This window comes from Corynebacterium sp. HMSC068H04 (assembly GCF_001811255.1).
GTDB classification, from domain to species: Bacteria; Actinomycetota; Actinomycetes; order Mycobacteriales; family Mycobacteriaceae; genus Corynebacterium; species Corynebacterium hesseae.
In genome coordinates this window covers 1-52,720 of sequence record NZ_KV803978.1, presented here as the reverse complement: position 1 = coordinate 52,720, position 52,720 = coordinate 1, and the positions used below count along the sequence as shown (strand labels likewise).

General features: G+C 60.4%; 51 protein-coding genes. 30 read left to right on the top strand and 21 right to left on the bottom strand.

Features of this window, described 5'->3' with window-relative positions:
• Nucleotides 1-113 precede the first annotated feature (113 nt).
• From HMPREF2792_RS03615 to HMPREF2792_RS03590, 6 genes are all read right to left on the bottom strand, one after another.
• On the bottom strand, nt 114-1,619 hold the full coding sequence (locus HMPREF2792_RS03615; RefSeq protein ID WP_070530906.1) for an APC family permease: 1,506 nt from the start codon (nt 1,617-1,619) through the stop codon (nt 114-116).
• Complete coding sequence (locus HMPREF2792_RS03610) at nt 1,616-2,800, bottom strand: class II histone deacetylase (RefSeq protein ID WP_070530903.1); 1,185 nt, start codon at nt 2,798-2,800, stop codon at nt 1,616-1,618. Before HMPREF2792_RS03610 ends, HMPREF2792_RS03615 begins: the two co-directional genes overlap by 4 nt.
• A gap of 549 nt (nt 2,801-3,349) precedes the next feature.
• On the bottom strand, nt 3,350-4,726 hold the full coding sequence (locus HMPREF2792_RS03605) for an NAD-dependent succinate-semialdehyde dehydrogenase (protein ID WP_070530901.1): 1,377 nt from the start codon (nt 4,724-4,726) through the stop codon (nt 3,350-3,352).
• A gap of 25 nt (nt 4,727-4,751) precedes the next feature.
• Complete coding sequence (locus tag HMPREF2792_RS03600) at nt 4,752-6,305, bottom strand: APC family permease (protein ID WP_070523326.1); 1,554 nt, start codon at nt 6,303-6,305, stop codon at nt 4,752-4,754.
• Entirely contained in the window at nt 6,302-7,246 is a 945-nt protein-coding gene (locus HMPREF2792_RS03595; protein WP_070530899.1) for a universal stress protein, read from the bottom strand. Before HMPREF2792_RS03595 ends, HMPREF2792_RS03600 begins: the two co-directional genes overlap by 4 nt.
• A gap of 2 nt (nt 7,247-7,248) precedes the next feature.
• Complete coding sequence (locus HMPREF2792_RS03590; protein ID WP_070530897.1) at nt 7,249-8,760, bottom strand: flavin monoamine oxidase family protein; 1,512 nt, start codon at nt 8,758-8,760, stop codon at nt 7,249-7,251.
• 48 nt (nt 8,761-8,808) lie between these two features.
• Between HMPREF2792_RS03590 and HMPREF2792_RS03585 the strand changes: the two genes are divergently transcribed.
• Nucleotides 8,809-9,576, top strand: a complete 768-nt coding sequence (locus HMPREF2792_RS03585) for a TetR/AcrR family transcriptional regulator (protein WP_083306378.1) — start codon at nt 8,809-8,811, stop codon at nt 9,574-9,576.
• Here HMPREF2792_RS03585 and HMPREF2792_RS03580 read toward each other — a convergent pair.
• Genes HMPREF2792_RS03580 through HMPREF2792_RS03570 form a run of 3 tightly spaced genes read right to left on the bottom strand, consistent with a single transcriptional unit; the run spans nt 9,573 to nt 13,629 of the window.
• Nucleotides 9,573-10,613 carry a histidinol-phosphate transaminase gene (locus HMPREF2792_RS03580; protein WP_070530894.1) on the bottom strand — a complete coding sequence of 347 codons (1,041 nt, stop codon included), beginning with the start codon at nt 10,611-10,613 and terminating at the stop codon, nt 9,573-9,575. The genes HMPREF2792_RS03585 and HMPREF2792_RS03580 overlap by 4 nt on opposite strands.
• A 13-nt stretch (nt 10,614-10,626) precedes the next feature.
• A complete protein-coding gene (locus tag HMPREF2792_RS03575) occupies nt 10,627-11,961 on the bottom strand; it encodes an aromatic amino acid transport family protein (protein ID WP_070530892.1) in 1,335 nt (444 codons plus the stop codon).
• A gap of 12 nt (nt 11,962-11,973) precedes the next feature.
• A complete protein-coding gene (locus HMPREF2792_RS03570) occupies nt 11,974-13,629 on the bottom strand; it encodes a thiamine pyrophosphate-dependent enzyme (protein ID WP_070530890.1) in 1,656 nt (551 codons plus the stop codon).
• Between the two features lie 130 nt (nt 13,630-13,759).
• Between HMPREF2792_RS03570 and HMPREF2792_RS03565 the strand changes: the two genes are divergently transcribed.
• Both HMPREF2792_RS03565 and HMPREF2792_RS03560 read left to right on the top strand, forming a co-directional pair.
• Nucleotides 13,760-14,641 (top strand): LysR family transcriptional regulator, encoded by an 882-nt coding sequence (locus HMPREF2792_RS03565; protein WP_232748450.1) that lies wholly within the window; start codon nt 13,760-13,762, stop codon nt 14,639-14,641.
• A 156-nt stretch (nt 14,642-14,797) separates the two neighbouring features.
• Complete coding sequence (locus HMPREF2792_RS03560; RefSeq protein ID WP_070531092.1) at nt 14,798-15,748, top strand: type IV toxin-antitoxin system AbiEi family antitoxin domain-containing protein; 951 nt, start codon at nt 14,798-14,800, stop codon at nt 15,746-15,748.
• 88 nt (nt 15,749-15,836) lie between these two features.
• Here the strand turns inward: HMPREF2792_RS03560 and HMPREF2792_RS03555 are convergent, their stop codons facing one another.
• The 3 genes from HMPREF2792_RS03555 to HMPREF2792_RS03545 are packed head-to-tail and all read right to left on the bottom strand — an operon-like array spanning nt 15,837 to nt 18,980.
• Entirely contained in the window at nt 15,837-16,559 is a 723-nt protein-coding gene (locus HMPREF2792_RS03555; RefSeq protein WP_070530884.1) for a sulfite exporter TauE/SafE family protein, read from the bottom strand.
• Nucleotides 16,560-16,583: 24 nt separating this feature from the next.
• On the bottom strand, nt 16,584-17,282 hold the full coding sequence (locus HMPREF2792_RS03550; RefSeq protein ID WP_070530882.1) for a TIGR03089 family protein: 699 nt from the start codon (nt 17,280-17,282) through the stop codon (nt 16,584-16,586).
• Nucleotides 17,283-17,327: 45 nt separating this feature from the next.
• Nucleotides 17,328-18,980 (bottom strand): LCP family protein, encoded by a 1,653-nt coding sequence (locus HMPREF2792_RS03545; protein ID WP_198530290.1) that lies wholly within the window; start codon nt 18,978-18,980, stop codon nt 17,328-17,330.
• An 89-nt stretch (nt 18,981-19,069) separates the two neighbouring features.
• Between HMPREF2792_RS03545 and HMPREF2792_RS03540 the strand changes: the two genes are divergently transcribed.
• From HMPREF2792_RS03540 to HMPREF2792_RS03530, 3 genes are all read left to right on the top strand, one after another.
• Nucleotides 19,070-19,945 (top strand): glycosyltransferase family 2 protein, encoded by an 876-nt coding sequence (locus tag HMPREF2792_RS03540; RefSeq protein WP_070531091.1) that lies wholly within the window; start codon nt 19,070-19,072, stop codon nt 19,943-19,945.
• Between the two features lie 56 nt (nt 19,946-20,001).
• Complete coding sequence (locus HMPREF2792_RS03535) at nt 20,002-21,096, top strand: mannose-1-phosphate guanylyltransferase (protein WP_070530877.1); 1,095 nt, start codon at nt 20,002-20,004, stop codon at nt 21,094-21,096.
• 489 nt (nt 21,097-21,585) lie between these two features.
• The gene (locus HMPREF2792_RS03530; protein WP_005528147.1) at nt 21,586-21,834 is read left to right on the top strand and encodes a WhiB family transcriptional regulator; all 249 of its coding nucleotides are present in this window, start codon (nt 21,586-21,588) and stop codon (nt 21,832-21,834) included.
• A 128-nt stretch (nt 21,835-21,962) separates the two neighbouring features.
• On the opposite strand, the gene HMPREF2792_RS03525 is transcribed toward HMPREF2792_RS03530, so the two are convergent.
• A complete protein-coding gene (locus HMPREF2792_RS03525; protein ID WP_070530875.1) occupies nt 21,963-22,433 on the bottom strand; it encodes a metallopeptidase family protein in 471 nt (156 codons plus the stop codon).
• Nucleotides 22,434-22,526: 93 nt separating this feature from the next.
• On the opposite strand from HMPREF2792_RS03525, the gene HMPREF2792_RS03520 reads away from it, so the two are divergent.
• Genes HMPREF2792_RS03520 through HMPREF2792_RS03510 form a run of 3 tightly spaced genes read left to right on the top strand, consistent with a single transcriptional unit; the run spans nt 22,527 to nt 25,073 of the window.
• Entirely contained in the window at nt 22,527-22,970 is a 444-nt protein-coding gene (locus HMPREF2792_RS03520; protein WP_083299235.1) for a DUF3499 domain-containing protein, read from the top strand.
• 48 nt (nt 22,971-23,018) lie between these two features.
• Nucleotides 23,019-24,386, top strand: a complete 1,368-nt coding sequence (locus HMPREF2792_RS03515) for a phosphomannomutase/phosphoglucomutase (RefSeq protein WP_070530873.1) — start codon at nt 23,019-23,021, stop codon at nt 24,384-24,386.
• A 36-nt stretch (nt 24,387-24,422) separates the two neighbouring features.
• Nucleotides 24,423-25,073: a DUF2625 family protein gene (locus HMPREF2792_RS03510; protein WP_158011577.1), complete on the top strand. Its 651-nt coding sequence runs from the start codon at nt 24,423-24,425 to the stop codon at nt 25,071-25,073.
• A gap of 93 nt (nt 25,074-25,166) precedes the next feature.
• On the opposite strand, the gene HMPREF2792_RS03505 is transcribed toward HMPREF2792_RS03510, so the two are convergent.
• From HMPREF2792_RS03505 to HMPREF2792_RS03495, 3 genes are all read right to left on the bottom strand, one after another.
• The gene (locus HMPREF2792_RS03505) at nt 25,167-25,829 is read right to left on the bottom strand and encodes a hypothetical protein (protein ID WP_070530868.1); all 663 of its coding nucleotides are present in this window, start codon (nt 25,827-25,829) and stop codon (nt 25,167-25,169) included.
• 41 nt (nt 25,830-25,870) lie between these two features.
• Nucleotides 25,871-26,455, bottom strand: coding sequence for a hypothetical protein (locus HMPREF2792_RS03500; RefSeq protein WP_070530865.1), 585 nt, complete (start codon nt 26,453-26,455; stop codon nt 25,871-25,873).
• Nucleotides 26,456-26,637: 182 nt separating this feature from the next.
• Nucleotides 26,638-27,990, bottom strand: a complete 1,353-nt coding sequence (locus tag HMPREF2792_RS03495; protein WP_070530863.1) for an FAD-dependent oxidoreductase — start codon at nt 27,988-27,990, stop codon at nt 26,638-26,640.
• Between the two features lie 229 nt (nt 27,991-28,219).
• On the opposite strand from HMPREF2792_RS03495, the gene HMPREF2792_RS03490 reads away from it, so the two are divergent.
• Genes HMPREF2792_RS03490 through HMPREF2792_RS03475 form a run of 4 tightly spaced genes read left to right on the top strand, consistent with a single transcriptional unit; the run spans nt 28,220 to nt 31,857 of the window.
• Complete coding sequence (locus tag HMPREF2792_RS03490; RefSeq protein ID WP_070530861.1) at nt 28,220-29,890, top strand: nitrite/sulfite reductase; 1,671 nt, start codon at nt 28,220-28,222, stop codon at nt 29,888-29,890.
• Nucleotides 29,887-30,135 carry a hypothetical protein gene (locus tag HMPREF2792_RS03485; RefSeq protein ID WP_070530860.1) on the top strand — a complete coding sequence of 83 codons (249 nt, stop codon included), beginning with the start codon at nt 29,887-29,889 and terminating at the stop codon, nt 30,133-30,135. The genes HMPREF2792_RS03490 and HMPREF2792_RS03485 overlap by 4 nt, the downstream gene beginning before the upstream one ends.
• Before the next feature lie 20 nt (nt 30,136-30,155).
• On the top strand, nt 30,156-30,848 hold the full coding sequence (locus HMPREF2792_RS03480) for a sirohydrochlorin chelatase (RefSeq protein ID WP_070530858.1): 693 nt from the start codon (nt 30,156-30,158) through the stop codon (nt 30,846-30,848).
• Nucleotides 30,841-31,857: a sulfite exporter TauE/SafE family protein gene (locus tag HMPREF2792_RS03475; protein WP_070522543.1), complete on the top strand. Its 1,017-nt coding sequence runs from the start codon at nt 30,841-30,843 to the stop codon at nt 31,855-31,857. Before HMPREF2792_RS03480 ends, HMPREF2792_RS03475 begins: the two co-directional genes overlap by 8 nt.
• 22 nt (nt 31,858-31,879) lie before the next feature.
• Here HMPREF2792_RS03475 and cobA read toward each other — a convergent pair whose 3' ends face one another.
• Nucleotides 31,880-32,608: a uroporphyrinogen-III C-methyltransferase gene (cobA, locus tag HMPREF2792_RS03470; RefSeq protein WP_070530857.1), complete on the bottom strand. Its 729-nt coding sequence runs from the start codon at nt 32,606-32,608 to the stop codon at nt 31,880-31,882.
• 29 nt (nt 32,609-32,637) lie between these two features.
• Between cobA and HMPREF2792_RS03465 the strand changes: the two genes are divergently transcribed.
• Both HMPREF2792_RS03465 and manA read left to right on the top strand, forming a co-directional pair.
• Nucleotides 32,638-33,591 (top strand): exopolyphosphatase, encoded by a 954-nt coding sequence (locus tag HMPREF2792_RS03465; RefSeq protein WP_232748449.1) that lies wholly within the window; start codon nt 32,638-32,640, stop codon nt 33,589-33,591.
• Between the two features lie 9 nt (nt 33,592-33,600).
• Nucleotides 33,601-34,830, top strand: coding sequence for a mannose-6-phosphate isomerase, class I (gene manA / locus HMPREF2792_RS03460; RefSeq protein ID WP_070530853.1), 1,230 nt, complete (start codon nt 33,601-33,603; stop codon nt 34,828-34,830).
• Nucleotides 34,831-34,881: 51 nt separating this feature from the next.
• Here the strand turns inward: manA and HMPREF2792_RS03455 are convergent, their stop codons facing one another.
• Nucleotides 34,882-35,820, bottom strand: a complete 939-nt coding sequence (locus HMPREF2792_RS03455) for a DNA-directed RNA polymerase II (protein ID WP_070530851.1) — start codon at nt 35,818-35,820, stop codon at nt 34,882-34,884.
• A gap of 378 nt (nt 35,821-36,198) precedes the next feature.
• Between HMPREF2792_RS03455 and HMPREF2792_RS03450 the strand changes: the two genes are divergently transcribed.
• The 9 genes from HMPREF2792_RS03450 to HMPREF2792_RS03410 all read left to right on the top strand — a co-directional run bounded on the left by HMPREF2792_RS03450 (nt 36,199) and on the right by HMPREF2792_RS03410 (nt 46,196).
• Nucleotides 36,199-36,552 carry a DUF4259 domain-containing protein gene (locus tag HMPREF2792_RS03450; RefSeq protein ID WP_070522555.1) on the top strand — a complete coding sequence of 118 codons (354 nt, stop codon included), beginning with the start codon at nt 36,199-36,201 and terminating at the stop codon, nt 36,550-36,552.
• A gap of 33 nt (nt 36,553-36,585) precedes the next feature.
• Nucleotides 36,586-37,206 (top strand): dTMP kinase, encoded by a 621-nt coding sequence (locus HMPREF2792_RS03445; protein ID WP_070530849.1) that lies wholly within the window; start codon nt 36,586-36,588, stop codon nt 37,204-37,206.
• 1 nt (nt 37,207) lies between these two features.
• Nucleotides 37,208-37,894 (top strand): MtrAB system response regulator MtrA, encoded by a 687-nt coding sequence (gene mtrA, locus HMPREF2792_RS03440; protein ID WP_070522560.1) that lies wholly within the window; start codon nt 37,208-37,210, stop codon nt 37,892-37,894.
• Nucleotides 37,895-37,984: 90 nt separating this feature from the next.
• A complete protein-coding gene (gene mtrB, locus HMPREF2792_RS03435; protein WP_070530846.1) occupies nt 37,985-39,637 on the top strand; it encodes an MtrAB system histidine kinase MtrB in 1,653 nt (550 codons plus the stop codon).
• Nucleotides 39,634-41,343 carry an MtrAB system accessory lipoprotein LpqB gene (gene lpqB / locus HMPREF2792_RS03430; RefSeq protein WP_070530844.1) on the top strand — a complete coding sequence of 570 codons (1,710 nt, stop codon included), beginning with the start codon at nt 39,634-39,636 and terminating at the stop codon, nt 41,341-41,343. The genes mtrB and lpqB overlap by 4 nt, the downstream gene beginning before the upstream one ends.
• Nucleotides 41,344-41,364: 21 nt before the next feature.
• Nucleotides 41,365-42,045: a ComF family protein gene (locus HMPREF2792_RS03425; protein ID WP_070522568.1), complete on the top strand. Its 681-nt coding sequence runs from the start codon at nt 41,365-41,367 to the stop codon at nt 42,043-42,045.
• A gap of 171 nt (nt 42,046-42,216) precedes the next feature.
• The gene (gene hpf / locus HMPREF2792_RS03420) at nt 42,217-42,861 is read left to right on the top strand and encodes a ribosome hibernation-promoting factor, HPF/YfiA family (protein ID WP_070522571.1); all 645 of its coding nucleotides are present in this window, start codon (nt 42,217-42,219) and stop codon (nt 42,859-42,861) included.
• A 276-nt stretch (nt 42,862-43,137) separates the two neighbouring features.
• Nucleotides 43,138-45,690, top strand: a complete 2,553-nt coding sequence (gene secA / locus HMPREF2792_RS03415; RefSeq protein ID WP_070530842.1) for a preprotein translocase subunit SecA — start codon at nt 43,138-43,140, stop codon at nt 45,688-45,690.
• Nucleotides 45,691-45,869: 179 nt separating this feature from the next.
• Nucleotides 45,870-46,196: a hypothetical protein gene (locus HMPREF2792_RS03410; protein WP_232748448.1), complete on the top strand. Its 327-nt coding sequence runs from the start codon at nt 45,870-45,872 to the stop codon at nt 46,194-46,196.
• Here HMPREF2792_RS03410 and HMPREF2792_RS03405 read toward each other — a convergent pair.
• A complete protein-coding gene (locus HMPREF2792_RS03405) occupies nt 46,193-46,714 on the bottom strand; it encodes a hypothetical protein (protein WP_232748447.1) in 522 nt (173 codons plus the stop codon). The genes HMPREF2792_RS03410 and HMPREF2792_RS03405 overlap by 4 nt on opposite strands.
• 123 nt (nt 46,715-46,837) lie before the next feature.
• Here HMPREF2792_RS03405 and HMPREF2792_RS03400 point away from each other — a divergent pair, with 123 nt between their 5' ends.
• The 4 genes from HMPREF2792_RS03400 to HMPREF2792_RS03385 all read left to right on the top strand — a co-directional run bounded on the left by HMPREF2792_RS03400 (nt 46,838) and on the right by HMPREF2792_RS03385 (nt 48,853).
• The gene (locus HMPREF2792_RS03400; RefSeq protein ID WP_070522579.1) at nt 46,838-47,248 is read left to right on the top strand and encodes an HAD-IA family hydrolase; all 411 of its coding nucleotides are present in this window, start codon (nt 46,838-46,840) and stop codon (nt 47,246-47,248) included.
• Nucleotides 47,249-47,260: 12 nt separating this feature from the next.
• Nucleotides 47,261-47,767, top strand: a complete 507-nt coding sequence (locus HMPREF2792_RS03395) for a DUF6912 family protein (RefSeq protein WP_186312152.1) — start codon at nt 47,261-47,263, stop codon at nt 47,765-47,767.
• 85 nt (nt 47,768-47,852) lie between these two features.
• Complete coding sequence (locus tag HMPREF2792_RS03390; protein WP_070530835.1) at nt 47,853-48,194, top strand: hypothetical protein; 342 nt, start codon at nt 47,853-47,855, stop codon at nt 48,192-48,194.
• A 53-nt stretch (nt 48,195-48,247) separates the two neighbouring features.
• Nucleotides 48,248-48,853, top strand: a complete 606-nt coding sequence (locus HMPREF2792_RS03385) for a hypothetical protein (RefSeq protein ID WP_070530833.1) — start codon at nt 48,248-48,250, stop codon at nt 48,851-48,853.
• A 69-nt stretch (nt 48,854-48,922) separates the two neighbouring features.
• Here the strand turns inward: HMPREF2792_RS03385 and rsgA are convergent, their stop codons facing one another.
• Nucleotides 48,923-49,945, bottom strand: coding sequence for a ribosome small subunit-dependent GTPase A (gene rsgA / locus HMPREF2792_RS03380; protein ID WP_070530831.1), 1,023 nt, complete (start codon nt 49,943-49,945; stop codon nt 48,923-48,925).
• Nucleotides 49,938-51,242 carry a 3-phosphoshikimate 1-carboxyvinyltransferase gene (gene aroA / locus HMPREF2792_RS03375; protein WP_070530829.1) on the bottom strand — a complete coding sequence of 435 codons (1,305 nt, stop codon included), beginning with the start codon at nt 51,240-51,242 and terminating at the stop codon, nt 49,938-49,940. Before aroA ends, rsgA begins: the two co-directional genes overlap by 8 nt.
• On the opposite strand from aroA, the gene HMPREF2792_RS03370 reads away from it, so the two are divergent.
• Nucleotides 51,241-51,903, top strand: coding sequence for an SOS response-associated peptidase (locus tag HMPREF2792_RS03370; protein WP_070530828.1), 663 nt, complete (start codon nt 51,241-51,243; stop codon nt 51,901-51,903). The genes aroA and HMPREF2792_RS03370 overlap by 2 nt on opposite strands.
• A 124-nt stretch (nt 51,904-52,027) precedes the next feature.
• Nucleotides 52,028-52,720: hypothetical protein (locus HMPREF2792_RS13240; protein WP_232748446.1), on the top strand; the 693-nt coding region annotated here is incomplete at its 3' end.

The following is a 52,720-nucleotide window of genomic DNA, read 5'->3' as shown; positions in this document are numbered from 1 at the left end:
CCCGCCGCTCTTGTCGTTACCGGTAGATTTCGTTAGCTCTGCACAATCGGGGCGTACGTCCCCGAGGTTTCCCATAAGCGTTCAATACCGTGTTCACGTTTTCGTGCTTTGGATCAATCTTGTGCTGATGTGACTAGTTGAGAGTTTTTCGGCTCAGCGGTTGCCCTACTCTGCACGCGGCTTTCGCCTGGGGGATGTCCAGAACCGATGTTGCTATAGATGTGAGGATGGGAGCGCTTGAGCAGCTCGCCGCGAACAAAGCCAGCTACTCCACACAAGAGGATGATGGTTGGAATCACGAAAACCAAATACCACAGCTCGGCATCGCCAATGAGGTTCTCGAAGTTGGCCAAGATCAGCACGAACATTGTGCCGAACCCAATGATGGCGATAGTTGGCGCCACTTTTGTGACGAACACTGGGTAAAGCCCTTTGTGCTTCCTAAAATAGAAGTAAACCGAGACCGAAGTGGTTAGAAGCAAGAAGACGAGTCCGAAACCACCAGCGTTACTCATCCAAGAGAACACGATTGCTGATGGAAAGCTTTCGTCATATCCTGAGAGCTTTTGAGCAAGCAGTGCCGTGGCGATGGCAAACAAACCGAAGCAAGATTGGAAAAGCGATGCCGCAACAGGGGCACCATTTTCGCTAGTCGTGCCGAGGTTCTTCCAAATAACCTGTTCTCGCCCCAGCGCCATGAGGTAGCGGGAAATAGAATTGTGGAAGGCTGTAACGGCTGCGAAGAGGGAGGTGACCAAGAGAAGCTGAATTAGCGGAACGATGGACTCGTATCCCTGGCTGGCAATAAAGTTGAAGAACAGATCCGAACCAGATTCTTGCGCAGAATCAACTACCTGAGACTCTCCAGTGCTTTGGGCAATTGACCATGAAGAGAATCCATAAAAGCCGGAAATAATCAGAATTGATATAAGCGTCGCGTTTGGGATGGTTTTCTCCGGATTGATTGCCTCCTCAGAGTACATAGCACTGCTTTCAATTCCCATGAACCCGGCGATAGTGAACGCGAGGAGAGTTCCTGTGCCAGTTCCAATGAGCGCGGACGGAGATAAGGTGCCAATCGAGAGCCCATCTGCAGGGTTGCGGATTGCGAGAACACAGAAGAACACGATGGCACAAGACTCCAAGAAGAGAAGAACTCCTAGAATTCTCGAAGTGGCATCGGCAGATTTAATGCCTAGAAATGCCACTAGGCTTAAAGCTATGAGTGCCCACACCGCCCAGTGGATATAGGTGCCTACTATCGATTCAAATAAGCTAGATGCTGTGTATCCGAGAAGACAGTAAAGTGCGATCTGCATAGCAGTGTAAGAAACGATAGCCAGTGAAGAAGCTGCTAAACCGTGACTTTTCCCGAGGCCGGCGGAGACGTAGGAAAAGAATGCAGCAGTATTGGGTATCTCCTTGGCCATAGCGCAGAAGCCGACTGAAAAGAATGCCACGAGTGCTCCGCAAAGCAGGTAGCCGAGAGGAACTCCTGGCATTCCAGATGTGGCGTATGCTGCCGTTACTCCGGCGGAAACCACCGTTAAAGGTGCAGCTGCTGCAATTACTAGAAAGACAATGTTGTGCGTCTTGAGGGTACGAATCTTTTCGCTCATACGGCACCATCACTTGTAGCAGGGGAGAGACTTTCAAGCGCGGGGCTGTCTTCTTTGAAGTGAGCGGTATATGCCTTTCTTAGATACTCGATTTGTTCATCTGTGAACGTCTTTCGAATCTGTCCTTCCACGATTTCGGCGTATTCATCCTTGAAACCGGACTCTTCACCGGTCAGGTTTTCAAACACTGCAAGACCGCAGAAAGGAACGTAGTACTGGCAATAGCCGCCTTCTTGGACCACGACTAGATTTCCTTCAGAAAGGCTGTCTGCAGCAGCTGCAAGAGCCTGAGTCATGTTGTAGTAACCCGAGGTTGTTACCATCATGCGGCCTAGAGGGTCCATCATCGCGGCATCGTAGCCTGTACTAAGGATGATTAATTCTGGCTTGAATTCCTCGAGCGCTGGAATGACGATCTCATTAAGCGCGGTTTCATACACTAGGTCGCCACTTCCTGGAGGAAGGGGGATATTCAGGTTGAAATCCTTGCCTTTTCCGGAGCCTCGTTCTTCGACGAAACCACTGTCGACCGGGAAATTTCTATCTTGGTGGATGGATACTGTGAGAACACGGTTGTCTTCCCACCAGATGTCTTGGGTTCCGTTGCCATGGTGAACATCCCAATCTACGATTGCGACTCTTTCTAGACCGCGTTCCTCGAGAGCAAAAGACGCTGCAGCCGACGCGTTATTGAAAAGGCAGAAGCCTAAGCCACGGTTCCTCTCAGCATGGTGTCCCGGAGGATTAATCAAGGCATACCCACGGTCAACCTCTCCGTCTAGTACAGCTCGAGTCATTTCAATTGCGCCGCCAGCTGAGAGCTTCGCAATGTCTGCGCCTCCTTGTCCGAACGGTGATCCTCCATCTCCACAATCGCCACCTTTCGGTAGTTGAGACTGTTGGAGCATCGACTCGATGTGTTCTTTGGAGTGAATTCTTTCGAGTTGCTCCTTCGTCGCCGGCTTTGCCGAAAGATTGGTGAGGTGTTTGCGGAGCTGCGAGGCCTGCACTAATTCGTTTAGGCGTCGCTTTGGTTCCGGCGAAGAGAAGTGGCGGTTCACGGGTTGTAGGCCAAGGGCTGGGTTCGCCGGCGCATTGCCACCCGTGCCTGTGTCGTGCCATCCGTAGAGCGTGTCCCAGAGATAACCCACAGAGACTTTATCTTGCTTTTTGGTTGACATTTACAATCCTTCCTTTCGGCTGTGGTGTTGCAGACCATAGTACTTGTCGAGTGTGATTTGAGAGACTGTTTTCGCCTTAATTGCGGGGAAGGTTAATTTCTCTAAGGTGCCATTATGCTTTTTAATATTGGCAGTGGAGTCCGTTGTTTTTGAACTGCTGTTAGAGGTATTGGCTAATGGTGGTATAGCCATTTTGAATCGAATAAAGCTAACGGCTGCCTACCCCTTTGTGAGGGTGAATTGGTTGCGAGTTAGTCCATCTATCGTGCGTAAATATTTGTATACATGCAGGCTATCTCATGGAAGTGAAAGCTTTTGCAATGTTTTACTGGCGATATTTGCGGCAATATTGGCTCGCGGGAAGGATTGTTGGATTGTAATTTGTTATAGGAATTAATCCAACCTCGATGGATGCGTTCATTCCGTTTACGGGTGGACTCGTATTGAGTTTGATGAAACAGGTTTTACTTCAATTGGGGCGTACGAAAACCAAAAGGGTGTTGGATTATCCGTCGATAATCCAACACCCTTTTAGTGATCTATTTCGGGCTACTTCTCCACGTAGTAGAGCTGCTTGTTAACGAACTCATCCATGCCAAGCGGGCCGAGCTCGCGGCCAAAGCCGGAGCGCTTCACGCCACCGAATGGCATTTCTTCGCCTTCGCCAGCGGGGGTGTTCACGTTAGCCATGCCGCACTCGAGACGGCGGGAGACAGCGGCGGCGCGTTCGGGGTCCTGGGAGAACACGGTGCCGCCGAGGCCGTACTGGGTGTTATTAGCCAAATCGAGGGCTTCTTCGTCGCTGCTTACTTTGTAAACGGTCGCGACTGGGCCGAAGAACTCCTCGTAGTAGATATCGGAGCCAACCGGGATATCGGTGATGACAGCAGGGGAGACGTAAGCGCCTTCCGCAGAGAGCTCGCCACCAGCACGCAAGTTAGCACCGGCAGAAACGGCACGGTCCAGCTGGTCACGCAGCTTTTCAGCTGCCTCACGGGAGGACAGTGCAGAGTATGCGCCTTCGGGTTGGTTGTCCGGAGTGGACTTTACTGCAGCGTTGGCGAGGCGCTCGAGCTCAGCGACGAACTCGTCGTAGATGTCTTCCATGACAATCATGCGCTTGTTCGAGTTGCAGGCCTGGCCGGTGTTGTACATACGCGTGCCCCATGCCAGCTCCGCAGCTGCCTTGACGTCGTCAGTATCGAGCAGGACATACGGGTCAGAGCCGCCGAGCTCGAGAACAGCCTTCTTGAGGTTTTCGCCGGCCTGCGCGCCGATGATGGAGCCTGCGCGCTCAGAACCGGTAAGAGATACACCTTGGATGCGAGAGTCCGCGATGATGGTGGAAATCTGGTCGTGGGAAGCAAAGACGTTGTTGTACACGCCTTCAGGAACGCCAGCGTCATCCATGATCTTCTGAACGGCGAGGGCCGAGCGCGGACAGATTTCCGCATCCTTGAGAATGATGGTGTTGCCCAGCATCAGGTTGGGTGCCACGAAGCGGGCGATCTGGTAGTAGGGGAAATTCCACGGCATGATGCCGAGCAGTGGGCCGATAGGCAGGCGGCGGATGACTGCAGTGCCGTTGGAGGCAGTTGGGATCTCTTGGTCCTTGGTGAAGTCTGCGCCGTTATCGGCGTAGTACTTGATAATGGCGGAAGAGAACTCAGCTTCCTCGATGCCTTCGGAGTGGAACTTGCCCATCTCCTCGCCGGCGATCTGGGCTAGTTCTTCCTTGCGTTCCTCGAAGAGCTCGCTGACGCGGGTCATGATTTCTGCGCGCTCAGAGATGGGGCGTGCAGACCACTCTTTATAAGCCGCGGCAGATTTTGCCAGTGCTGCTTCGATCTCAGCGTCGGTAGCGGTATCGAAGGTTTCGACTACCTCATTGGTTACGGGGTTCTGTACGCGATAGGTGTTGGACATTGATTACTCCTTTTCTCGTGTGTAGTTAGACCAGCGGTTGCTGGTCGTCGTCGCGCGAGGAAATTCGCGTGAGGGTTTCGCCCTTGAAGAATCCTGGGTGGGCAAAGCGGGTGAACAGCATGATGAATACGCCGAGCCCTAAGACAGCGACGCTCAAAATGAAGACCATGCCGATACCACCGATTTCAGACCCGGATCCGTAGGACGGATCCATGGAATCGAATGCAGTGATGAAGAACATCATGAGCAAGAATCCGCCGCCCACAGTGGGGAAGAGGAACTTGAACACGATGTTATGCATCGAGCTAAACAGTTCGGTTCGGAAGTACCAGATGCAGGCCACGGCCGTAATTCCATAGTAGAAACAGACCATGAGGCCCATCGTAGCGATGGTGTCCCATAGCGCGTTTTCCGAAATAAGGCGGGTTACCGCGTAGAACACGGCTGCTGCTGCAGCGGAAACAATGGTGGCCGTCGACGGTGTACGGAAGCGGGGGCTGATCTTTGCGAACACCGGCGGCAATGCGCGGTAGTAGCCCATGGCCAGCAAGGTGCGGGCGGGGCCCACCATCGTGGATTGCAGGGAGGCGAAGGAAGAGGACAGGACCGCGATATAGATCAGGATCGAGGCCTTACCCAAGACGGGCTCTGAAAGTGCCGCGAAAATCGATTCCTGGTTTTCTGGATTACCAGCGCCCAGGCCCGTGTCACCTGTGCCGGCCCAAGTGATGACTGCCAGCGCGGTGAGGATATACAGCGCGATGATGATGAGCACCGTGATCGTAGCTGCACGACCGGGCGTCTTTTCGGGGTTCTTTGTTTCCTCGTTCATCGTGAGGGTTACGTCCCATCCCCAGAACATGAAGATAGACAGTGAGATGCCCGCAGCAATGAGGGAAAAGCTACCGATGCCAACCGGGTTGAACCATTCGAGCGAAATCGGTGTGAAGTCGAATCCGCCGTTGTTATAGGCGTTGTGGATTGCGACGACGTCGAAAAGCACAATGGCAGCAATCTGAATCGCAACGAGTACATACTGCAGCTTTTGAGTTGAGTCGAGTCCGCGGTAAGAAATGTAGCCCGCGATAGCGATAAAGACGAAGGTAGTCGGGATATTAACCCACAGGTTCCGGGTCAGATCACTAATAGCCGGGTTATTGAAGAGCTGACCAAGAAGTAGGTAGAAGAAGTCGACGGCCACCGCCGCCAGGTTTGATAGCACCAGAATCGTGGCGGTGATAAGCCCCCATCCTCCCATCCAGCCGGCCCACGGGCCGAAGGCCTTTGTAGCCCACGTGAAGGAAGTACCTGAATCAGGGACTGCGTTGTTGAGCTCGCGGTAGGCAAACGCTACAAGCAGCATGGGGATAAAGCCCAGCAACAGCACTGCCGGGACGTATTGACCTACAGCTGAAATCGTTGGGCCAATACCGGAGGTCAGCGTATAGGTAGGGGCGATGCAACTGACGCCAATGACGACTGCGCCAAGTAATCCGACGCGGCCCGTAGCTAGGCCTTTGTCCGACGCTGTCTCATTTACCGAGTGGGTGGTTGGCGTCGAAGGGGTCGTGGTGGTCATGTGTTGTCACCACCTTTCGATAGAAGATTGTTTTCTTCGCCGGCCTGCATGTAGCCGGCGGGCACAACAATCATGGGGACTGGGATCAAGCGGAGCATTCGAGACGCAGTCGAGCCCAGGAAGAGCCGTCCAGGAACGGCCATACGGGAGGAACCGACAACGGCGATTTCGCCGTCTTGCCAGCTCAGCTTTTCCAACGCAGTGCTGACGTCCTTGCCAGACGCCACCTCGGTGGTGGCGTGTCCGGCGTCAAGCATGTGTTGAGCGGAGTCAGCCAGTTTTCGGTTGGCATAAGCATTGAGCGCACTGGGCACGTCGGTTCCGAGCCCATGCATGTCAGACTCACCGCTTAGGACGAGCGAAACGAGCCGCAAGGGAATCTCACGGCGACGCGCACGATCAAGGCCGATCGCAATGACGTCGGAGGTGCCACGGCGAGGGCCAAAGAAGGTTGTGACTCGAGTGATAGGGCCTGGGTAAGAGTATCCGCGCGGCGCGAGCGCGACAGGAACGGGGGCAGAGTGCAAGAGCGCATTGACCGCCGATCCCATCTGGAAACGCCCGAAGAGGCCACCCTTCCGGGCGCCAACGACGAGCAAGTCAGCACCAAGGGTCTCCGCAGTTTCGCAGAGCGCGGCAGCTTCGGAGTCTCCCGTCACGATGCGTGCGGTTGCAGTGATTTCTTCAGGAACCTCCGCGAGAGCCTCCTCCAGCCATCCAGCGATTTGTTCCTCCACAATGGAGTCATAGCCACGGTCGTGTGGGTAAACGCCCGAGAAGGAGCTATGCGCGGGGGCTACCATAACGAGTTCGAGGCGCACGTTGCGCTCTTTTGCGAGAGCAATTCCTAAGCGCAACGCGTCTTTGCCGAAATCGGTAGCGACGTAGCCCACGAGGATGCAACCACTAGTGCTGCGGCGAGGGAAACTTGCGGGAGCCATGTTTAAGCCTTCGCTGCTTGCTCTGCGATAGCCTGTGCGGCGATTTCGCCCTGGCGTACTGCGCCGTCGACGTGCTGGTAACCTTCCGCAGCGATGTCGGAGCATGCGTAGTAGATGGGGCCGGTCGGTTGATTCTGGAGGTGTCCCCAGCGCGAGAGTCCACCGAGATCATAGGAGGTAGCGTAGGCACCACGCGTCCACTCTTCGGCTGCCATGTCAGACAGGTAGAAAGCGATGGGCTCTTTGGTCTTGGGGCCAAGGTAATCTGCCATGGCGTCGAGAATGCGTTCTTTGCGCTCTTCAGCCGGCAGGTGCCACATCTCCTCTGCGTAAACGTCGGAGACAAAGCCCACGAGGGTGCCGTAGGGGTCTTCCTTATCTGCGGTCGATTCGGCAAAATTCTTGCCGTAATTGGTGTTGTCGTAAACCTCCTGAACGAGGCGACCGCCACCAAAGCCGGTGCCGGAGAGTCCTTCTTCGCGCCAGAACGGGGTGTCGTAGATGGCATGGACCTTGATAACTAGTCCCATGGAGATGTGCTGGTGCGCAATCTGCTGGTCGCGCGGCATCGGCGGGACGAAGGAGATGCGGTTGTACAGGTTTGGCGGAACAGCAAGGACAGCGAAACGGGCCTTGACAGTGACCTTCTCCGAAATGGCGGTAACGTTTCCAGCCTCGCCATTACCCGTGACACCATTGCGAACATCTGCCTTGATGTTGTTGAGTTCGTCCGCGGTAGATGCATCCGGCTCCGCCCAGTGAAGCTCGCGCACTGGAGTGCCGAGGTGGACATCGTCGCCCAAGCCCTTGGCAAGAGTTAAGGAAACGGACTGCATACCGCCGACGACGCGCTTATCCAGGATGAAGTCCTCATCCACAAGGTTGCTGAAGGAGCCTGCGGAGCAAGCCATGAGCACTGCTTGAAGAGTGGAGAACGTGTAGGAGGGCTTGGTCAGCATGCCGGACGCCACATAAATCGAAACGTTGTCGATGGCCTCAGTGTCGTCGGAAAGCTCCTCAAGCCAAGAGCGGAAAGAGATGGAGTCTAGCTCTTTGGCGCGCGGGTGGGACCAAGGGTTTGCCGGGTCCATTTCCGCTGCGAGTTCATCCATGATCTTGATGAGGCGGTCCATCTCAGCAATGGTCTTCTCATCGGCTGGGAATACGGTGCCTTCGTACTCGTGGCGGGTGCCATCAGGGGAGACGTAGATCGACTTGCCCTCGCGGTAGCGGGAGAAAGTTTCGAGGCCGAGTTCATCAACGAGCTCGATGAGGCGGGTCTGGTCGGGGGAGATCCACTGGCCTCCGAGCTCGACAAAGTGCTCGACCCCCTTTGCATCCTTGACCTTGCCGTTCCAGGTACGGCCGCCGACGCGCTCGCGAGCTTCGAGGACGGCTACGCTCAGGCCCTTCTTCTTTAGGGTATGTGCGGCCATGAGGCCAGCGGGGCCGGCGCCGATAACGACGACATCGCGCTCGATAACGGGATTGTCTGGATTGACGAGTGAAGTCATGAAGGTGTCTCCGTTCCTATGGGACGATGAAGGGGCAGGTGTGGCAAAATGAACATCATTCATTTTGTGTCGCGTATCACTGTACAGAAGGAACGTAACGTGAGACAAGGTTTTGAAGCTGTGAGTTCACATCGGTCTAAAGGTCGTCCCCATAAAGCGCTGGTTACGCGCGAAAAAATCGCTAAGGCTGCGCTCACCATTGTGGGGGAAGAAGGATATGAAAAACTCACAATGGCGCGCATTGCCCGCCGTCTAAACGTGGGAACCAGCGCTTTATACAACCACGTTTCGGGGAAAGATGATTTGCTCGCGTTGATCGAAGATGCAGTCATGGAGCAAGTGGAATGCAGTTCCTTGTATGCCGCATTGGAGGCCACCCCGACACTCTCACCCCGCGATGCACTCATACGTTGGGCAACGTCCTATCGCGATGTCTGCGCACGGCATGTTCCGCTCGTGCGGATTATTGCGTTGACACCTATTTCTGGAGCACCTCGTACGGTTGAAATGTACGAAGTGCTAGCCCGAGTTTTGAAGCTGACCGGTCTTCCGAGCTCAGCCATCATGCCACGCATCGTGGCATTGGAATCTTTCATTTATGGCAGTGCTTACGATGTCCACGCCCCCGAAGACATCTTTGACCTTCCGGTGGATAGTGAGGCGCGCGCACCGGCACTGGCCGATGCGCGCGGCGCTTTCTCACCGGACGCCTCCATGGCAGAGAGTCAGGATCAGAGGAATCCCTACGCCGACGAGCCGTTCCGCTTAGGCCTTGAAGCCCTCCTGTCAGATCTCCCCGACGAGAAGAATGGCTAGCCCCTCCAAGGCTCAATGCCCGCGCGCCGCCAGGCCTCCAAGAACTGCGTAGTCTCGGCCTCATCAGTGATGGACACGCGCACGCCTTCGTCGAGGTAGCGGCGGATGACCACGCCTTCATCGAGCATCTTCGTTTCCACCTCCGCGGCATCCGCACGCGGCAGCCAGACGAAGTTGCCGAAGGACTTCTCGGCCCCCAGCTCCGCGCAGACGCGGTCGCGCTGCGCTTTGGTGATCTCGACGGCGTCGGCAAGCTCGTCGTGGCGCTTGAGCACCTCCACGGCGGCGGTTTCCGCCATGGCGGTCACCGTCAGCGGCAGGGAGAGCAGACGCAGCGCATTGATGATCTCTTCGCCTGCCACCGCGTAGCCCACGCGCATGCCGGCCAATCCCCACGCTTTGGAGAAGGTGCGCACGCCGAGCAGGTTGGGGTAGCGCTGGTATTCCTCCACCGAATCCGGGGTATTGGGGGCGTCGTTGTACTCCCAATAAGCCTCATCCAGCAGCACGACCACGTCCTTGGGCACCCGGTCCATGAAGGCGCGGAATTCACCGCGGGTAATGACCGTGCCCGTCGGGTTATTGGGGTTGCACAGGATGATGAGCTTGGTCTTCTCCGTTAGCGCCTCGAGTACTGCTTCCAGATCGACGCGGTAATCCTCCGTGAGTGGGACCAGAACCGGCTCCGCGCCGGCCATGCGCACGTACAGGGGATAGGCCTCAAAGCTGCGCCAGGGCACGATGACCTCATCGCCGGTGTGGCAAGACGCCAAGATGGTGGCCTGCAGGATGGGCGTGGAACCCGCGGAGACGAAGATATTATCCGCCGGCACTCCCAGGTAGTTGCACAGGGCGTTGGTGAGCTCCAAGGAGCCTGGATGCTGGTAGCGGTTGGTGGTGCGGGCGGCGTCGGCAACCGCGGCGATGATGTCCTCAGCGGGTGGGAAGGGGACCTCATTGGATGAGAGCTTGAGCGCGTTGGGGAAGTCCTTGCCCACCTTGTACTCGGGGAAGCTCGAGAGATCATTACGAAGCATAATCACGTCCTTTCTAAATCATGTCCCAGATGGTCACGGCCATAATCAGCAGGCCCATGCCGAAGACGAAGTAGTTCCACGGGTCATTGCGGAAGTGCTTGTACACGTCCAACTTCTTGAACATGTACACCGGAACCAGGTAAACGATGAACGCCACGAAGACACCGGAGACCACGGAAATCATGGAAATAATGGAGGGGTTGAAGATCGCCACGAGCGTGGTGCACACGAAGGCGATGACATAAATGATGTTGAGCAGCGTGCGGTGCGAGACCTTCTCCGCCAGCTTCGGCGCGGCGTTCTTCAGCAGGTACTCCGTGCCTTCTTCTGTGCCGAGCATGTGGCCGAAGTAGGAGGAGACGATGGCGCAGATGACCACGATGGGCGCCATGTAGGCCATGAATGGCGTGCCGGTGACGTTGGCGAAGTAGGAGAGCACCGGAATGTTTTGCTCGAGGGCCTCATTCATGCCGTCAGCGCCGAGCGCGAGGACGCAGGACCAGACGAAGAACATGGTGAAGACAACCAGAAGGATGGAGGTGTAGAACTCCGTGCGGGAGACGCGCTTCTCGGTCTTCTCGCCGTACTGCGGCTGCATATCGAGGGCGAATTGCGACAGCGCTGCCATGTGGGAGAAGGAGAAGACCAGCACCGGCAGGATGAGGAAAATACCCTTGAAAATGCCGCCGTAGCCATCCGAGCCGTCGTCAAAGTGAAGGAAGCTCTCCAAGTCCCAACGCGGGATGAGGTAAATGGAGGTGACTGCCAGCGCAATAATCAGCGGGTACACCAGCACCTGGGCTAGCCAAATCATGGGCTTGCGGCCGATGGCGAAGGCGCCGGTCATCACGCCGACGCAGAGCATGGCCAGTAGCCACCGGTCGAGCGAAGGCCCGCCCAGCTGGTTGACGATGAAGCTATCCACCGCGTTGGTGATGGAGACACCATAAATCAGGACGGTGGAAAATACCGTGATCCAATACAGCACCGCGAAGACGATTCCTTGGCCCTTGCCCAGGTACTGCGAGACCAGCTCGAGGATGTCCTTGCCGTGGTCCTCTTTGGGCGCGCCCGCGACGATGCGCGCGTAGGTGCGGTGTGAAAAATACACCAGCGGGAAGATGAAGACCGTGGCGAAGACCAGCGGCCAGAACCCGAATCCGCCGGCGTTGAGCGGTAGGAAGAGGATGCCGGCACCCACGGCGGTACCGAAGAGCGTAATGATCCACGATGCGGTGGAGGCGGCGGGACGCTGCTTGGCGACGACCCCATCGCCCACAATGTGCTCGCCCTCCTTCAGCTCAGTGGTAGGTGGCGTGGTTGTTGGGGGAGTGTTGGTAGAGCTCATGGTGAGTCTCCTTTAGTTGGTGGGCGGAATAGGCAGGGAATGCTCTTGATCGGTGATGACGTTGATCAGTGCCGGTACCCTGTCGTTGGCGATGGCGTGCAAAGCGCGGGCCACGGCCTCCGGGGCTTGTGCGTCATCGGTGACGAGCTCGCCGTGGGCACCGAAGCCGCGGGCGACGGCAGCAAAGTCCGGGTTCACCAGCTGCGTGCCGGAGACGCGATCGGGGAAGTGCTTCTTCTGGTGGTCGCGGATGGTTCCGAACTCGCCATTGGACATCACGATGATGAGGAAAGGCGCGCCGTACTGCAGCGCGGTGGCCAGCTCCTGGCCGTTCATGAGGTATTCGCCATCGCCGGCAACTGTGACCACGGTGCGCTCCGGGAACTCCAGCTTGGTGGAAACAGCGGCCGGGATGGAGTAGCCCATCGAGCCGTTGCGCACGCTGAACTGGGACAGGTAGACCGAGGAGCGCAGGAACTGCTGGGCCCAGATGCAGTGGTTGCCGGCACCGAAGGTGTAGATGGAATCCTTGGGCAACTGCTCGTGGAGCGCTGCGAGGATGGCCTCCATGTGGGCGGTGCCCTCTTCACCCGGGCGGTAGTCTGCGGGCTCGGGGAGGGTGGCGAAGTCGAGGTGGTTCGCGTGCGCGGAATCAAACCACTCGCCGCGCTTGTCCTTGCCCTCGACGCTCAAGCGGTCCAGGGCGTTAGCGAAGGTCACGGGGCTTGCCACGATGTGTTCCAGCAGCGCCACCGAGTGCCCGCGCAGGCTGGTGTCGGGATTGATGGCGATGTTGCGTGCCTGCGGTGACTGGCGCAGGGTATAGCCGTCTGTGGGGACGTCGCCAAGCACTGCGCCCACCTCGATGACCAAGGAGGCGTCCTCGAGCAGCTGTGCCGCGCGGGGGTCGCGGCCGTAGCCGAGCCAGCCGGCGTTGGCGGGGGAGTCGAAAGGCACGCGGTCGGCGGCGCGGAAGTCTTGAATGATCGGGATGCGCTGCTCTTCGGCGAAGCGAGTGATCTTCTCCGCGGCCTCCGGGGTCCAGCGCGGACCGCCGGCAAAAATGAGTGGTCGCTCTGCGCGGCTCAGTTCGCGGGAGAGGAGGTCCAGGTGATCGTCGGAAAGCGCGCCTTCCGCAACCGGGATGGGCGGGTGGATGGTGCCGGTGAACTCCTGGTGGAGAACATCTTCCGGCAACCCTACGATGACGGGGCCGGGGCGGCCCTGCTGGGCCTGGAAGAATGCTTCGGCCACGACGCGAGAGGCGCGCTCCGGATCGTCGAGGACGAAGACCTGCTTGGCCTGGGTGCCGAACCACGCCTTGGGATCGAATTCCTGGAAGGATTCGCGGTCGCGGTCCGAGGTGGGGATGAGGCCGACGAAGAGGACGAGCGGGGTAGCGTCCTGCCAAGCGGTGTGGATGCCGACGTAGGCGTTGGCCGCGCCGGGCCCGCGGGTGACCATGGCTACGCCGGGCTGGCCGGTGGCTTTGCCGTGGGCCTCAGCCATGTAGGTGGCGCCGCCTTCGTGACGGCAGACGATGGCTTCGACGGGGGAATCGTAGAGTCCGTCCAACACGGGAAGGAAGCTTTCGCCGGGTACGAGGAATGCGCGGGGCACATTGTGCGCGGCAAGTGATGCGGCAATGGCAGCGCCGACATGTGACATGGAGAACCTCCTAGGCTTTGTTGTGGTAATGGTCTCATTATTCTTTGGTGATGTCATGTTGTCTAATGCTGCTAAAGCTCTAAAGCCATGCATATAGGGCATGGGGGCTGGTAAAAGTAGGGGAATGGACATGGTGAAGGCCAAATATTTCCTCGCGGTGGCTGAGGCCGGGACGGTGACCGCTGCCGCCTCACGCCTCGGAATTACCCAGCCGGCACTGAGCCGCCAACTCCGGCGCTTTGAAAAGGAACTGGACCTTGAGCTCTTCGTGCGGGCTGGATCTGCGCTTGTGCTGAGCGACGCAGCGCATGCCCTCATCCCTACCTGTCGCCGCCTCCTCGCTGCATCCGCGCGCGCCGGGCAGGCGGTGGAGGCACTTCGGGCTGGCAGAATTCCGGCGCTGCGCGTGGCGGCCACGCCGACGACGATGTCGACGCTTCTCGCTCCGTTTATAGAGGCCGCCGGCTCGTCGATTCCTCTGCTTACGACGACTCCGGTCTCGCACTACGACGTCTTCGACGCGCTGGAAGGAACCGCCGACATGGTGATTGCTACCATCCCGCCGGGCAATGACGTGGCTTCCTTGCCGCTGGGCACGATTCCGGTGCGCGCCTGGGTGCCGCCGACGCACCCGCTGGCGCTGGAATGCGCGGGTTCGACAAGCGTGGAGGTTGAGCGCTTGCTGCAGGAAAATGTGGCGCTGCCCTCGCGGCGCAGCGTGTCCCGCGGGGTGGTGGATTCCTTCGTGGGCACGGCTGGCTATGCCCTGGGCTCGCACGTGGAGTGCGATGATACGGCGACGTTATGCGCCTTGGCGCGTACCGGGCGAGCTGTAGCTTTAATGACGGAGCTGCAGCCGGCGCGGCTGGTGGGCTTTGATGTCGTTGATGGCGAGCGCGCGCTGGGCGGTGTGCCACTGGTGGCGGCATGGTCCCCGGGCCACTTCGCGGGGCAGGAGATAGAGCAGATTGCTCGGCGGTTCCGCAGTTTTATTGAGGGGTCGCTTCGCTAGGGTCTGCTTAGTTTGCATTGGGCATAACTGTCGTTGTTGCCAAAAATCAGGCCAGATCTTGAATCAGAGGCTATAACTTTGGCAGAACGGGCAGTTGCTCGGCATGTGGCGGGGCGCCATGTTAGCGTGGAGGCCAAACTTTCCGGGGGGAATGACATGAACCATGGCGTTGTGCGCGGCCTATCTAAAGGCGCGCTTGCAACTCGCGTGAGCCGTGGGGAGATTGCGAGAATCGCCAAGGGAATCTACGTCTGGGGCAGGCCTGAGCCTTTAGAGCTTTTGAAGCTGTTGCAGGAGCACCGTCCATACCTTAAGGCGACAGGTACAACGGCTGCCCAGGTACTCCTTGGCGAGCCTGTCACTTTTCCGCTGAGGCTCGCCAGCGTGGAGCGAATGCCGGCATCGACCTTTTATGTGCATTCACGGGTGAGCGTCACTAGTTTTGTCACTTTGTCGGGGATCCGGATTCTTAATCCTCTTGTCGCTATGAAGTCCGTTAGTCCTGATCTGGGGATTCGCGTCTTCGAATCTATCTATTCTTCGAAGTCGGGGCGTGCTCGCTTGGACAGCCACCGCGAAGCACTCAATGTCATCCCTGTTGCAAGCCAACGGATGCTGGAGCAAGCCGCCCTGTTCACGGATTCCGGTGCGGAGGTCAAGGTGGCGAAGGGACTGAAGAGGCATGGGCTCAAAGTTGAGTGCAACGTTGTTATCGGCCACTACACCTGGGACATCGTGCTCCCAGAGCTCAAGGTTGCGGTAGAAATCAACGGGATGAAATTCCATTCCCAGCGAGAGGCATGGCTACGAGACCATTGGAAGAACAACGAGGGTGCGCTGATTGGGTGGCTCACGTTGCGCTACACAGGTCATTGCGTGGCACATCATCTGGACTATGTCATCGACCAGATAGCCAATGCCAGGAATCCGGACTTCGAGAAGCGCTACTTCAAATTCATCGGCTTCTGGCATGAGGGAGTGTTGCCGCCCAAGCCAAAGCCCTGGGAATACAGCGAGCACTTAGGGTATCTGCCGCCCGATTTGCCTGAGCCGCCCGACTTGCCTGAGCCGCCCGACGTCCCGCAGCCGCCCGACTGCCCTAGTTGACAAAGTTATTGCCAGATCTTGAGTCGGAGGCGATAACTTTGGCAGAACGGACAGTGTGGAGCGTGGTCGTGGCAGTAGGCCGCGGTCGTTAGGCAGCAACTAGCCCCTCAACAATGAGCGCCACAGCCGCGCTGATCGCCACGACGATGACGATGCGGTTGAGCACCGTGGCGTTGATGAATCGGTTGAGGTAGCCGGCGGCGATGAGGCCCACGATGGCTACCGGCAGGTAGGCCGCGGCCGCGGTGAGCTGCAGGCTGGTGATTTGCCTGCTTAAGGCCAAGATCGCCAGCGAGATGGCGCAGCCAATGATGAACGTGCCCGACAGGGTGCCGCGTATGCGGGCGGGGTCGTAGCCCTTGAGCACTAACGCCATCGGCGGACCACCGATGGAGGTGGACGTACCCAGGAACCCAGAGGCGACGCCCGCCACCGCGATGTTGGTGGTGGTTCGCTTCGGCGACCAGCTAAGACTAGACAAGGTCATGGCAAAGATGACGGCGCAGCCGATGAAAAGGGAGAGCCCGCGGTGGGAGAGGGAGGCAATGGCCCAGGCACCGAGCAGCGAGCCGGGTATTCGCGCAATGGAGGAAATGGCCACGATGTCCCACGACACCGCCGAGCGTGACTTGAGCATTGTCGTGGTTGAAATGACGAAGGCCAGCAACAAGATGAGCGTGGGAACAAGCTCCGGCTTAATCAGCGCCAAGATTGGGGTGGCGATGGTGCCCAGGCCGAATCCGATGGTGCCCTGGCAGATTGTGCCCACAAGGATGAGTAGGCCGATGAAGACGTAGAGCCAGCTGAACATCGGTCTACTATCTCACGACAGGCTTCAAGCGCGGACAGTGACCTTCTCGTTGGCCGCGATTTCCTCCAAGCGGTCCGCCGAGCACAAGCCGGACACGATGACGGCCGAGCCACCCGCAGCCAGTGGCTCTAACACAGCACGTTGGAAGGAGGCGGTGTCGCTCCACCCTGGAGACAGCACGCGCTCAGCGCCCAACTCGGTGGGGAAAAGCTCCGGAAGCGGAGTGGTGGAACCATAGAAGTGATCGCCATAAAAGCGCACCGTGGGGCCGAAGTCGATGGTGCCGAGCGGCAACTCGCCGCCGCTTTCAACCACGCCGCGGCCAAAAGGATCCTGCGTGACCAGCACCGTGTCGACCAGTGGGGTAGAAGCCGAGCCGGCGGTGGCCTCGAGGTAGGCCTCCGGGGAGGTGAAAACTACGGCGACATTATCGGCGTGCGGCTCTGGGGCAGCCGCACCATCCGTAATGTCAAAGGGGATGCCCGCGGCTAGTGCCCCAAGCGCAATGACGGCAGCCTGCCACGACACCGGAAGGTCGATGAGGATGCGAGCATCGGTGCCGGGCTCAAGGTCGAGCTCTTCCAACAGCATGTTGGCAATCTTGGAGGTCCAGTTCTCCAGCGTCTGCGCCGAGAAGTCCATGCGGGTGCCGTCAGCTTCGTTGTAAACGCTGAGGCGGGGAGCTGAGGCATCGGCGGACAAGAGATGCTGAAGGAGTTCCATGTCCGCCCATCGTAGGTGGCGGGCGCTCAGCCCGCCACGACGCTCTTAATTCACGCAGCGCGGGCCGTCGCCGCCGGCGTCGATTTCCGGTGCCACCTCCGCGGTACCGAAGTCATCGCCCGGAGTACCCACCTGCTGGGTGTCGCCGCCTTCGCTCGTCTCGGCGGAAGCCTCCTCTTCTTGCGCGGAGTCGTCCTTCGGACCGGAGTAGTCATCAGTTGCCACCACGATGAAGGTGTCCGGCTCGAGCTCCTCGTTGGCCGTGACCGGCAGGCCACCGAGCTGCTCAGCCAAGGCCTGTGCGCGCTCATCGTTGGCATCCGCGGCCACAATCTGGGACTCGGTATACAGGCCCGACTGCGCATTGGCGGTGCGCTCAACGGTGTAGCCCACGTTCTTCAACCACGCGCCGATTCCGCCGGCCATGCCGTCGACGGTGCCGGCGTTCAGGACGTGGAGGTTGAGGTCCTCGGCCACGGGCTTTTCGCCCTCCTCGGCTGCCTTGTCCGTGGCGGCATCCTCAGACTTCTTTTCTTCCTCAGCCTTCTCTTGGGACTTGGCCAGATCATCCATGAAGCGGTGGACCTCCGCGGTATCGATGGTCACCACCGATTCGCCATAATCGCCCACGCCGGTAATGGAGGTCACCGGGATCGTCGTAAAGGTCACGTTGCCGCCGGCCAAACCGGCCAGCTGGGTGACGAATCCCATGATGTCCCAGCCATCATCGATGACAACGGAGCGCTCCACGGCATCGGAAATCTTGTTGAGCTTGCCCGGGGACGTCAGCGTTCCCGAATCCAAAACCTTCGAGGTCAGCGAGGCCATGTAGGCCTGCTGGCGCACGATGCGGTCGAGGTCGCCGCGCGGCAGGTCGTAGCGCTGGCGCACGAAGGACAAGCCCTCGGAGCCCTTGAGGGTCTGGCGCCCCTTCGGGAACTTCGCACCGGACATCGGATCATCCACGTCATTGTTGAGGCAGACATCGACGCCCCCGACGGCGTCGGTAAGCAGCACGAAGCCCAAGAGCCCCACCTCAGCGTAGTGATCAACGCTGACATCCGTGAGCGTGCGCACCATCGAGATGAGACCAGCACGGCCGGCCTCCGTGCTCTCCTTCTCCATCTCCTTCTCCGTGTGAGGAGGCTTCTTACCTGCTGCCTCAGCTTCAGCGTTCTCCTGCTGGAGCTCCTCCATCTTGGCGGACTTGTGGAGCGCGAAGACGGCATTGATCTTGGTGTTTCCGAACTCGCTGTCGTGGACATAGGTATCGCGCGGGATGGACACCGCAGTCGCGCGCGAGCCATCGTTCGGAATACGGATCACCATGATGGTGTCCGTGTTTTCCTCTCCTTCGTCCACGCCGGCATGCAGATCTGCCAGCTCCTGTTCGGAAAGCGGATTCCCCTTGGCGTCGGTGCGGGAGTCCTTGCCCACGAGCAGGATATCTACCGCGCCATCGAGACTGCTGTCCTTGAAACCACCCTGGTTGCCCAGCGCCAGGTTCGACGCAGAGGAGATGTCATTTCCCAGCTTGCCCACGGTGAAGTAACCCACGCCGGAGACCACGAGGACGACGGCGGACAAGAAAGCGACGATGGCTTTCACCGGCGTCGATCCTCGTTGGGCGGTGGGCGCGGACTGCGAGGGCGCGGCCTGGATATGGCGGGCGGCGCGCGGGGAGTTCGGGGAAGTCACGGGACTAGTTTAGGTGAGCTCGCTGCAAAAACGTGAAGCAGTGTCGCGGGCGCGTGCGCGCGTTGGCGTTGGGTACGCTCAGATTCATCGTGAAGAATTTACAGAAACCCCTGGCCGTGGTCACCGTGACCTTTTCTCCCGGCCGTTACCTCAGCGACTTCTTGGCATCGCTGCGCTTGGCGACGTCCCGCCCTACCCTCACCATCCTTGCCGACAACGGCTCGACCGACGGGGTGCCAGAAGCCGCCGCGCGGGAACACGTGGACGTGGAATTCCTCGATACCGGCGGCAACATCGGCTACGGCGCGGGGATGAACGCCGGCGCGCGCTTTGTGCGTGCGCGTGGGGTCGATGACGAATTTTTCCTCATCGCCAACCCGGACGTGACCTTTAGCGAAGGCTCCCTGGATGAGCTGATTGCGTGCGCACGCCGTCACTCGGATGCCGCGGCGGTGGGGCCGCGCATCGTGGAGCCGGATGGCAGTAACTATCCTTCGGCGCGCGCAGTGCCCACGTTGCTCACGGGAATTGGCCATGCGCTGTTCGGAACGATCTGGCCCTCCAACCCGTGGTCGCGCGCCTACCGCGATGACGCCGACATGGACAGCGAGCGCCCCGCCGGCTGGCTATCCGGCTCCTGTCTGTTGGTGCGCTGGGAGGCTTTTGCACAGATTGGCGGCTTTGATGAGCGTTACTTCATGTATTTGGAGGATGTGGACTTAGGTGACCGCTTCGTCCGCGCCGGCTGGCGCAATATCTTCTGCCCCACGGCGGTGATTACCCACGCCAAAGGCCATTCGACGCAGGCGCACCGCGGCGCAATGCTGCGCGCGCACCATGATTCGGCCTATCGCTTCCAGGCGGACAGGCACCCGCACTGGTACCAAGCGCCCCTGCGCGTGGCCTTGTGGCTGGGGCTGCGAGTACGTGGGCTGGTATTAAGCGCGTGCCGCGACGGCTCCTGAGCTAGGTGCGCCTATACACTAACGGTGGCTTATCTGAAAAGAGATTAAGGAACGATATGACTGAATCAGCGCCCCAGTGGGGATCGACGGCCGATGCCGTCATTCTGGTGGGAGGTCGCGGCACTCGCCTGCGCCCGCTGACGATTGGCACACCGAAGCCGATGCTGTCCACGGCCAACTACCCATTCCTTCAGCACCTCCTCGCCCGCATCAAGGACGCGGGGATTGAGCACGTGGTGCTCTCCACCTCCTATAAGGCGGAGGTTTTTGAGGAGTACTTCGGGGACGGCTCAGATCTGGGTCTGGAGATCGAGTACGTCGTGGAGGAAACCGCACTGGGTACGGGCGGCGGTATCCGCAATGTCTACGACAAGCTGCACCAGGATACGGTCATGGTGTTCAACGGTGACGTTCTATCCGGTATGGACCTCAACGGCATCCTCGATACTCACCACTCGAAGGATGCCGACGTGACGATGCACCTGCTCAACGTTGCCGATCCCCGCGCGTTTGGCTGCGTCCCGACGGATTCCAACGGGCGGGTGACCGCTTTCTTGGAGAAGACCGAGGATCCGCCGACGAACCAGATTAACGCTGGCTGCTACGTGTTTAAGAAGGATGTTATTGCGACCATCCCGGAGGGCCGTGTGGTTTCCGTGGAGCGCGAGACCTTCCCGCAGCTGCTGGAGTCCGGCCGCCTAGTGGTTGGGCACGTGGACAACTCCTATTGGCGCGACATGGGCCGCCCGGATGATTTCGTCCGCGGTTCTTCCGATCTGGTGCGCGGCATTGCACATTCACCGTTGCTGGTGGGCCGCACGGGCGAGTCCGTGGTGGATGAGTCCGCGGGTATTGCCGGTGGCGTGCTGTTGCTGTCGGGTACGGCTGTGGGCCGCGGGTCTGTCATTGGGGCGGGGTCGCGTCTGGACGGCACGGTGGTCTTCGACGGCGTGACCATTGAGCCGGGTGCCATCATTAATAACTCCATCATTGCCTCGGGCGCGCACATCGGTGCCAACGCGCATATCGATGGCTGCGTTATTGGTGAAGGCGCCACCATTGGCGCGCGCTGCGAACTGCAGGGCGGCATGCGCGTCTTCCCGGGCGTGAGCATTCCGGACGCTGGCGTGCGTTTCAGCTCCGACGCCTAAGCGCTGCGCCGTAAAAGGAGGACAAGGCACCGAGGAGGAAGGAACCTTCTCGGTGCTTTCCGTATCTTTTGGGCGTGACGCATGGTTTTCATGGTGCGATTGAGATCCATGTGTTTTGCCTAACTGGGTGGCGACACGCCGAAGCAACCTTAGAATTGTTCACAGGGTTGGGGGCGGGCACTACATGTAGTACCCCCGATGATTGCCCCCTAGATGGGCGATCTGTGACGGATGTGAAAGTTGGGGATGCTGTACAGCGTTTTCGCTGGGGCCGCCGAAAAATCTCCCGCGACAGGTTGACGATATTTAGTGATTCGGTGTGAAATGACATCAGTGTAATCAACGGCACGGCGGGCACGGCACCGAAAAATCTTTTCGGTGTAGGGTCGGTGCCATCGAATTAAGAGAGAAACGACCTCGGAGAAAGGAAGCGGCGTGGACAATACAACGAATAACAGCGCTATTCTCCGTGGCGGTGCTGCTGCAGAGATGTCGCTCGATGAACTCTTTGGTGCCGTCGAGCAGGAGTGGCAAGACCAGGCGCTGTGCGCCCAGACGGATCCAGAAGCATTCTTCCCGGAGAAGGGAGGATCTACCCGCGAGGCCAAGCGCATCTGCCAGGCCTGCGCGGTGCGTGATGAATGCCTCGAGTATGCCTTGGAGCATGACGAGCGCTTCGGTATCTGGGGCGGGCTTTCGGACCGTGAGCGTCGCCGCCTCAAGCGTGAGATTGGTTAGAGCTCAAAGCAGCTACTAACCAGCATCAGTGCTCCCCCTCACTGCACAGTCCTATGTCATTTGGCTCGGGTCTCGGCGGTGAGGGGGAGAAGTGGTTTTAGGGCAGGGTCGCTCTGCACCCCTAGCCTTTACCAAGTAAAACGCGGATCGATATCACCGGGATCGACGTTGAGGTAATTGGCCACCAGAGCGGTTAGCACCGTGGACAGTAGCTCTTCACGCTCCTGCGCGGAGTGCACGCGCTCCTCCACGGGCATGCGGAAAATGACGAGTCGGGCGCGCGTGGGTTGGCCTTTGGAATCCACGCCCGCCGGGACGATGCGCCCGAGCGGAACAGGGCCATCGGCGATGATTTCATCCGGCAACACAGTCATATCAACTGAGAGGCGCATGCGGGGCACGGTATCAACGGCGAGATCGAGTCCGGTGAGCTGCTCGGCAAAGGCATTGTGAATGGGGGCGTAGGCCTCGAGCGCGGCCATGTCGAAGCGCTCGGCGCTGCTGCGGTAGCGCGGCGTATTCTGCGGCAACAGCGGTCCGCGGGCACCACGGCCATGGCGGTGGCGGGCCGGGCGAATATGCGGGCGGGGCGTGGTCATGCGGCTTAGTCTAAGCCGCATCGAGGTGGGCTCGCGGCGAGACGCGCCGCGCTGAACTATCTAAATCTCAAGTTAGGGTTTAGACTTGGGCCCGTGAATAGCTCTCGCCATTGCTCCCGCCCCGGCTGCGGCCGTCCCGCCGTGGCGACGTTGACCTATGCCTATGCGCAGCAAACCGCCGTCGTGGGCCCGCTCTCCGAAGAAACCGATCCCCATGCCTGGGATCTGTGCGAAAAGCACAGCGCACGAATTACCGCCCCGCAAGGATGGGAAATGGTGCGCGTTGACCGCATCGAGCTCGATGAGGATGATGACCTTACAGCTCTCGCCGAGGCGGTCCGTGAGGCTGGGCGCGTGACCACTGGCTTGGTGGATGATTCCACTGCTGGTTCCGGCGCCGATCCCATTGACTATTCCGCTACTTTCGACGGCGCGGATCCGCGGAATTCGAACCACCCCGTGTTCCGAACCCGCCGCGTCCACGATGCCCGCCAGCGCCGCCGCGCTCACCTGACGGTGGTTCCGGACGCCGACTAGTTCGTCGCACGCGGATTACCGCGACCGACGGGGGTATGCTTGTGGGCTATGCGAACTCGTGAACAGCTCAATGCAGTGATCAAAGCCTATGACGTCCGTGGCGTGGTGGGCGAGGACATCGACGAAACCCTCGTCCGCGATACTGGAGCGGCCTACGCCGCCATCCTCCGCGGGGAAGGGGAGACCACCGTGGCAGTAGGCCACGACATGCGTCCGTCCTCCCCGCAGCTGGCAGCCGCCTTTGCTGAGGGCGCTGCCGCGCAGGGCCTTGATGTTATCCAGCTCGGCCTCACGTCCACCGATGAGCTGTACTTTGCCGCCGGCCACCTCAATTGCGCGGGCGCTATGTTCACCGCCTCCCACAACCCGGCTAAGTACAACGGCATCAAGCTCTGCCGCGCGGGCGCTGTTCCGGTGGGGCAGGAGACGGGGCTGGAGCAGATCAAGGACATGCTGATCGACGGCACCCCGGCCTTCGACGGTGAGCCGGGCACCGTCACTGAGCGTGAGGTTCTTCCGGACTACGCGGCATTCCTTCGCGGCCTGGTGCCGCTGGAGAACTCCCGCCCATTGGTCGTGGCTGTCGACGCCGCGAATGGCATGGGTGGCCACACCGTCCCGGCGGTCTTTGAGGGCCTGCCTTTCGACGTTCGGGATCTCTACTTTGAGCTCGACGGCACCTTCCCCAACCACGAGGCTAACCCGCTGGATCCGAAGAACTTGGTGGACCTGCAGAAGTTCACCGTCGAACAGAAGGCGGATATCGGCCTTGCTTTCGACGGCGATGCGGATCGCTGCTTCGTGGTGGATGAGAAGGGCCAGCCGGTGTCCCCGTCCGCCATCTGTGCGTTGGTCGCGGAGCGCTACCTGGATAAGTTCCCTGGTGCCACCGTCATCCATAACCTGATTACGTCCAAGACCGTTCCGGAGCTCATCGCGGAGAAGGGCGGCAAGGCCGTGCGTACCCGCGTGGGTCACTCCTTCATCAAGGCCCAGATGGCCAAGGAGAAGGCGGTCTTTGGTGGCGAGCACTCCGCGCACTACTACTTCCAGGAGTTCTGGAATGCGGACTCCGGCATGCTCGCTGCCATGCACGTGCTGGCTGCTCTGGGTGAGCAGGACAAGCCGCTGAGCGAGCTCATGGCGCAGTACTCGCGCTATGAGGCCTCGGGTGAGATCAACTCCACCGTGGATGACCAGAAGGCTACGACGCAGCGCGTGCTCGATGAGTTGGCGGACAAGATTGAGTCCGTCGACGAGCTCGACGGCGTGACCGTACAGCTGAAGGGCACCGACGCGTGGTTCAACGTCCGCGCCTCCAACACTGAGCCGCTGCTGCGCCTCAACGTTGAGGCCAAGACCGCTGATGAGGTGCAGGCCATCGTCGACGAGGTCCTCGGCATCATCCGCGCCTAGAAAACCGCCACCGCCCCTCCAGCTGAAGGCATGAACATGACAAGCGAAGGAGCCTCCATGCGTGACATCGAAAGCCTCATTGCCGTCGACGAACCGGCCTGGCCCCACTTGCAGAAGCCACTGGCTGAATCTGATGCAGTCGTGCTGCCCATTGACTCAGAGCGAGGGCGGCGCTCTCTGTGGGAGCTGCAGGTTACCGCCGCATCACCGATGGGAGCCGTTGCTTTGCACACCGGCGGTATCGTCGTCGACCACGGCTGGATACGTTTGTACGGCGGCGGCAGCGAACACCTGCCGAGTATCGCGGAAGCTAACGGGTTGGGCGGCGACATGTCGGCGCCGCCCGGCGAGCTGATTGTCGGGCATGATGTCCTCGGCGGCCTATTCGCCATCGATGGCGGTGCGCTGGGTGTTGCGCCCGGCGAGGTCTGCTATTTCGGGCCTGACACCCTCACATGGGATGGGCTTGGTGGCGGCTACTCGGCTTTCCTTCTTGCTGCGCTGGGTGGCGGCCTCGATGTGGTCTTCGAGGGGCTGCGCTGGCCTGGCTGGCAGGACGATGTGGCGTCCTTGGCACTGACGCAGGGCATTTTCCTCTACCCGCCGCCCTCCTCTGTCGAGGGCAGCGACGTGAGTAAGGCGACGAAGTCGGTCGTCAGCATCCAGGAGCTACTGGGCACCAAGTAGGACTGCACCGCCTAGAAGTGGGCACGGGTCAGCTCAATTTACTCAAACTGCTTTCACCACACGTGCAACCTTGAGACGTGAGCTATGAAATATCTAGTTTGTTCCACCCAGCGGTGGAGTGGTTGGGGGGGCAGTCATCCAGGTGGAGAGTTCTTGGATGACACTTGCGGCGTCGTTCTTATCGCACCAGTAGTGGTGCAGAGCATCGCCGAGGCGCATTTCTACGCGGTAGTTGTTGCTGTCTGGGCTGAAGTAACACTGGATGTAATGCTCAATTTTGGTGTTGTCACTGATGATCAGGAAATCCCGCGGATCGGTTCCCACATTGAGGTTCGCTAGCGACCAAGCATTTGTAGTGATGTAATCAATCCAGTAAGGAATGCTGCGGAGACTAGCCCAAGGCGCTTGGTACTCCATCGTTTCGGTGGTGAAGTTTGAGTTTTCATCACCAAATGTCCACACCAACTGCTCGTTCTCGAGGACGGTGAACGTTGCGAAGTAGGAAAGCACGGGGCTGACGGATAGGAGTAACTGGGCGATGTGGTCGTCGAAATCGCTGATGGCAAGGCAATTTGATCCGGTGAGCTCCACAGCTATCTTGTGTGGCGCTAATACTTTGGTGAGGTATTGGTAGAGCTGCAGAGCTTGTTGCGAGAAGTGGTTTTCTGCCTGGCTAGCGGAGATCACGAGGTTGTAGATCTCATCTGGCGCGGCTGGAGTGGTTGGGAGGTGGATGATTACTCGTTCTGTGCTCATTGTTGCTCCGTCGCTGGTGCCATTGTTGGTTGTAGAGTAACTCAGTTTCCCATGCGAGAGTAGTATTCCTCCCACTCCTCTAGAGTCAGTTCTCGGTTTGTGACGAGGAAATATCGTGCACTTCTTGGTGAAGCTGAAGACATGGCAACGTCGAGGCCGTTTTCTTCAAGGAATTCGAGAATGCGCTGTTCGTTCATATCTTGAGCTTTTACTGGAAAGTCGGGAGCCATTGAATCTTCGGTGGTCTCTTTCCCGAGCCAATGTTGGGAGTAGGAACGCGTCATCGCATCTAGCTGATTCGAGTAAGCAATGAGTACCCATTGCCGGGAAACCTCGGTCTTCGTAATCGCCATCCCTAGGGGCGGATGTTCGAGTTCTTCATGTGTGTGAATGAGGAGCTGGAACAGGCGATCTGACTCGTCGAGCGAATAGCTCACCGCGGTTATTCCGTTTTGCTCTTGGAAGATCCAGACTCGATCGAGATTTGATAGTGGCTTAGCGGGTTTGTCAATTTCAACGAAGTTGAGAAAAAGCGGATCAAAGTCGCTCTTGACGGTGGCGATGGTGGATTCAAGGTCTTGCCAGAAAAACGCTGTGGGCTGGTTATATGCAATCTCGAAAGTCAAATCTTATCCGCCTTGTATGAGGGTGGGCTTCATTATAAAGACGAGCGCGCCACCATCGTAACGATTGGCTGCGCGGGCCTCCCGAAACGCACAGCGGGCGCAGGGAGAAGCGTGTGTGCTTCCTCCCCGCGCCCGCTGTGTTTGTCTTAGACATGCACGGTTAGGTGCTCGGCGCGTGCGCCTTAGTCACGAGAGTGGGTGACCATCTCTTCCCACTCGACGAACTTCTTGCGCTCGCGGCCCTCGGCCTCACCCAGTGCGCGCTCGGCGGCGTCGAGCTTCTTCCAGCCCTCCCAGGTCAGGTGCTCCAAGCCCTTGGACTTGAAGAGTTCCACGATGTCCTCCTCGCGGGAGTGGGAGAGGTTGCCCGCATCGGCGTCGGCAAGCAGCATGCCGATGGTTTCCGTGGCATCGGACTTGGTGTTACCGATGAGCCCCACCGGGCCGCGCTTGATCCAGCCGGTGGTGTAGAGGCCCGGCACGACGTCACCGTCGAGGTCGACAACGTGGCCGCCGTCATTGTTGATGACGTTCTTCTGCTTATTGAAGGGAACGCCCTCGATGGCATCAGAGCGGTAACCCACGGCCAGGTAGACGGCCTGTGCCGGCCACTCGGTGAACTTGCCGGTGCCGGTGACGGAGCCATCGCCGTTGAGGGCAGTGCGCTCGGTCTTTACTGCTGTGACCTTGCCGTTCTCACCGATGAACTCCACCGGCTGCTCGAAGAGGTGGATCTGCAGGGTGTGCGGCGCATCCTTGGGCTCACGGATGGCGTAGCCCTCCAAGGTCTGGCACACCAGATCGCAGGACTTGGCCTCTTCGCGGGCCTTGAGGGAGGCCTCGTCGTAGTCGATGTCCTCCGGGTCCACCACCACGTTGATGGTGGGGGAGTGGTCGAGCTCCTTGAGCTCCAGCGGGGTGAACTTAGCCTGTGCCGGACCGCGGCGGCCGAAGACTCGCACGGTGGTGGCCTGATTCTTGGCCAGGGACTCGTAGACGTTATCGGGGATCTCGGTGGCTTCCTTAAGCTCATCGCCGGTCTTGGCCAGGATGCGGGCCACGTCGAGGCCCACGTTGCCCACGCCGATCACGGCGACGTCGGTGGCGGACAAGTCCCAGGAGCGCTCGAAGCGCGGGTTTCCGTCGTAGAAACCGACGAACTCGCCGGCGCCGTGGACGCCCTCGAGATCGGAGCCCGGGATCTGCATGCCCCGGTCACCAACGGCGCCGGTGGCGAAGACGACGGCGTCGTAGTATTCCTCGAGTTCGGAGACGGTGACATCGCGGCCCACAGTGATGTTGGACAGAAGGCGGATCTGTTCGGTGTCGAGCACTCGGTGCAGGGAGTTAATGATTCCCTTAATGCGCGGGTGGTCCGGAGCCACTCCGTAGCGGATGAGCCCGAAGGGGGCTGGCATCTGCTCGATGAGATCGAGCTGAACGTTGCCGCCAGTCTTCTTCACCAGGATGTCGGAGGCGTAGATGCCGGCTGGGCCGGCGCCGATGACGGCTACTTTCAGGGGCTGCTGGGTCATGATGGCCTTTCGGAATGTTGTAGTAACTAACGAAAGCTTAGGTCTAAACAAGCGTGGGTTTCATTGAACCGGCTTGTCTGCTGTAGGGCAACTGGGCCTAATTACATTCGGAGAACATTGTGGCATAAACCCAGCGTGCTTTGCATATTCGGGAGAAAATAAAAAAGACTGCTTTGTCTGCTTTGTCTAGACCGGTAGGTTTTCACTAACCGACGAAAGGTAGCAAATTATGACCACCGCCACAAAGCGAAAGCCACGCGCGAAGAAACCGGAAGGCCAGTGGAAGATTGATGGCACTGCACCGCTGAACTCCGACGAGGAGATCAAGCAGGCCGACGATGCCCTGGCCGTGCGCCAGCGCGTTATCGATATCTATTCCAAGCAGGGATTTTCTTCCATCTCCGCCGAGGATCTCGCTCCCCGTTTCAAGTGGCTGGGCCTGTACACCCAGCGCAACCAGAACCTGGGCGGTGAGATGACCTCTAAGCTCAGCAACACCGAGCTGCAGGATGAATACTTCATGATGCGCGTGCGCTTCGACGGCGGACGCGCCGATCCCGCCAAGTTGCGCGCCGTAGGGGAGATTTCGCGCGACTATGCGCGCTCCACCGCGGACTTTACGGACCGCCAGAACATACAGCTGCACTGGATTCAGATTGAAAACGTTCCCGCCATCTGGGAGAAACTGCGCTCCGTCGGCTTGGATACCCTGCTGGGCTGCGGCGACGTGCCCCGCGTCATCCTAGGCTCACCGGTAGCGGGCGTGGCGGCCGACGAGATTATCGACGCCACCCCGGCCATCGAGGAGATCAAGAACAACTATCTCCCGCGCGAGGAGTTTCACAACCTCCCGCGCAAGTTTAAGACCGCCATTTCTGGCAACTCCCGGCAGGACGTGACGCACGAAATCCAGGACATCGCTTTTGTTGGCACCGAGCACCCTGAGTACGGGCCGGGCTTCGATTGCTTCGTGGGCGGAGGCCTGTCCACCAACCCGATGCTCTCGCAATCCCTCGGCGCATGGATCCCGCTTGAGCGCGTCCCGGAGGTGTGGGCCGGTGTCGCGCGCATCTTCCGCGACTATGGCTTCCGCCGCAACCGCAACCGCGCGCGCCTGAAGTTCCTCGTGGCGCAGTGGGGCATTGAGAAGTTCCGCAGGGTTCTAGAAGAGGAGTATCTGGACGCGCCGCTTCTCGACGGCCTCCCGCTCCCCATCGCCCCCGGTAGCCGCGACCACCTCGGCGTGCACCGCCAGCGGGACGGCAAGTTCTACGTGGGCGTCAAGCCCACTGTGGGGCATGCCACCGGCGAGCAGCTCATCGCCATCGCCGACGTGGCCGAGAAATTCGGAATCAACCGCATCCGTACCACCCCGATGAAGGAGCTTCTCTTCCTCGACGTCGAGGAAGAGGATATCCCCGCCCTGTCCCGTGCTTTGGATGAGACGGGCTTGTACTCCCAGCCTTCGGAGTTCCGCCGCGGCGTCATCTCCTGCACCGGCCTGGAATTTTGTAAGCTCGCCCACGTGACCACCAAGGCCCGCGCCATCGAGCTCGTCGACATCCTGGAAGATACCCTCGGCGACCTCGACGTGCCGCTGTCCATCGCCCTCAACGGCTGCCCCAATGCCTGCGCGCGCTCGCAGGTTTCGGACATTGGGTTGAAGGGACAGATAGTCACTGACTCTGATGGCAATCGCGTTGAAGGCTTCCAAGTTCACCTAGGTGGTGCCCTCGGCCTATCCCCGGACTGGGGCCGCAAGCTGCGCGGGCACAAGGTGGTGGCCGATGAAGTCCCCGACTATGTCATCCGCTTGGTCAATAAATACAAGGAGCAGCGCGAGGACGGCGAGCAGTTCCGCCACTGGGTGCTGCGCGCGGACGAGGAGGACTTGCAATGAATTTCCGCCGCAAGCCCAACCCCAACCGCAACCATCCCGCCTACTGCCCCTATTGCGCTGGGACCAACCTGTTCCCCGATGAAGAAGATGACTTCGCCTGGAAGTGCGAAGAATGCCTCCGCATCTTTTCCGTACGCTTCCACGGCCAAGACGATGCCCCGGTAGCGCCCGCGCTGGCGGTGTCCTCAACGGAGGCTTTGCAGCGCTCCCTCGCTCGCCGCGGCCACTCCACCGCCACCGCCTAGGAAAAGGACACCGCCCAGTCATGACAGCCCCGAATTCCACCACCGCACTGCTGACCCTCTCGCACGGCTCGCGCCATCCCGCGGCCGCAGCGAGCGTGGCGGCCCTGACCCGCGCTGCCGGCGAGCTTGCCGGTGCGCCAGCCACCGCCGCGCACCTCGAGTTCAACGATCCTCCCCTCGAAGAGGCCGCGCACAACCTTGCTGAACAAGGCGTGCGCGAGGCGATTGTTGTGCCCTTGCTTTTTACAGAGGGCTACCACCAGCGCGTCGACGTCCCCGCTGCACTGGCCCAGGCCTCCGCGGCCTCCGGAGTCACCCTCCGCCAAGCACGCGGCCTCGGCACCGGGGAGGATATGGCAAGGCTGCTCGCGCAGCAGGTGCCGGAAGGAACGGATACCGTCGTGGTGTACTCCGTCGGTTCCTCCGATGAGCGTGCTAATGCTGCGGTAGCTGATCTGGCGCGGCGCGTGGGCGAGCTCACCGGCTGCGCGGCGGAGGTCTCTTTTGCTACGCGCGGCGAGCGCCGGCCCGTGGGGCCGGAGGGGAATCAGGAAGTCGTCGTGCCGCTCTTCGTGAGTCCCGGCTTGCTCTTGGATCGCCTCGAAGGGGATTCTAGGCATACCAGTGAGCAGCCCAGGCGTGTGCTCCCTCCGCTAGGGGAGGCCCTCGCCGGCATTGTGTCCCATCGCTATGCGGAGGTGGCCCATGCGTAGCCTCATCCTCATCGCGCTGGCGGGTGCTGCCGCGCAGCTTGTCGACGGCGGCATCGGAATGGGCTTTGGCGTAACCTCTACCACCATCCTGTTGCTGGCTGGTCTGGGGCCGGCAACAGCCTCTGCGGTAGTGCACACCTCGGAGCTCGGCACCACTCTGGTCTCCGGAATCAGCCACTGGCGCTTCGGCAACGTGCACTGGCCCACCGTGCTCAAGCTCGGTGTGCCGGGAGGCCTGTCTGCCTTCATCGGGGCGGCGGTTCTGTCCAACCTCTCACTGGAAGCAGCCGCGCCCGTAACCTCCGCCATCCTCATCGCCTTGGGCATCAACCTGGTCTGGCGCTTTTCGCGAACGCGCAGCGCCGCACCGCGAGAATCCCGGCCGCATTCGACTCCTTTCCTCGCCGGCCTCGGAGTGCTGGGAGGCTTCGTCGACGCCTCGGGTGGCGGCGGATGGGGGCCGATTTCCACCTCGACGCTGTTGGCGGTCGGCCGCGAACAACCGCGGCGCATTGTCGGCACCGTCAACACCGCAGAATTCCTTGTTACCTTTGGCGCGACGGCAGGCTTCATCGTTGGCCTCTGGGAAGAAATCGTGGCCAACGCTGCCGCGGTCGTGGCCCTGCTTATCGGCGGGGCGATCACTGCGCCGGTTGCGGCGTGGCTCATTTCCCGCATCAATCCCACACTCCTCGGTGGATTCGTCGGAACTGCCATCGTGGCGCTCAACATCCCCAAAGCTTTGGGGTGGGCCCTGCAGCACCCGCAGACCCTCATCGTGCAGTTCATCGCGCTCGTTCTGGGCGTGGCGGTGACTGTGTGGGGAAACGCCCGCCGTGCGCGCCGCGCTGGCGGCAAGGAAAACGAGCACAGCGGTGCCAGCACCGCGCCCCAGCGGGGCGGCAGCCGCGTTGTCGAAACCACGGAGCCGACCGGACGCGATGGCTTTCCTGCCGGCACTCCTGCGGAGGATTCAGAACCCGTCGGCGTGAGCTCGCCGCGATCATAGAAACCTGCCGTATAGGCGTTGACTAGAGCCCAGCAACCTCGCCGATAACGATGACCGCTGGCGGAGCCACCGAGTTTTCCTCCATTGTGGCTCCTAGTTGAGCCAGCTCGCAGTGGAATGCCCGCTCACCGTTGAGGGAGCCCTCCTGGATGATGTGTACGGGGGTGTGGGGGGAAAGGGAGGCGTCGATCAGCGCGGTGGCAATGGCCGCCGCGTTCTTCACACCCATGATGACCGAAAGTGTGGCCCCAGACCGCGCGAGTGCTGCCCAATCCACCAAGGACTTGGGGTGTCCTGGCGGCAGGTGCCCGGAGACCACCGTGAAGGCATGGACGACGCCACGGTGAGTCACCGGCGTTCCTGCCAGCGCGGGGACGGCCACCGCCGAGGTCACTCCGGGGATGACCTCCACCGGGAGACCCGCGGCGGTAAGTGCGGTGAGCTCTTCGAAGCCGCGACCAAATACATAAGGATCGCCGCCCTTCAGACGCACCACGCGGCGGCCTGCCAGGGCGTGCTCGATGAGGACCTCGTTGATGCGCTCCTGGGCCACTTGGGCGCGGTAGGGGATCTTGGAGACGTCGATAAGCTCCTTGGCGTCAACATCACACAGCTTATCCAGCTGGGCAGTGGGGCCGAGGTGATCAGCCACGATGACCTCGGCTTCCTGCAGCGCCCGCATGCCGCGCACGGTGATGAGATCCCACGCGCCAGGGCCGCCGCCGACAAGGACTACCGGATGAATGCTCATGGCCACTCATCCTAGCTATGCTCGGGCTTATGACTTCCTATGACCCCGAATCCGTGAGCTTCTTTGACATCGCCCACGAAGGCGCGCAAGCTCGCGTGGTGGCCGCCGCCGTACCGGAGCTGGCTCGCGTGCTGGGTGGGCTGCGCCCGCGCAGCATCGTCGTCCTTGCCGCTGACCAGGTTTCCCGCGCCGCTGCCCACGTCGCCGTGGGCCTAGCCGAGCCCGCTGAGGTTCCCATCATGGTCAGCGAATCGCTGCCGCTCTTTACCGGTGCCCTCGACGTCGTGGTGGTGGCGGGGGATAGCCCATGGGCAGAGCGCGCGCTGCACGACGCCGCGCGCCGAGGGGCGACGACGATTCTGCTGAATGAAATCGAGGATGCTCCTGAGGACACCGTCGTCATCGACACCCTTCCCACGGCCGAAGGGATTTCACCGGTGCGCGCCATCACGGCCGTGCATGCGGTGAGCGCGGTGTTAAGCGAAGACCCGGTGTTGGTCTCCCGCCGGTTGGAGGACGTTGCCGATGCCGTGGACCGTGAGCTGGAAGCGCTGTCACCGCAGCGCGATTCCACGACGAACCCCGGGCGCGCGTTGCGTGAATTTGTGGAAGGCGGACGAATCATCCACAGCTGTGGACCCGATCCCTATGCGTTCTCGGAGGAGCGCACGCGGGTGCACCTCGACGCTCTCGTTGCCCGCATGGCGGGCACGCTGTGGGCAGTCCATGGGCTAGGCGGGACCGTCGTCGACGCGGAAGGCTTAGGGCCGATTCTGCAGACAAATCCGACGGACATCTTCTATGACCCGTTTGAAGCGGAGGAGCCTTTGGTACCCTTGAGAGTTGTTTTATGGGGACAGGAAGAGGCGAACCTTCCCCACTCGTTCGCAGCGGCGAGCGCCGATACCTCCTGTGGGGAATTGGCCCGCGCGCTGCAGCTGATTACGCGCAGTTATGCCGCGACCGCCTACGACGTGAAATAGAGGAAGTCAATGAAGTTGCTCACCAGTGCTGCCCGCAATTACTCGTGGGGCTCGCGCACGCTGATTCCGACGCTGCTCGGCGAGCCCGAGGCTCAAAGCCCGGTTGCTGAGCTGTGGTTTGGTGCGCACCCGGCGGATCCCTCAACGATTGAGGGAGAAAAGCTGGATGAGATCATCGCGGCGGATCCGCAAGGCCAGCTGGGGCAGCGGGTGGCTGACAAGTATGGCGCCGGCCTTCCCTTCTTGCTGAAGATTTTGGCGGCTGCAGAGCCGCTGTCGCTGCAGGCGCACCCTTCGAAGCAGCAGGCCGAGGAAGGTTTCGCCCGCGAGAACGCGGCGGGAATCGACCTCACGGCGTCAAACCGCAACTACAAGGATGACAACCACAAGCCAGAGCTCATCGTGGCGCTCACGGAGTTCTACGCCATGGCGGGTTTCCGTCCGCTAGCGCAGACCCGCAGCCTCTTTGCGGCCTTGGACTGCGAAGAACTGGCTCACTACGAGGGCATGCTCGACACCGATCCTGCCGCTGAAGGCGACAGCCTCCGCGCGCTGTTTACCACGTGGATTACCATCCCGGGAGCCAAGCGCAAGGAGCTGATCAGCGCGGTGGTAGCGGCGGGCGAGCGCCTGCGCAGCAACCAGGCGGGCGAGCCGTGGATGGCCACCGTGATGGCCACCGTGGCCAAGCTCAACGAGCAATACCCGGGGGATATCGGCGTGTTGGGCGCGTTGCTGCTCAATCACATCGTCCTGCAGCCAGGGGAGGCGATTTACCTTGACGCCGGGCAGCTGCATGCCTATGTCTCTGGCCTGGGCGTAGAGATCATGGCTAACTCCGATAACGTGCTGCGCGGTGGCCTGACCCCGAAGTTTGTCGACGTCCCCGAGCTGGTTAAAGTCCTCACCTACCAGGCGGCTGAAGATCCGCGCGTGGACCTGAAAGACGCAGCCGAGACAGGAGGCATAAAGGGTGCAGAGGCATGGTCCTACCCGGTGCCGATTGAGGAGTTCCTGCTGGACCGCGTCGAGCTTTCTGGTGAGGAGAGCGTCGAGGTCGACAGCGATGGCCCCATGATTGTGCTGTGCACCTCCGGCTCGGTGGCGCTGAGCAATGCCGAGGCAGAAAACGTCAGCCTTGGCGCGGGTCACGCGGCGTGGATTCCCGCTAGCGACCCGGCCGCCTCTGTTCGTTCCACCGGTGGCGAAGGCACCGAGGTATTTATCGCCCGCGTTTAGCCTGCGGCCGTTTCGTTAACTCTGCTGCCGTTTAGTTAACGGCGCGGGTAATTAGGCGGACTGCGTCAATGCTGATGCGGCGGTAGTCTCGCCGTTGTCGGCCGAATGAGAAGCGGTGGGGGTCGCTGCGGAAGGCTCCTCCGCCGCGGGAGCATCATCCGTCGGCGCGGCGGGGGTCGGGGCGGCCTCGTTGGTGCGGTAAGCCGCGGATTCGCGCTCCACTGCTTCCACTACATCGGCGCCTTGTACCTCGCCGCCCTGTGGAGCGGCATCGGTAGGCTCGCCCTGTTGCGCTTTCGGCTCCGGATCCGCACTAGGCGCGGGCGCGTTCTGAGTGAACCCGGCGGGGCGCGGGATGAAGGAGTCAAGGGGTTTAGGAACTCCAGTGTTCTGCGAGGGCGTAGGTTCCTTGGGTTGCGGCTGCTCAGCGGGCTGGCTGCCGTCCTGGTCCTCCACTGGGCCCTCTTGCGGCACGGCGGTCTGAGATTCCGGCGTGGCCGACGGCTGAGTGGGCTCGGAGCTTTGCTGAGGAGTACCCGGAATCGGTGTTTCGGAGGCCGGAGTAGAGCCGTCCGTTGGCGGCACGGCAGGGGCCGTGCTGACCGGCACCTGCGGGTACGGATTGTTCGGAGTTGCCTGCGGCTGCTGGTTCTGCAGTGAGGAAACATTGTCGGGGCGATAAACGGCCGTGGGGCCAACCGGCTCCGTGCGGTTCACCACGGCATTCGGCGCCAGGTAGGGATCCTCCGCCGGCGCGGCGACATTGGTTTTCGATTGCTTCGGTTGCGTGGATGTCGGGGCAGCCGTGGTGGTATAGGAATGCGTTGTCGAGGGAGCGGAAGACGCGGTGCTCGACACGGCGGTGGCAGCGGAGGGCTTAGACACGACGGATTCGGGCGCGCTCATGCGCCACACTGCGACGCCTACGGCGACGGCACAGAGGAGGCCGGCCGCGACAAAGACCAAGATGCGGCGTGAACTGCTCGTCATGCGGGGCGCTCTCCTTCCTGCACAAAAGCCTGCGTAAATGTCACAAGTCGGTAACAACGATAACACAAATCTGGAGATAGTAAATGGCCTGGGCAAAATTCCCCGTTCAGGCGTGGTATAGGGCAGTGGGTGAAATGCAACATATGGAGGAGGACAGGAGGAGGGGGCAGTCGGAAGACGGCGCGGATCGGTGTGACCGTAATAAAACAGCGCTCCTGACCGAAGCCTTGCATGAGGGCATCTAAAGAATGGTAGAAATTGGATTAGATACCGGCTGCGCGGAGCGCCCGCCCGCGAAGCTGCACCGGCCCACCGTGGATACACGAACGCGGATAAAAACACAGACCCCTAATTCACTTAAGGATGAAGGAGAAAGCAATGAGCTCATGGGATGAGGACATCTTCGCCGACGAGGTCAACGTCGACTTCCTGGATGAACTGGCAGACCTCGAGGATGAAGAAATCGTTGCCGCGGTAGATGACGCCTGCGCGCTTGCGGTCTCGGGCGAAGAACAGACCGAGGAGGAGCAGCGTAACGCCTTGGCGGCGGCCACGATAGCCGCGATCTGGGCAGGCGCCCCGTTCAGCGCCGGAGAAGTCGTCGAAGACTATCCCTTCATCCGGGATCTCGCCGGATCCGGCAGCGAAAACCTCAACGAACATGCCCTGGAGTTGCTCGAAGAGGTCGAGGAAGACTACGACCTCGAGCCCTTCATCGAGGCCTTGTCCTAACGGCAGCACTAGGTACACGCTAGATATAACAGCATGCTGATCAGTATTGAAGGAATCGATGGCGCGGGTAAAAACACCATTACCCAGCGCCTGCGGGAAGAACTAGCCTGCGATGTCGAAGTCTTGAGCTTTCCCCGCTACGAAGAGTCCATCCATGCGCAGCTCGCGCAGGAGGCCCTGTATGGGCGTATGGGGGATCTGACCGATTCGGTCTATGGAATGGCTACGCTCTTTGCGCTGGATCGGCACGGAGCCAAAGAGCAGCTCCTTGCCGCCGCTGAGTCCACGGATAGCCTGCTCATCTTGGATCGCTATGTGGCGTCCAACGCTGCGTATTCCGCCGCGCGGGTCGGCGGTGAGCTCATCGTCGATTGGATCTATGAGCTCGAGTTTGAACGCTTCGGCCTGCCGGTGCCGCAGCTGCAGATCTTTTTGGATACCGACGTCGCCCTTGCCGGTCAGCGTGCCGTGGCCCGTGCAGCAGAGGATGAAGGGCGCAACCGCGACCGCTATGAGCGCGATGCCGCGTTGCAGTCTCGCACGGCGGCCGCCTACCGTCGCTTAGCAGAGCAGCAGTGGGCAGGGCGGTGGATCGCCACCGCGGATGCCGATATGATTATCCAAGCTGTCAAGGAGCTTGTAGGAGAACAATAAAGTGGCACCGAAAATCTTGGTCGTGGATGATGACCCGGCAATCGCCGAAATGCTCACCATCGTGCTCGAGGCAGAAGGGCTGGAGCCTATTGCCGTTAACGATGGAAATGAGGCGATCCCGGCCTTCCGCGAGCATGACCCGGATCTGATCCTGTTGGATCTCATGCTTCCGGGCATGAATGGCGTGGATATTTGCCGCGCCATTCGTACTGAGTCCTCGGTGCCCATCGTCATGCTGACGGCGAAGACAGACACCGTTGATGTGGTTCTCGGCCTCGAATCGGGTGCGGATGATTACATCACCAAGCCCTTCAAGCCGAAGGAGCTCATCGCCCGTATCCGCGCGCGCCTGCGTCGAATCGATGGGGGCACGGGAGAAATTATTGAGGTGGGGGACCTGCTTATCGACGTCCCCGAGCACACCGTTACCCGCAAGGGCGGCGAGGAAATCTCGCTGACTCCGCTGGAGTTCGACCTTCTTCTGGAGATGGCGCGCAAGCCCGGCCAGGTGCATACTCGCGAGGCGCTGCTTGAATCTGTCTGGGGTTACCGCCACGCATCCGATACGCGCCTTGTCAACGTGCACGTCCAGCGCCTGCGCGCGAAGATTGAGCACGACCCCGAGGATCCGCGTATCGTCCTCACCGTGCGCGGCGTGGGGTACAAGACTGGAAAAACCGCCGAGTAAAGGACTGCCGCTATTTTTGGTTGGTTAAGGCGAGTCCGGGATGGCGTCGTCGAGCGCTGGCGCACCTCCCTGCAGACACGTGTCCTGGGCATGATGTTGGTGGCCTCCACGGTGGTCATGATCATCCTGGCCTACGCGCTGGTGTCGGTGCTGACGCAGCAGCTGGTGAGCCAGAAGGAGGACACGGCGCTTCAGGAGCTTGATCGCGCCCGCGTGGCCGTGGAACAGCAGATCGATGCCACCGGTACGGCAAACTCAACGCAGGTGCGCATCAATTCTGCACGCGCCGCCTTGGGCCAATTATCGGCGCAACAACCCGACGCCCAGGCCGTGTATGAACCGGTCATCGTCGTGGAGAATTCCGACGGCACGGCCACAACGTCCCCGGAGGGCTACCGCATCCCCGGCGGGATGCGCGAGCTCGTTGGCCGGGGCCAAGTCGTGCAGCAATACGCCACGGTGGACCAGCAATCGGGAGCAACCTATAACGCGCTGATGGTGGGCACGCCCATTGAAAGCGACATTCCGAATACCCAGGTCTACCTCGTGTTGTCCATGGAATCTGAGGAATCCACGATGGCTCTCATGCGTGGTTTGCTCTCGGCTGCCGGAGTGGTGGTGGTTGTCCTCCTCGTCGGCATCGCCTGGCTGGCAACCCAGCAGGTGATCGTTCCGATTCGCTCCGCCTCGCGCATTGCGCAGCGCTTTGCTGCCGGCCACCTGCGTGAGCGCATGGTGGTCAACTCAGACGATGAAATGGGCCGCCTCGCCTCCTCCTTTAACGACATGGCAGATAAGCTGTCTAAGCAGATCACCCAACTGGAGGAGTATGGCGATCTCCAGCGGCAGTTCACTTCCGACGTGTCCCACGAGCTGCGCACGCCATTGACAACGGTGCGCATGGCGGCGGATGTCATCGCGGAAGATGCGGATGAATTCAACCCTTACACCAAGCGCTCGGCGGAGCTGCTCATCAAGGAGCTGGATCGCTTCGAGGACTTGCTCGCGGACCTGTTGGAGATCTCTCGCCACGATGCCGGCGTGGCTGACCTCTCCACGGCTTCCATCGACATTCGCTCCTGCGTGGACTCCGCGCTGAGCCAAGTGGAGCACCTCGCCTCGGAGCTCGGAGTGGAGGTCGTCCTTCATTTGCCGGAGGAACCCGTCGCCGTGGAATGCGATTCGCGTCGCGTCGAGCGCATCCTGCGCAACCTGCTTGCGAACGCCATCGACCACTCTGAGGGCAATCCCGTCATCGTGGACGTCGGCGCGACTGAGGATGCCGTCGGCATCGCCGTCACCGACTCCGGTGTGGGGCTCAAGGAAGGCCAAGAAGAGCTGGTGTTCAACCGCTTCTGGCGCGCGGATTCTTCGCGCAAGCGCCATTCTGGTGGAACCGGCTTGGGCCTTGCCATCGCTCGCGAGGATGCCGTGCTCCATGGGGGCACGCTCGACGCCATCGGCTACTACGGCGTCGGTTCGCGCTTCCGATTGATCCTTCCACGCACTCCGGGGCAGCAGGTGGAGTCCGAGCCCATTGCTCTGGAAGTGCCGGGGGCACCGAAGCCCATAGAAGCAGAGGAACAATTCGCTCTTGAGCTGAGCGCTGATCCGGAGGCTCCTGCGGTTAAAGCAGAAACGGACAACGGGATTGTGTGGCCCTCCGAGCGTGAGGCCCGCGCTGTGGAGCCGCCTTTTAACCAAGACAGCGTGTCCGACTTCGAGGAGGAGGCTCAGCGATGATTCCAGCCCGCCGCCCGCTCGCAGTACTCAGTTGCGTCGCACTCACCGCTCTCGTTGGTTGTTCGACGTTGCCGCATAACACCGATCCGCAGGTGATTAGTACCTTCGAACCGCATGACCGGGCCGACGATGCCGTCGTCGAGCCGCGCGCCGATAGCGAACCTGATTTGCTTGTCCGTGACTTCTATTCGGCCGTGGCGATTCCCACCGGCAACTACGCTGCCGCACGCACCTTCCTTTCCTCTGAGATAGCCAATTCTTGGGACCCTACTGACACCGTTCTCGTGGTGGATTCCATCGATCTGGTGACTTCGAACATGGAGGACGGTGCCCTGGAGTATTCGGTGCGCGGCAATATCATCGGCCGTCTGGCCAATGGCGGGGCCTATGTCCCCGATAACTCGCGTCTTGAGGCGACCGTTCGGCTGCGCCAATTCAATGGGCAATGGCGCATTACGGATCTGCCTACCGGTGCCGTGATTGAGCGCACCGAATTGCGCAATCGCTATCGCCCGCAGTCGCTGTACTTTTTCGATACGACTCAACGCCTGCTTGTGGCGGATCGTCGCTGGCTTTATTCGGGAAAGGATTCGATTGCCTCGGAGCTGGTCACGCTTTTGCTGCAGGGGCCATCTTCCGATATCGCGCCGGCAACTTCCAGCCTGATCCCCAAGGACGCCACCTTCTTGGGAATCAATGATGGAGTCTATGAGTTCAGCGGCATGGCTTCGATGACTCAGGAGGAGCGCCTTAAGTTCGCCGCCCAGCTGGTGTGGACCCTCAACAACGCCGAGATCACGAACTCCGTCCGAGCCACCATCGATGGCAGCCCGCTTGTGGATGGCATGGAGGAGATGATCATTGATGATTTCGCGGAGTTTAACCCCGAGGTAGCCGCCCAATCGGTGCCCAAGCTCTATGCAGTCAACGATGGTTCGCTGCTTGAGGTTAAGGGTGAAGGCAGCGCCGAGGTGCCGGGCATGGCCGGACAGATTCATGACATTCAGTCCGCCGATATCTCCGATGAGGGGATGGTGGCCGCCGTGCGCAAGCGCTCCGAGAAGGAGTCGCAGCTAACGATGGGCGAGCTGGGCCACGAGCTCGAGAATTCGATCAAGGGCGAGACTCTGGCCCGCCCCACTTTTGAGGTGGGCGGCCAGGTGGCGTGGACCGTCGTCGACGGCAAACACGTGGTCCGCGTGACGCGTTCTCCGGCCACCGGAGAGCTGAGCACCGCCGAGGTTGACACCTCCGCGTTGGAGAACGTGGAGGGAGAGATTTCGGTCATCCGTCTGTCACTCACGGGAGCGCGCATCGCCATGATTATCGACGGCAGCGTGTACACCGGCGTGGTTGCCCGCGCGACGTCGGGAGAGCGCCGCATAGTCAACGTCCACCAAGTAGGCCCGGAGCTGACCGGTTCGGCGCTGTCGGTGGAGTGGCAGACGGACGGCTCCCTGCTCGTGGGTACCTCCGCCTCGAACTCTCCGGTGTGGCGCATCGAGCAAGATGGTTCTTCGGCAACAACACTGCCTACCGGAAACATTACCGCGCCCGTGGTGGCGGTGGCGTCCTCACCGTCGACGCACTACGTCACCGATGCGCACGCCCTGTTGCAGCTTCCTGCGGGCGGGTCCGAGCGCTCCTATTGGCGTGAGGTCGAAGGTCTGCAGGGCGTGCGCTCCTCACCCATCATCGCGCGCTAGAGTCGCGCTAGAGTGGGGCGCATGCCGAAAAACCGGGGGATAGGGGAGGCCGCCGCCGCACTTCTGGAACTGTTCCTGCCGCGCCCGTGCGCGGGGTGTGGCGGTGAGACCACCGCAGGCGGGGTGCTGTGCACGGCCTGCCAGGAACACCTTCGACAGGTGCCACGCCGCGTGGAACGCCCGCAACCCCTAGGTTTCCCGGCCTGGGCCCTTGGCCCCTATTCCGATACTCGCCGTGGGGTCATCATCGCTATGAAGGAACGCGGGCACCAGGCGGTGCGAGCTCACCTCGGTGCGGTGTTGGCTGCCGGCATCGAGTACCTGCGCGCACGCGGCGATATTCCGGAGACCGCGCTGCTCGTGCCGGCACCCACACGCGCGTCGTCGGCCCGCCAGCGCGGTGGTGATCCCGTCGCTGCGCTGTGCCAGGCGGCGTCCGCCCGGCTTCCGGGCTGGGACGTGGTCAATGCCTTGAGCACAGCCGAAGGTAGTGCGGACCAGTCGCAGCTCGGCGCGGCGGAACGCGCCGACAATATGCGCAGGGCAGTGCTCTTGCGGCCCTGTGCCCGCGAACTGGTGGGACGCAGTGTGCTGCTTGTCGACGACGTCATCACGACCGGCGCAACTCTTCGCGCCAGCGCCGCTCGCGTGTGGGCCATCGGGGGTGATGTGGCCGGCGCGATTGTGCTGGCAGATGCGTAGGGAGGGGCGTCGCCAAGCATGCGCAGAGGGGGCCACTGACAGGGTTGGTTATGACCAGTGGTAGCATGAGGGGTGTCACAGGGAAGCGGGCATCAAGCCCCTCATCACAGGGCTGTGAGCGTCCGCAGAATGTGCAGTCATTCAGTCCCCACGAGAATAGGGAGGCATTTCATGTCCCAGCAGACCAACGCTCAGGTCACCATCACCGGCCGCAACGTGGAGGTTCCGGAGCACTTCCAGGACCGCGTCACTGAAAAGCTGGCCAAGATCGAGCGTCTTGATCCGACCCTGACGTTCTTCCACGTGGAGCTGCAGCACGAGCCGAACCCGCGCCGCGAGTCCGAGGCTGAGCGCCTGCAGATCACCGCCACTGGTAAGGGCCACATCGCACGCGCCGAGGCCAAGGAAGATTCCTTCTACGCCGCGCTCGAAACCGCCCTGGGCAAGATGGAGCGCTCCCTGCGCAAGGTAAAGGTACGTCGCGAGAACGTGAAGTCCGGCCACCGCGCTCAGAAGGGTACTGGTGAGATTGCCGCTGAGCTGGTCGCCGAGGCTGAAGCAGCCAAGCCGGCCAAGGAAGAGCGCTACATCGACCCCTACGCAGAGACCGTCGAGGATGTTCGCCCGGGCCAGGTTGTGCGCTTCAAGGAGCACCCCGCCACCCCGATGTCTGTTGATGATGCACTCAGTGAGATGGAGCTGGTTGGCCACGACTTCTACCTCTTCATCAACGAAGAGAACAACAAGCCTTCCGTGGTCTACCGCCGCCACGCATTCGACTACGGTCTCATCTCCCTGACGGATGCTGATGCTTAAGGCCTAAGCCTTCAAGGGTCTTAGCGCCCCAACCCACAGGCTCCCTGCCCCGCAGCGCACGCGCGCAGCGGGGACAGGGAGCTTTCTTAAGTCTCTATTAACATCCATTAATCCCTGTCTGCTGAGCTTTGCGTGGGGAGGAGGCGGCCGCAAGAGGGGTGCCGGGCAGTGGCCGGATTCGCACTTTGGGTTGGGTGGCGAATCATTACAGAAAAGCTAGTGAGTACAATGGCGACGAGTTAACTTATTTGTCGCGACAAGAAGGATTATCTAGACGTGTTTGGACTTTCCAAGCTGCTCCGTGCCGGTGAGGGACGCACCGTCAAGCGCCTGGCTAAAATTGCAGATGATGTTATTGCCCTAGAAGATAAATTCGCGGCGCTGTCGGATGATGAGCTAAAGGCTAAGACTGACGAGTTTAAGAAGCGTCTGGCGGACGGCGAGAAGATGAATGACATTCTTCTCGAAGCCTTTGCCACCGTGCGTGAGGCAGCCTGGCGAGTGCTCGACCAGAAGCACTACAAGGTGCAGATCATGGGCGGTGCAGCCCTGCACTTCGGCAACGTCGCCGAGATGCGCACCGGTGAGGGCAAGACCCTGACCTCCTTGCTGCCGGCCTACCTCAACGCGCTGGAGGGCAAGGGCGTGCACATCGTGACGGTCAACGATTACCTGGCCAAGCGTGACGCCGAGATGATGGGCCGTGTCCACCGCTGGCTAGGCCTTACCGTGGGCGTCATCCTTTCTGAGATGCGCCCTGCGGATCGCAAGGAAGCATATGCGTGCGATATTACGTACGGCACCAACAACGAGCTGGGCTTTGACTACCTCCGCGACAACATGGTCCGCTCGCTGAATGACACGGTCCAGCGCGGCCACAATTACTGCATCGTGGATGAGGTTGACTCCATCCTTATCGATGAGGCCCGTACCCCGCTCATTATTTCCGGTCCGGTTGACGGCTCCTCCCAGTTCTACGGCGTCTTCTCCCAGCTGGCGCCGAAGATGCGCGAAGGTATCCACTACGAGGTGGACCACAAGAAGCGCACCATCGGTGTGCTGGAGGAAGGCGTGGAATTCGTTGAGGATCAGCTGGGCATTGAGAACCTCTACGCCCCAGAGCATTCCCAGCTGGTGTCCTACCTCAACAACGCCCTGAAGGCCAAGGAGCTTTTCACCCGCGATAAGGACTACATCGTCCGCAACGGCGAGGTTCTCATCGTGGATAGCTTCACCGGCCGCGTGCTTGCTGGCCGTCGCTATAACGAGGGCATGCACCAGGCCATTGAGGCTAAGGAAGATGTGGAGATTAAGAACGAGAACCAGACTCTGGCCACCGTTACGCTCCAGAACTACTTCCGCCTGTACGAGAAGATTTCCGGCATGACCGGTACCGCAGAGACCGAGGCAGCCGAGCTGCACTCCATCTATGGTCTCGATGTGGTGCCGATTCCGACCAACAAGCCGAACCAACGTATCGACCACTCCGACCGTATCTACAAGACCCAAGAGGCGAAGTTCGCCGCGGTGGTTGATGACATTGAGGAACACGTCGCCGCAGGTCAGCCGGTGCTGGTGGGTACAACCTCTGTGGAGCGCTCCGAATACCTCTCCCAGTTGCTGAGCAAGCGCGGAATCAAGCACTCGGTGCTTAACGCCAAGCACCACGAGGAAGAGGGCCAGATTGTCGCCCGTGCCGGCCGCCCCGGCACCGTTACCGTAGCCACCAACATGGCCGGCCGTGGTACCGATATCGTGCTCGGCGGTAACCCCGAGGTCATCCTGGATGAAAAGCTGCGCGATCGCGGCCTCGATCCCTTCGAAGATGAAGAGAAGTACCAAGAGGCCTGGGACGCCGAAATCGATCGCGAAAAGGAACACTCCAAGAAGCTGGGTGACCAGGTCCGCGAGGCCGGCGGCCTGTACGTGCTGGGTACCGAACGCCACGAGTCGCGTCGTATTGATAACCAGCTGCGCGGCCGTACCGGACGCCAGGGTGACCCGGGCGAGACCCGCTTCTACCTGTCCATGCGTGATGAGCTCATGGTGCGCTTCGTGGGCCAGTCCATGGAGAACATGATGAACCGCCTCAACGTGCCGGATGACGTGCCAATTGAGGCCAAGATGGTGTCCAACTCTATTAAGGGCGCACAGGCGCAGGTTGAGAACCAGAACTTTGAGATGCGTAAGAACGTGCTCAAGTACGACGAGGTGCTGAACGAACAGCGCAAGGTGGTTTACGCTACCCGCCACGACATCCTTGAGGCCAGCGACATCAAGGACAACATCCGCGAGATGATCGACGACACCGTGTCTGCCTACGTGGCGGGTGCTACGGCCACCGGCTATGTGGAGGATTGGAACCTGGACGAGCTGTGGAATGCCTTGGAGTCCCTGTATGGGCCGACCAAGACGCATGAGGAGCTTGTCGACGGTACCGAGTACGGCTCCGCCGGCGAAATCTCCGCCGATCAGCTGCGCGATGCACTGGTGGCTGATGCCAACTCCGAGTACGACAAACTTGAAGAGTCTGTCAGCGCCATCGGCGGCGAGAGTCAGATGCGCAATGCAGAGCGCATGATCATCTTGCCGATCATTGATCAGAAGTGGCGTGAGCACCTCTATGAGATGGACTACCTCAAGGAGGGCATTGGTCTGCGTGCAATGGCACAACGTGATCCTCTGGTGGAATACCAGAAGGAGGGCGGCGACATGTTCAACGCCATGAACGAAGCTGTGAAGGAAGAAACTGTGCGCCAGCTGTTTATGTTGCGTAAGCAGTTCAAGGCTCAGGAAGAGGCGAACGCCGCGGACGAGGCGGAAGCCTAGTAAATGCCAACGCCACAGCGTTATTGAGCGCTGAGGTGCAGCGAGGCGCCGTGTGGGAAGTACTCCCCGCGGCGTCTTTTTTATTGGAGGCACTTAGGTATATACTGGCAAATTAGTAATTATTATTCTTCGGAGGTTGAGTGAGTATGCGCCGCTTGTCTGTGCGAGTAGGTCTATCCGTGTTCGCATCTGCCACCCTGCTGGGTGGCGGCGCGGCTGCATCTGCTGTGGAGCTTGCTCCCGAAGAACAGTGCCAGCTCTCTTCTGTCTTGAGCTCGCAGGGAGATGAATCCGCCAAGGACACGGTCCTCAGCTCCCAGGACATTGTTCCCACCGAGTGTGGCGCAGTGGCCACGCCGGAAAGTGCGGAAGAAACCACCAAGAAATCACCGGTAGTGGGGGCCACGATGTTCGGCGGTATCAGTTTGGCTTTGGTGAGTGCTTCCGCTGCATTCGCGGGCATCGACTGGACGCCAATCTTGATCAAGCTGGGGTCGCTTTTCTAAACTTCCGGCTCCCCGTTGCCGTGGGGATGTATGCCGACTGAAAGCAACCGGAAGGAACTCAGGTGCCGTCCAACGGCGGCGCCGGTAAAGGCGCGTCGCGTCGATCCCATGAGCACCGAGCCGAAGAACTCGCCATTCGAGCGCGCATGCAAGCTACGCAGCGCCATCCCTCCGCGCCACTCCGAGGACGCCTGGGCCTTCCGCCAAGCGCGGACATGGTTTGCAATTTCCGGTGCAAAACGTGGGTTGTTGAGGTGGCTTAAAGGCCGCAGCGCGGCGGCAACTTCTAGAACTATGACTACAAGCCCGTGGATCTCTTTCCGCGTAGCGAGGTCACCCGCAGTAGGTTGACGCTCGTAACGGATACGCTGTGGGGCGACATACAGCTGCAAATGGCTCATGCCAGGGATGGGGGTGTACATGGGGATCGCGTCCTCTTCCGCGATAAGCGGGGCGGAGGAGTGCACGAAGGCTAGGTTCAGGGCGGGCGCGGTGAAGGAAGGTGGACGCACGTTCATTGTGCCACGGTAGGCCTATATGCGGCTAGAGCACTGCAGTGCATAAGCCGGTGAGAGCGGGCAGGCGGTATGTTCGCTATACTTTCGGACGATAAACACAGTTCAATGCGAAGGGTAGATAATATGCGTGGACTCATCGTCGATTTTGTAGGCGTTCTTGACGGCACCGAAGAAGACGTCAAGCGCTGGCGGGATCTGTTCGCCGCCGCGAAATCAAACGGAGTTGCCACCGCAATCCTTTCCAACGATCCGGGCGGCCCGGGCGCTGAGCACATTCGTGAGTGGGAATACCGCGGCATCGTTGATGCCGTTGTGCTTTCTGGTGAGGTCGGCGCTGAGAAGCCGGAGCGCGCTGCTTTCCAAGCCGCAGCGGATGCCATTGATCTGCCGATTAATGACTGTGTCATGGTGGATGACTCCATCGTTAACGTACGTGCGGCGGTGGAAAACGGCATGGTCGGCATGCTCTACACCGTCTTCGACCGCACGAGCGTAGAGGTTCAGGCAGTCTTCGACATTGAAGGTGAGTTCTAAGTGTCGAAGGATGTGCGCGTCTTCCTGCCGGCAACCTTTTCCATGTTGGCTGAGCTCGAGGAAACCGGCCAGCTTACTGCCCGCAGCGGCTGGGGTTTTGCGCTAACCCCCGCGTTGCGCGAGTTCTACACCGAGGGTGACGAGGAAGAGATCGAATACTCCGCTTTCCTCGAAGCATCTATGGCTTCGCTGAGGCTCTTGGCTATCGGTGATGAGGAGAAGTTTCCGCACCGCCGAGTCGTCATTTCCGTCGACGTGGACGAGTCCGTGGTGACCCCGAAGCCGGACATGGGGGAACCGGTCGTGGCGCTGGATCCCGCGACCATCACGAAGGACAATCTTCAGGCCATCCACGTGGACATCGAAGAGTCCGAAGCCACTACTGCCAAGGCTATCGACGCCATCGATAACGCCGACCTTGGTGACGAAGATGCTGAGCTCGCCGTCGGTGATGCCCTGGATAATTTCATGGCCTTCTATGACCCGACTGAACTGCCTATCCTCGTGGAGCTTCTCTAAGTATTTTCTGGGCTTTCATCGCCGTGGGTTCATGCATGGTGCTAATCTGAGCCTTTATTGTCGTCGCCAGAAAAGGAGCACCACCATGAAGGCAACTCGCTTAGCTAGCCTTGTCACCGCTGCGGCCCTGAGCACCGCATCTCTCGTCTCAGTGCCAGCTGCCGGAGCTGAGGAAGCAGTAGCGCCAACAGTGCAGACTAACCAGACCGCGCAGGGGAGCTCTCTTCAAGGAACTGCTAACAACAAACCGGACCCCAGCAATCCGGACCCCGACATGGCCGTGATGCCTAAGACTCCGTGGCTGCGAATTCTTGAGGGCTCTTCGCAGGGGCCGACAGGCGTTATTATCGCCATCCTTTTCGGCATCGTGAGCATCGGTCTGGCCGCGTACAAGGAGTTCGGTGATTACCTGCCCAAGCTGGGCTAAATGCTGATAGCCTGCAGGGGTAATAGTCAGCCTGATCGAAAGGTCCCCTCAGCATGTCTTCCTCTCGTCTTCGCCGGGTAGTTGCCGTCTCTACCGTGTCTGTTGCTGTCCTAGCCAGCGGTGTCGTTGCCCCCACGGCCGGAGCCGTGACCACTTCCATCAAGGATGAAAAGTGCACCATTACCTTGAGCGAGGAGGAGGCGAGCGATCTTAAGAATGCGGAGTCGAAGGACAACGATGTCGATAGCAGCCTGCTGAAGGATGGCCTTAAGATTCTTCCCAAGGACGCCGAAAAGCGTGCACGTGACGTGGAGAATCAGTCGGAAGAGCTCTACCGTGCCCTAGCTGGCTATGAGGTAGATGCTGAACTCGGTGGTGAGGAATCCGCCAAGCGCGCCAAGAACAACATTGCGGTGGCGGAGACCTTCCGCAAGATTGCACCCGACTACGTTAAAGCTCTCAACGCCTGTGCGAAGAAAGAAGAGCTCAATAAGGAACAAGAAGGCGGTGGCAACACCTCCTCCAACATTGACACGGGCGGCGCTGTCATCCTCGGGGTTTCCGGTGGCTTGGCCGTGATCCTCATGGCTCTTCGCGCGGCAGGCCCCTACCTGAAGACCGTCCTGCCGCCGCAGCTGACGGCAATGCTCCCGATCTAAAGCCTCGGTGCCTAAAGAACGCGCAAGCCCCTTCCTTTAGGAAGCTTCGGGCTTAAGGCCCTTTGGGCCTTAAGCCCAGTCAACATTGGTGCGCAGGGACGCCAGCAGGGTGCGCACTGCATCGCGACGGCGCGCAGAAGCCGTGCCCTCTTCGATGCTTAGGTCGAGCCCGCATTCGGGGTCCGCAGGTGGCCCAGCATGCGTGCAGCCACGCGGGCAGTCCTCGATGGCTTCGGCAAGATCGTCGAAGACCTCGATGACGTTCTCCGCGTCAATGTGGGCTAAGCCGAAGGAGCGGATGCCGGGGGTATCAATGATCCAGCCGCCGTGTGGCGTGCTTCCTTCAGCGGGCAAACGCAACGCCACCGACTGCGTCGACGTGTGCCTTCCCTTACCCACGGCGGAAACCTCGCCGGTCTCCCGGTTGGCATCGGGGACAAGCCGGTTCACCAGGGTGGACTTTCCCACGCCCGAGTGGCCGATGAGAGCGGTGACGTGGCCGTCGATGGCCGCACAGACGTGCTCCAGCCCGTCGTCGACGCCAGCCTCCACCACGGTGACATCCAGATCCGCAAACTCCTGTGCAAACGGGGTGGGATCAGTGAGGTCTGTCTTCGTCAGACACAGCACCGGCTGGATATTTCCGGCAAAGGCAGCGATCAAAGCACGCTCCACGAACCCGGAGCGCGGCGGCGGATCGGCCACGGCGCTCACGATGAGTAGGCGGTCGGCGTTTGCTACCACGATGCGCTCATAAGGGTCGGTGTCATCTGCGGTGCGCCGGAGGACGGAGCGGCGCTCCTCGAGCTTCACGATGCGTGCGAGGGTGTCTTTCTTACCCGAGGTATCGCCTACGACGCCGACCCGATCACCAACCTCGACCGGAGTGCGGCCCATCTCGCGGGCGCGCATAGCGGTAACCACGGGGCCGTCGTTATCAAGCGCGACACCCCAGCGCCCGCGGTCTTTGGTGATGACCATGCCAAACTTGGCATCCTTGTGCTTCGGGCGGTCCTTCGTGCGCGGTCGCGACCCCTTTCCGGGCCGGATGCGGACGTCGGATTCGTCGTAGCTACTTGCGCGCCTAGCCACGGATCATGGCCTCCCACATATCAGCAAAGCCAGGCAGAGTCTTGGACGTGGTATCAATATCCTCGACCTGGACGCCGTCAACGGCCAATCCGATAATGGCTCCGGCTGTCGCCATGCGGTGATCCGCGTAGGAATGCCATACCCCGCCGTGGAGTGGGGCAGGGGTGATGCGGAGGCCGTCGTCAAGCTCGGTGACGTTGCCACCAAGGGCGTTGATCTCCGCAGCGAGAGCCGCCAGGCGGTCCGTCTCGTGGCCACGCAGGTGTGCGATGCCAGTCAGCGTCGATGGCGTTGAGGCCAGAGCACACAGCGCAGCCACGGTGGGGGTGAGCTCACCGATATCGCCCATGTCGAGGTCGATGCCGCGCAGGCTGCGCGGGCCTTCCTGCGGGCCGGTCACCTTTAAGTAAGACGCCTCGCCGGGAGCCTGGGGGACATACTCGACCTTCGCGCCCATCTGCTCCAGGATGCCTCGGAAGGCGTCACCCGGCTGGTGGGTTTCCTCCGGCCAGTTCGGAATGCTCACGCTGCCGCCAGAGACGGCGGCAGCGGCAAGGAACGGAGTGGCATTGGAAAGATCCGGTTCAATGCGCCACTCACGGCCCTCAATCTCACCATGGTGCACGTCCCAGGTGTCCTTGCCCACCTCGACGCGGACACCGGCTTCGCGCAGCATACTGACGGTCATCAAGATGTGTGGCTGGGAGGGCACTGTGCCGCCTTCGTGGCGCACGCTTAGTCCCTTGCGGTAGCGTGCTCCGGCCAGGAGCAGACCGGAGACGAACTGGGAGGAGGCGGAGGCATCGATGGTGACCTCGCCGCCCTCCGGAACGCCGTGGAGGGTGATGGTCAGCGGCAGGCTGTCGCCCACAATGTCCACGCCCAGCTCACGCAGAGCCGCGGTCATCGTGGACATAGGGCGCTTGCGGGCATATGGGTCACCGTTGATGACAACGGGGCCATCCGCTAGCGCTGCCACCGGTGGTAAAAAGCGCATAATTGTGCCGGCCAGGCCGCAATCTACCTTCGCTCCATGCAGCTTTCCGGGAGTCACATGAAGATGCGGGCCTTGTTCGGAGATACCCACGCCCATGGCCTGCAAGGCCTCCTTCATCAGGTTGGTATCGCGGGAGACCAGCGGGTTATAGATGATAGACGGGGAGTCAGCCAGCGCAGCAAGGATGAGGGCGCGGTTGGTCATCGATTTTGACCCGGGGAGGTTTTGCGTCCAGGACAAGGGCCCAGACGGTTGGGGTGCGCTCCAGAATTCAGACATGTAGTCCATAATAAAGGGCATGTGCGGAAGATTTGTTCTGTTCACCGAGTCCCTACTGGAGGAAGTAGGCGCGTGGGAGTCCATCACGGAGGTCCACGCGCCGGAAGGCTTGCCACCGGCGCGGTATAACATCGCCCCAACCCAGCCCATCGCCATCGTCCGAACCGAGGAGCATACCGCTCGCGTGGAGCCCGCACGCTGGGGGCTTATTCCGCACTGGAAGAAAGATCCGGACGGCCCGCCGCTATTCAACGCACGCGCGGAGACCGTGGCGAAGAAACCCTCCTTCCGTGATGCCTTCAAAGCACAGCGCTGCGTTATCCCGCTGGACGGCTACTACGAATGGAAAGCCGGTGAGGATAAGAAGGCCAAGAAGCAGCCCTATTATGTCACCGGTCCCGATGGCCTGCTGTGGGCAGCAGGGCTGTGGGCCACGGGTATGGATAGGCTGTCGGCCACGATGGTGACCACGGATGCCACGGAGGAGATGGCATGGCTGCACCACCGGCTGCCCAAGTTTTTGGCCACGGAGGAAATCGCGCCCTGGCTGGCGGGGGAGGCGCTTCTGGAGCCGAGCACCGTGCGGGGCTTTCAGGCACGTCCCGCGGACCCGGCGGTGGGTAATGTGCGCAACGACTACGCAGAGCTTATCGACGAACCACCGTCGACCACCCTGTTCTAACTCACCCTGTTTTAACGTGTGAGTGTTATGTCCATAGTGGCGTAAGGCGACCGGCTAACGCCGGTGGAATCTGCCAGACATGTGGTTGGATACTGGTATGGACAGAAGGCATATTGTCGACCGATTGTCGGATGCTCGCATGCAACCGTTTTTGGATGAGTGTGGCGGGAACTGTAAGCGCGCGCTGGCGCTATATGGATGGCATGCAGAGTTATCGTCTGCTGTTAAAGATGTTTTGGCGTTAACAGAAATCTTTCTGAGAAACGCAATTGACAAGGAATTGCTTGCTTGGAATGCCCGTAATAATGGTCCTCAAAGCTGGCTACTTGATCCGCCTCCTCGCCCCTTGCGTTCGATTGTCGGCTCCCAGAGGGAAAAGTCGATTAGGCGTGCACAAGCAGCGGTAGATTGCCGTCCTTCATCTCATCCTCGTCACGGTTGTGCTATCACTCATGATGATGTGCTTTCCCATACGACTTTCGGTCTTTGGCGTACGCTACTACCGAATCATCACCCTAACGCTAATCACGCTGCACCCGAGAATGTAGGACGACAAGTTTTATGGAATCAGGCTATTAAGTCTGCGTTCCCTAATGTGACCGACCCCGACGGATCGATTACGTATTGGAACGTATCGCACTGTAACGATTTGCGTAATAAAGTCGCTCACATGGACAGTCTTCTGAATGTGAACGTGATTGTCGAATCGCGGAGAGCGTTTGAATTGATTGATTCGATGGATCACCAAATTGCAACGTGGGTGTCGTCCCGAAGCCAGGTATCAAGGCCTAAACGACAGGATGTGTTGGTGAGGTTG

Coding starts and splice junctions, on each gene's coding strand:
- HMPREF2792_RS03465 (WP_232748449.1), top strand. CDS start 32,638: ATGACTTCCTATGACCCCGAATCCGTGAGCTTCTTTGACATCGCCCAC.
- HMPREF2792_RS03385 (WP_070530833.1), top strand. CDS start 48,248: ATGTCTTCCTCTCGTCTTCGCCGGGTAGTTGCCGTCTCTACCGTGTCT.
- HMPREF2792_RS03585 (WP_083306378.1), top strand. CDS start 8,809: ATGAACATCATTCATTTTGTGTCGCGTATCACTGTACAGAAGGAACGT.
- HMPREF2792_RS03455 (WP_070530851.1), bottom strand. CDS start 35,820: ATGACGAGCAGTTCACGCCGCATCTTGGTCTTTGTCGCGGCCGGCCTC.
- HMPREF2792_RS03510 (WP_158011577.1), top strand. CDS start 24,423: ATGACAAGCGAAGGAGCCTCCATGCGTGACATCGAAAGCCTCATTGCC.
- HMPREF2792_RS03445 (WP_070530849.1), top strand. CDS start 36,586: ATGCTGATCAGTATTGAAGGAATCGATGGCGCGGGTAAAAACACCATT.
- HMPREF2792_RS03490 (WP_070530861.1), top strand. CDS start 28,220: ATGACCACCGCCACAAAGCGAAAGCCACGCGCGAAGAAACCGGAAGGC.
- HMPREF2792_RS03400 (WP_070522579.1), top strand. CDS start 46,838: ATGCGTGGACTCATCGTCGATTTTGTAGGCGTTCTTGACGGCACCGAA.
- HMPREF2792_RS03485 (WP_070530860.1), top strand. CDS start 29,887: ATGAATTTCCGCCGCAAGCCCAACCCCAACCGCAACCATCCCGCCTAC.
- HMPREF2792_RS03480 (WP_070530858.1), top strand. CDS start 30,156: ATGACAGCCCCGAATTCCACCACCGCACTGCTGACCCTCTCGCACGGC.
- HMPREF2792_RS03610 (WP_070530903.1), bottom strand. CDS start 2,800: ATGTCAACCAAAAAGCAAGATAAAGTCTCTGTGGGTTATCTCTGGGAC.
- HMPREF2792_RS03560 (WP_070531092.1), top strand. CDS start 14,798: ATGAACCATGGCGTTGTGCGCGGCCTATCTAAAGGCGCGCTTGCAACT.
- HMPREF2792_RS03450 (WP_070522555.1), top strand. CDS start 36,199: ATGAGCTCATGGGATGAGGACATCTTCGCCGACGAGGTCAACGTCGAC.
- lpqB (WP_070530844.1), top strand. CDS start 39,634: ATGATTCCAGCCCGCCGCCCGCTCGCAGTACTCAGTTGCGTCGCACTC.
- HMPREF2792_RS03550 (WP_070530882.1), bottom strand. CDS start 17,282: ATGGAACTCCTTCAGCATCTCTTGTCCGCCGATGCCTCAGCTCCCCGC.
- HMPREF2792_RS03505 (WP_070530868.1), bottom strand. CDS start 25,829: ATGAGCACAGAACGAGTAATCATCCACCTCCCAACCACTCCAGCCGCG.
- HMPREF2792_RS03390 (WP_070530835.1), top strand. CDS start 47,853: ATGAAGGCAACTCGCTTAGCTAGCCTTGTCACCGCTGCGGCCCTGAGC.
- hpf (WP_070522571.1), top strand. CDS start 42,217: ATGTCCCAGCAGACCAACGCTCAGGTCACCATCACCGGCCGCAACGTG.
- HMPREF2792_RS03535 (WP_070530877.1), top strand. CDS start 20,002: ATGACTGAATCAGCGCCCCAGTGGGGATCGACGGCCGATGCCGTCATT.
- HMPREF2792_RS03565 (WP_232748450.1), top strand. CDS start 13,760: ATGGTGAAGGCCAAATATTTCCTCGCGGTGGCTGAGGCCGGGACGGTG.
- HMPREF2792_RS03595 (WP_070530899.1), bottom strand. CDS start 7,246: ATGGCTCCCGCAAGTTTCCCTCGCCGCAGCACTAGTGGTTGCATCCTC.
- HMPREF2792_RS03495 (WP_070530863.1), bottom strand. CDS start 27,990: ATGACCCAGCAGCCCCTGAAAGTAGCCGTCATCGGCGCCGGCCCAGCC.
- HMPREF2792_RS03530 (WP_005528147.1), top strand. CDS start 21,586: ATGTCGCTCGATGAACTCTTTGGTGCCGTCGAGCAGGAGTGGCAAGAC.
- HMPREF2792_RS03570 (WP_070530890.1), bottom strand. CDS start 13,629: ATGTCACATGTCGGCGCTGCCATTGCCGCATCACTTGCCGCGCACAAT.
- HMPREF2792_RS03615 (WP_070530906.1), bottom strand. CDS start 1,619: ATGAGCGAAAAGATTCGTACCCTCAAGACGCACAACATTGTCTTTCTA.
- mtrB (WP_070530846.1), top strand. CDS start 37,985: ATGATGTTGGTGGCCTCCACGGTGGTCATGATCATCCTGGCCTACGCG.
- HMPREF2792_RS03590 (WP_070530897.1), bottom strand. CDS start 8,760: ATGACTTCACTCGTCAATCCAGACAATCCCGTTATCGAGCGCGATGTC.
- HMPREF2792_RS03405 (WP_232748447.1), bottom strand. CDS start 46,714: ATGAACGTGCGTCCACCTTCCTTCACCGCGCCCGCCCTGAACCTAGCC.
- HMPREF2792_RS03605 (WP_070530901.1), bottom strand. CDS start 4,726: ATGTCCAACACCTATCGCGTACAGAACCCCGTAACCAATGAGGTAGTC.
- HMPREF2792_RS03515 (WP_070530873.1), top strand. CDS start 23,019: ATGCGAACTCGTGAACAGCTCAATGCAGTGATCAAAGCCTATGACGTC.
- HMPREF2792_RS03475 (WP_070522543.1), top strand. CDS start 30,841: ATGCGTAGCCTCATCCTCATCGCGCTGGCGGGTGCTGCCGCGCAGCTT.
- HMPREF2792_RS03600 (WP_070523326.1), bottom strand. CDS start 6,305: ATGACCACCACGACCCCTTCGACGCCAACCACCCACTCGGTAAATGAG.
- HMPREF2792_RS03575 (WP_070530892.1), bottom strand. CDS start 11,961: ATGAGCTCTACCAACACTCCCCCAACAACCACGCCACCTACCACTGAG.
- HMPREF2792_RS03580 (WP_070530894.1), bottom strand. CDS start 10,613: ATGCTTCGTAATGATCTCTCGAGCTTCCCCGAGTACAAGGTGGGCAAG.
- manA (WP_070530853.1), top strand. CDS start 33,601: ATGAAGTTGCTCACCAGTGCTGCCCGCAATTACTCGTGGGGCTCGCGC.
- HMPREF2792_RS03425 (WP_070522568.1), top strand. CDS start 41,365: ATGCCGAAAAACCGGGGGATAGGGGAGGCCGCCGCCGCACTTCTGGAA.
- cobA (WP_070530857.1), bottom strand. CDS start 32,608: ATGAGCATTCATCCGGTAGTCCTTGTCGGCGGCGGCCCTGGCGCGTGG.
- HMPREF2792_RS03370 (WP_070530828.1), top strand. CDS start 51,241: ATGTGCGGAAGATTTGTTCTGTTCACCGAGTCCCTACTGGAGGAAGTA.
- HMPREF2792_RS03525 (WP_070530875.1), bottom strand. CDS start 22,433: ATGACCACGCCCCGCCCGCATATTCGCCCGGCCCGCCACCGCCATGGC.
- HMPREF2792_RS03555 (WP_070530884.1), bottom strand. CDS start 16,559: ATGTTCAGCTGGCTCTACGTCTTCATCGGCCTACTCATCCTTGTGGGC.
- aroA (WP_070530829.1), bottom strand. CDS start 51,242: ATGCCCTTTATTATGGACTACATGTCTGAATTCTGGAGCGCACCCCAA.